At 72.4% G+C, this 56,303-nt stretch carries 57 protein-coding genes (1 of these 57 running past the window's edge); 44 read left to right on the top strand and 13 right to left on the bottom strand.

Features of this window, described 5'->3' with window-relative positions; all coding sequences use genetic code 11:
- Both EDM22_RS09845 and EDM22_RS09850 read left to right on the top strand, forming a co-directional pair.
- Positions 1 to 1,224 (top strand): dihydrolipoamide acetyltransferase family protein (locus EDM22_RS09845; protein WP_138708063.1); only part of this gene is annotated, 1,224 nt, incomplete at its 5' end.
- A gap of 28 nt (positions 1,225 to 1,252) precedes the next feature.
- Positions 1,253 to 1,561 carry a 4a-hydroxytetrahydrobiopterin dehydratase gene (locus EDM22_RS09850; protein WP_122936883.1) on the top strand — a complete coding sequence of 103 codons (309 nt, stop codon included), beginning with the start codon at positions 1,253 to 1,255 and terminating at the stop codon, positions 1,559 to 1,561.
- Between the two features lie 28 nt (positions 1,562 to 1,589).
- Here EDM22_RS09850 and EDM22_RS09855 read toward each other — a convergent pair whose 3' ends face one another.
- Positions 1,590 to 2,072 carry a GNAT family N-acetyltransferase gene (locus EDM22_RS09855; protein WP_122936884.1) on the bottom strand — a complete coding sequence of 161 codons (483 nt, stop codon included), beginning with the start codon at positions 2,070 to 2,072 and terminating at the stop codon, positions 1,590 to 1,592.
- Positions 2,051 to 2,689 carry an SACE_7040 family transcriptional regulator gene (locus tag EDM22_RS09860; RefSeq protein ID WP_122936885.1) on the bottom strand — a complete coding sequence of 213 codons (639 nt, stop codon included), beginning with the start codon at positions 2,687 to 2,689 and terminating at the stop codon, positions 2,051 to 2,053. Before EDM22_RS09860 ends, EDM22_RS09855 begins: the two co-directional genes overlap by 22 nt.
- Positions 2,690 to 2,793: 104 nt before the next feature.
- Here EDM22_RS09860 and EDM22_RS09865 point away from each other — a divergent pair, with 104 nt between their 5' ends.
- From EDM22_RS09865 to EDM22_RS09900, 8 genes are all read left to right on the top strand, one after another.
- On the top strand, positions 2,794 to 4,401 hold the full coding sequence (locus tag EDM22_RS09865; RefSeq protein WP_122936886.1) for a carboxyl transferase domain-containing protein: 1,608 nt from the start codon (positions 2,794 to 2,796) through the stop codon (positions 4,399 to 4,401).
- Positions 4,402 to 4,545: 144 nt separating this feature from the next.
- A complete protein-coding gene (locus EDM22_RS09870) occupies positions 4,546 to 5,322 on the top strand; it encodes an electron transfer flavoprotein subunit beta/FixA family protein (protein ID WP_122936887.1) in 777 nt (258 codons plus the stop codon).
- A gap of 10 nt (positions 5,323 to 5,332) precedes the next feature.
- Positions 5,333 to 6,313 carry an electron transfer flavoprotein subunit alpha/FixB family protein gene (locus EDM22_RS09875; RefSeq protein WP_122936888.1) on the top strand — a complete coding sequence of 327 codons (981 nt, stop codon included), beginning with the start codon at positions 5,333 to 5,335 and terminating at the stop codon, positions 6,311 to 6,313.
- 645 nt (positions 6,314 to 6,958) lie between these two features.
- A complete protein-coding gene (locus EDM22_RS20030; RefSeq protein WP_245989304.1) occupies positions 6,959 to 7,954 on the top strand; it encodes a cytochrome b/b6 domain-containing protein in 996 nt (331 codons plus the stop codon).
- Positions 7,955 to 8,079: 125 nt separating this feature from the next.
- Positions 8,080 to 10,140: an acetyl-CoA carboxylase biotin carboxylase subunit gene (locus tag EDM22_RS09885; RefSeq protein WP_122936934.1), complete on the top strand. Its 2,061-nt coding sequence runs from the start codon at positions 8,080 to 8,082 to the stop codon at positions 10,138 to 10,140.
- Positions 10,141 to 10,148: 8 nt separating this feature from the next.
- Complete coding sequence (locus EDM22_RS09890; protein ID WP_122936890.1) at positions 10,149 to 11,309, top strand: acyl-CoA dehydrogenase family protein; 1,161 nt, start codon at positions 10,149 to 10,151, stop codon at positions 11,307 to 11,309.
- Positions 11,310 to 11,319: 10 nt separating this feature from the next.
- Positions 11,320 to 11,841 (top strand): MaoC family dehydratase, encoded by a 522-nt coding sequence (locus EDM22_RS09895; RefSeq protein ID WP_122936891.1) that lies wholly within the window; start codon positions 11,320 to 11,322, stop codon positions 11,839 to 11,841.
- Entirely contained in the window at positions 11,838 to 12,659 is an 822-nt protein-coding gene (locus tag EDM22_RS09900) for an HpcH/HpaI aldolase/citrate lyase family protein (protein ID WP_122936892.1), read from the top strand. Before EDM22_RS09895 ends, EDM22_RS09900 begins: the two co-directional genes overlap by 4 nt.
- Before the next feature lie 94 nt (positions 12,660 to 12,753).
- Here the strand turns inward: EDM22_RS09900 and EDM22_RS09905 are convergent, their stop codons facing one another.
- Positions 12,754 to 13,551 (bottom strand): ABC transporter permease subunit, encoded by a 798-nt coding sequence (locus EDM22_RS09905; protein ID WP_122936893.1) that lies wholly within the window; start codon positions 13,549 to 13,551, stop codon positions 12,754 to 12,756.
- Entirely contained in the window at positions 13,548 to 14,510 is a 963-nt protein-coding gene (locus EDM22_RS09910) for an ABC transporter ATP-binding protein (RefSeq protein ID WP_245989305.1), read from the bottom strand. Before EDM22_RS09910 ends, EDM22_RS09905 begins: the two co-directional genes overlap by 4 nt.
- Positions 14,511 to 14,838: 328 nt before the next feature.
- Here EDM22_RS09910 and EDM22_RS09915 point away from each other — a divergent pair, with 328 nt between their 5' ends.
- The 3 genes from EDM22_RS09915 (at position 14,839) to EDM22_RS09925 (ending at position 18,063) form a co-directional block, all read left to right on the top strand.
- On the top strand, positions 14,839 to 15,939 hold the full coding sequence (locus EDM22_RS09915; RefSeq protein ID WP_212591933.1) for an aldo/keto reductase: 1,101 nt from the start codon (positions 14,839 to 14,841) through the stop codon (positions 15,937 to 15,939).
- 103 nt (positions 15,940 to 16,042) lie between these two features.
- Complete coding sequence (locus tag EDM22_RS09920) at positions 16,043 to 17,428, top strand: M16 family metallopeptidase (protein WP_122936895.1); 1,386 nt, start codon at positions 16,043 to 16,045, stop codon at positions 17,426 to 17,428.
- Between the two features lie 32 nt (positions 17,429 to 17,460).
- The gene (locus EDM22_RS09925) at positions 17,461 to 18,063 is read left to right on the top strand and encodes a histidine phosphatase family protein (RefSeq protein ID WP_122936896.1); all 603 of its coding nucleotides are present in this window, start codon (positions 17,461 to 17,463) and stop codon (positions 18,061 to 18,063) included.
- A 13-nt stretch (positions 18,064 to 18,076) separates the two neighbouring features.
- On the opposite strand, the gene EDM22_RS09930 is transcribed toward EDM22_RS09925, so the two are convergent.
- Entirely contained in the window at positions 18,077 to 18,553 is a 477-nt protein-coding gene (locus EDM22_RS09930; protein ID WP_122936897.1) for a GNAT family N-acetyltransferase, read from the bottom strand.
- A gap of 45 nt (positions 18,554 to 18,598) precedes the next feature.
- Here EDM22_RS09930 and dapB point away from each other — a divergent pair, with 45 nt between their 5' ends.
- Both dapB and EDM22_RS09940 read left to right on the top strand, forming a co-directional pair.
- Entirely contained in the window at positions 18,599 to 19,351 is a 753-nt protein-coding gene (gene dapB / locus EDM22_RS09935; RefSeq protein WP_122936936.1) for a 4-hydroxy-tetrahydrodipicolinate reductase, read from the top strand.
- The gene (locus tag EDM22_RS09940; RefSeq protein WP_122936898.1) at positions 19,348 to 19,821 is read left to right on the top strand and encodes a hypothetical protein; all 474 of its coding nucleotides are present in this window, start codon (positions 19,348 to 19,350) and stop codon (positions 19,819 to 19,821) included. The genes dapB and EDM22_RS09940 overlap by 4 nt, the downstream gene beginning before the upstream one ends.
- On the opposite strand, the gene EDM22_RS09945 is transcribed toward EDM22_RS09940, so the two are convergent.
- The 4 genes from EDM22_RS09945 to EDM22_RS09960 all read right to left on the bottom strand — a co-directional run bounded on the left by EDM22_RS09945 (position 19,760) and on the right by EDM22_RS09960 (position 22,162).
- Positions 19,760 to 20,698 (bottom strand): TIGR01777 family oxidoreductase, encoded by a 939-nt coding sequence (locus tag EDM22_RS09945; protein WP_122936899.1) that lies wholly within the window; start codon positions 20,696 to 20,698, stop codon positions 19,760 to 19,762. The two genes, EDM22_RS09940 and EDM22_RS09945, sit on opposite strands and share 62 nt — an antisense overlap.
- A gap of 2 nt (positions 20,699 to 20,700) precedes the next feature.
- Positions 20,701 to 21,126 carry an OsmC family peroxiredoxin gene (locus tag EDM22_RS09950; RefSeq protein ID WP_122936900.1) on the bottom strand — a complete coding sequence of 142 codons (426 nt, stop codon included), beginning with the start codon at positions 21,124 to 21,126 and terminating at the stop codon, positions 20,701 to 20,703.
- A 78-nt stretch (positions 21,127 to 21,204) separates the two neighbouring features.
- Positions 21,205 to 21,702, bottom strand: a complete 498-nt coding sequence (locus tag EDM22_RS09955) for a DUF4395 family protein (RefSeq protein WP_122936901.1) — start codon at positions 21,700 to 21,702, stop codon at positions 21,205 to 21,207.
- Positions 21,689 to 22,162: a TlpA family protein disulfide reductase gene (locus EDM22_RS09960; RefSeq protein WP_122936902.1), complete on the bottom strand. Its 474-nt coding sequence runs from the start codon at positions 22,160 to 22,162 to the stop codon at positions 21,689 to 21,691. The genes EDM22_RS09955 and EDM22_RS09960 overlap by 14 nt, the downstream gene beginning before the upstream one ends.
- Positions 22,163 to 22,305: 143 nt before the next feature.
- Between EDM22_RS09960 and EDM22_RS09965 the strand changes: the two genes are divergently transcribed.
- From EDM22_RS09965 to EDM22_RS10000, 8 genes are all read left to right on the top strand, one after another.
- Positions 22,306 to 23,115, top strand: coding sequence for a thymidylate synthase (locus tag EDM22_RS09965; RefSeq protein WP_122936903.1), 810 nt, complete (start codon positions 22,306 to 22,308; stop codon positions 23,113 to 23,115).
- Positions 23,112 to 23,684: a dihydrofolate reductase gene (locus tag EDM22_RS09970; protein WP_122936904.1), complete on the top strand. Its 573-nt coding sequence runs from the start codon at positions 23,112 to 23,114 to the stop codon at positions 23,682 to 23,684. The genes EDM22_RS09965 and EDM22_RS09970 overlap by 4 nt, the downstream gene beginning before the upstream one ends.
- A gap of 54 nt (positions 23,685 to 23,738) precedes the next feature.
- The gene (gene dapA / locus EDM22_RS09975) at positions 23,739 to 24,713 is read left to right on the top strand and encodes a 4-hydroxy-tetrahydrodipicolinate synthase (RefSeq protein WP_122936905.1); all 975 of its coding nucleotides are present in this window, start codon (positions 23,739 to 23,741) and stop codon (positions 24,711 to 24,713) included.
- 65 nt (positions 24,714 to 24,778) lie between these two features.
- On the top strand, positions 24,779 to 26,476 hold the full coding sequence (locus tag EDM22_RS09980) for a ribonuclease J (protein ID WP_122936906.1): 1,698 nt from the start codon (positions 24,779 to 24,781) through the stop codon (positions 26,474 to 26,476).
- Between the two features lie 122 nt (positions 26,477 to 26,598).
- On the top strand, positions 26,599 to 27,090 hold the full coding sequence (locus EDM22_RS09985) for a GNAT family N-acetyltransferase (RefSeq protein ID WP_122936907.1): 492 nt from the start codon (positions 26,599 to 26,601) through the stop codon (positions 27,088 to 27,090).
- Positions 27,091 to 27,220: 130 nt separating this feature from the next.
- The gene (locus tag EDM22_RS09990; protein ID WP_122936908.1) at positions 27,221 to 30,073 is read left to right on the top strand and encodes an FtsK/SpoIIIE family DNA translocase; all 2,853 of its coding nucleotides are present in this window, start codon (positions 27,221 to 27,223) and stop codon (positions 30,071 to 30,073) included.
- 97 nt (positions 30,074 to 30,170) lie between these two features.
- Positions 30,171 to 30,785: a CDP-diacylglycerol--glycerol-3-phosphate 3-phosphatidyltransferase gene (gene pgsA, locus EDM22_RS09995; protein ID WP_122936909.1), complete on the top strand. Its 615-nt coding sequence runs from the start codon at positions 30,171 to 30,173 to the stop codon at positions 30,783 to 30,785.
- A gap of 38 nt (positions 30,786 to 30,823) precedes the next feature.
- Positions 30,824 to 31,333: a CinA family protein gene (locus tag EDM22_RS10000; protein WP_170964081.1), complete on the top strand. Its 510-nt coding sequence runs from the start codon at positions 30,824 to 30,826 to the stop codon at positions 31,331 to 31,333.
- A 25-nt stretch (positions 31,334 to 31,358) separates the two neighbouring features.
- On the opposite strand, the gene EDM22_RS10005 is transcribed toward EDM22_RS10000, so the two are convergent.
- Positions 31,359 to 32,048: a response regulator gene (locus EDM22_RS10005; RefSeq protein ID WP_122936910.1), complete on the bottom strand. Its 690-nt coding sequence runs from the start codon at positions 32,046 to 32,048 to the stop codon at positions 31,359 to 31,361.
- On the bottom strand, positions 32,045 to 33,727 hold the full coding sequence (locus EDM22_RS10010; RefSeq protein WP_245989306.1) for an ATP-binding protein: 1,683 nt from the start codon (positions 33,725 to 33,727) through the stop codon (positions 32,045 to 32,047). The genes EDM22_RS10005 and EDM22_RS10010 overlap by 4 nt, the downstream gene beginning before the upstream one ends.
- Before the next feature lie 186 nt (positions 33,728 to 33,913).
- Here EDM22_RS10010 and EDM22_RS10015 point away from each other — a divergent pair, with 186 nt between their 5' ends.
- From EDM22_RS10015 to dapF, 10 genes are all read left to right on the top strand, one after another.
- Entirely contained in the window at positions 33,914 to 34,978 is a 1,065-nt protein-coding gene (locus tag EDM22_RS10015) for a Bug family tripartite tricarboxylate transporter substrate binding protein (RefSeq protein ID WP_245989307.1), read from the top strand.
- On the top strand, positions 34,975 to 35,541 hold the full coding sequence (locus EDM22_RS10020; protein ID WP_122936912.1) for a tripartite tricarboxylate transporter TctB family protein: 567 nt from the start codon (positions 34,975 to 34,977) through the stop codon (positions 35,539 to 35,541). Before EDM22_RS10015 ends, EDM22_RS10020 begins: the two co-directional genes overlap by 4 nt.
- Complete coding sequence (locus tag EDM22_RS10025) at positions 35,534 to 37,090, top strand: tripartite tricarboxylate transporter permease (protein ID WP_122936913.1); 1,557 nt, start codon at positions 35,534 to 35,536, stop codon at positions 37,088 to 37,090. The genes EDM22_RS10020 and EDM22_RS10025 overlap by 8 nt, the downstream gene beginning before the upstream one ends.
- Before the next feature lie 147 nt (positions 37,091 to 37,237).
- A complete protein-coding gene (locus EDM22_RS10030) occupies positions 37,238 to 37,546 on the top strand; it encodes a helix-turn-helix domain-containing protein (RefSeq protein WP_122936914.1) in 309 nt (102 codons plus the stop codon).
- Between the two features lie 70 nt (positions 37,547 to 37,616).
- A complete protein-coding gene (locus tag EDM22_RS10035) occupies positions 37,617 to 37,847 on the top strand; it encodes a DUF3046 domain-containing protein (protein ID WP_122936915.1) in 231 nt (76 codons plus the stop codon).
- Between the two features lie 278 nt (positions 37,848 to 38,125).
- Positions 38,126 to 39,205, top strand: coding sequence for a recombinase RecA (gene recA, locus EDM22_RS10040; protein ID WP_122936916.1), 1,080 nt, complete (start codon positions 38,126 to 38,128; stop codon positions 39,203 to 39,205).
- A gap of 35 nt (positions 39,206 to 39,240) precedes the next feature.
- Positions 39,241 to 40,095: a regulatory protein RecX gene (locus EDM22_RS10045; RefSeq protein ID WP_122936917.1), complete on the top strand. Its 855-nt coding sequence runs from the start codon at positions 39,241 to 39,243 to the stop codon at positions 40,093 to 40,095.
- 12 nt (positions 40,096 to 40,107) lie between these two features.
- Positions 40,108 to 41,706 (top strand): tRNA (N6-isopentenyl adenosine(37)-C2)-methylthiotransferase MiaB, encoded by a 1,599-nt coding sequence (gene miaB / locus EDM22_RS10050; RefSeq protein ID WP_122936918.1) that lies wholly within the window; start codon positions 40,108 to 40,110, stop codon positions 41,704 to 41,706.
- Between the two features lie 18 nt (positions 41,707 to 41,724).
- On the top strand, positions 41,725 to 42,645 hold the full coding sequence (gene miaA / locus EDM22_RS10055; RefSeq protein ID WP_122936919.1) for a tRNA (adenosine(37)-N6)-dimethylallyltransferase MiaA: 921 nt from the start codon (positions 41,725 to 41,727) through the stop codon (positions 42,643 to 42,645).
- A 4-nt stretch (positions 42,646 to 42,649) separates the two neighbouring features.
- Positions 42,650 to 43,531: a diaminopimelate epimerase gene (gene dapF / locus EDM22_RS10060; RefSeq protein ID WP_122936920.1), complete on the top strand. Its 882-nt coding sequence runs from the start codon at positions 42,650 to 42,652 to the stop codon at positions 43,529 to 43,531.
- 38 nt (positions 43,532 to 43,569) lie between these two features.
- Here dapF and EDM22_RS10065 read toward each other — a convergent pair whose 3' ends face one another.
- Positions 43,570 to 44,181: a class I SAM-dependent methyltransferase gene (locus EDM22_RS10065; RefSeq protein WP_122936921.1), complete on the bottom strand. Its 612-nt coding sequence runs from the start codon at positions 44,179 to 44,181 to the stop codon at positions 43,570 to 43,572.
- A gap of 41 nt (positions 44,182 to 44,222) precedes the next feature.
- Between EDM22_RS10065 and hflX the strand changes: the two genes are divergently transcribed.
- From hflX to EDM22_RS10090, 4 genes are all read left to right on the top strand, one after another.
- A complete protein-coding gene (gene hflX / locus EDM22_RS10070) occupies positions 44,223 to 45,746 on the top strand; it encodes a GTPase HflX (RefSeq protein ID WP_122936922.1) in 1,524 nt (507 codons plus the stop codon).
- Positions 45,747 to 45,975: 229 nt separating this feature from the next.
- Positions 45,976 to 47,007 (top strand): methylenetetrahydrofolate reductase, encoded by a 1,032-nt coding sequence (locus EDM22_RS10080; protein WP_342768512.1) that lies wholly within the window; start codon positions 45,976 to 45,978, stop codon positions 47,005 to 47,007.
- Positions 47,004 to 49,349 (top strand): 5-methyltetrahydropteroyltriglutamate--homocysteine S-methyltransferase, encoded by a 2,346-nt coding sequence (metE, locus tag EDM22_RS10085; protein WP_122936925.1) that lies wholly within the window; start codon positions 47,004 to 47,006, stop codon positions 49,347 to 49,349. The genes EDM22_RS10080 and metE overlap by 4 nt, the downstream gene beginning before the upstream one ends.
- 148 nt (positions 49,350 to 49,497) lie before the next feature.
- The gene (locus tag EDM22_RS10090; protein WP_122936926.1) at positions 49,498 to 50,259 is read left to right on the top strand and encodes an alpha/beta fold hydrolase; all 762 of its coding nucleotides are present in this window, start codon (positions 49,498 to 49,500) and stop codon (positions 50,257 to 50,259) included.
- 102 nt (positions 50,260 to 50,361) lie between these two features.
- Here the strand turns inward: EDM22_RS10090 and lexA are convergent, their stop codons facing one another.
- The gene (gene lexA / locus EDM22_RS10095) at positions 50,362 to 51,039 is read right to left on the bottom strand and encodes a transcriptional repressor LexA (protein ID WP_245989311.1); all 678 of its coding nucleotides are present in this window, start codon (positions 51,037 to 51,039) and stop codon (positions 50,362 to 50,364) included.
- A gap of 270 nt (positions 51,040 to 51,309) precedes the next feature.
- Between lexA and EDM22_RS10100 the strand changes: the two genes are divergently transcribed.
- The 7 genes from EDM22_RS10100 to EDM22_RS10130 form a co-directional block, all read left to right on the top strand.
- Positions 51,310 to 51,684, top strand: coding sequence for a LysM peptidoglycan-binding domain-containing protein (locus tag EDM22_RS10100; RefSeq protein ID WP_245989308.1), 375 nt, complete (start codon positions 51,310 to 51,312; stop codon positions 51,682 to 51,684).
- 99 nt (positions 51,685 to 51,783) lie between these two features.
- Positions 51,784 to 52,875 (top strand): histidinol-phosphate transaminase, encoded by a 1,092-nt coding sequence (locus EDM22_RS10105; protein ID WP_122936928.1) that lies wholly within the window; start codon positions 51,784 to 51,786, stop codon positions 52,873 to 52,875.
- Complete coding sequence (gene hisB / locus EDM22_RS10110; RefSeq protein WP_122936929.1) at positions 52,872 to 53,486, top strand: imidazoleglycerol-phosphate dehydratase HisB; 615 nt, start codon at positions 52,872 to 52,874, stop codon at positions 53,484 to 53,486. Before EDM22_RS10105 ends, hisB begins: the two co-directional genes overlap by 4 nt.
- A complete protein-coding gene (gene hisH, locus EDM22_RS10115; RefSeq protein WP_122936930.1) occupies positions 53,483 to 54,121 on the top strand; it encodes an imidazole glycerol phosphate synthase subunit HisH in 639 nt (212 codons plus the stop codon). The genes hisB and hisH overlap by 4 nt, the downstream gene beginning before the upstream one ends.
- 98 nt (positions 54,122 to 54,219) lie before the next feature.
- A complete protein-coding gene (gene priA / locus EDM22_RS10120) occupies positions 54,220 to 54,966 on the top strand; it encodes a bifunctional 1-(5-phosphoribosyl)-5-((5-phosphoribosylamino)methylideneamino)imidazole-4-carboxamide isomerase/phosphoribosylanthranilate isomerase PriA (protein ID WP_122936931.1) in 747 nt (248 codons plus the stop codon).
- Positions 54,950 to 55,744, top strand: coding sequence for an SseB family protein (locus EDM22_RS10125; protein ID WP_122936932.1), 795 nt, complete (start codon positions 54,950 to 54,952; stop codon positions 55,742 to 55,744). The genes priA and EDM22_RS10125 overlap by 17 nt, the downstream gene beginning before the upstream one ends.
- Before the next feature lie 73 nt (positions 55,745 to 55,817).
- Positions 55,818 to 56,303, top strand: partial view of a pyridoxal phosphate-dependent decarboxylase family protein gene (locus EDM22_RS10130; RefSeq protein WP_245989309.1) — the 5' end (the start) only. Its footprint extends 942 nt past the window's final position; 486 of the gene's 1,428 nt are visible here — the first part of the coding sequence; its start codon is at positions 55,818 to 55,820; its stop codon lies beyond the right edge, outside the window.

The following is a 56,303-nucleotide window of genomic DNA, read 5'->3' on the forward strand; positions in this document are numbered from 1 at the left end:
GGGGCTGCCGGGCAGACGCCTGCGGCCGCGCCGCCGCCACCGAACGCGGCCCCCGCCGCCGACGACGTGCGCGAGCCCACGCTCGTGGGCTACGGCGCCGGTGCCGAACGCGGACCGCACCGCCGGGCCCGCCGCTCCGGCCTCGCGGGCGACCTCGTGCCGTCGACACCCGACGACGACCACCGCGTCGAACCCGACACGGCCACGCACGCGGGCACGCCGGCGCTGTCCCACGTCGTCGCGCCCGAGGCACGTGCTCCCGAGCACCACGGCGCCCACGCCCTGCACGAGCAACGCGAGCGTCCGCGGTCCACGCCGCCCGTGCGCAAGCTCGCGCGCGACCTCGGCATCGACCTCGAGACCGTGCCGGGCACGGGGGAGCGCGGGCTCATCACGCGCGCCGACGTCGAAGCCGCGGCATCCGGTGCCCGCCTGCGGGTCGAGGAGACCGGAGGCCGTCTCGAGCCCGTCGACGCACGCGTCGCGGAGCTCTCGGCTCACCTCGAGACTCGGGGGGAACGCCCCGCCGAGACGCGCATCCCCATCAAGGGCGTGCGCAAGCACACGGCCGCGGCGATGGTGCGCAGCGCGTTCACCGCCCCGCACGTGACCGAGTTCCTCACGGTCGACGTCACCGCGACGATGGAGCTGCTCGCGGGCATCCGTGCCGAGCGCGCGTTCGCCGGGCACAGGGTGACCCCGCTCACGGTCGTCGCGAAGGCGCTCTGCATCGCCGCCGCGCGAACGCCCGAGGTGAACTCGCGCTGGGACGAGGCGGCGCAGGAGATCGTGCGCTTCGGCCACGTGAACCTCGGCATCGCGGCCGCGACCGACCGCGGGCTCGTCGTGCCCAACGTGAAGGGCGCCGAGCGGATGACGCTCATCGAGCTCGCCGACGCGATCGCGTCGCTCGCCGACACGGCGCGAGCCGGCCGCACGAGCCCCGCCGACCTCACGGGCGGCACGATCTCGATCACGAACATCGGCGTCTTCGGCATCGACGCGGGCACGCCGATCCTGAACCCGGGGGAGGCGGCGATCCTCGCGATGGGCGCCGTGCGCCGGCAGCCCTGGGAGCACCGCGGCGAGATCGCGCTGCGCGAGGTCATGACGCTCTCGCTGTCGTTCGACCACCGGCTGGTCGACGGCGAGCAGGGCTCGCGCTTCCTCGCCGACATCGGCCGGATCCTGCGCGAGCCGGGTCTCGCCCTCACCATGGCGTGATCGCGCGTTCGGCGGGAGGATGGGGCGCATGGACGATCCGCGCACCATCCTCTCGCCCGCCGAGACCGCGTCCGAGCTCGACGGCTCGGGCTTCGCGCACGAGGACCGGCTGGTCGGGGCCTTCCGCACGGCCGACTTCGCGAGCTCGGTGCGCCTGCTCGACGCCGTCGCGGTCGAGGCGGATGCCGCGAACCACCATCCCGACGTGCACCTCGGCTGGGGGCGCATCTCGTTCGAGCTGAGCTCGCACGACGTGGGGGGCGTGACGAGCCGGGACGTGGAGCTGGCGCGCCGCATCCGCGAGCTCGCCGACGAGCAGGGCGCGACGCCCGCCTAGCGGCGGGCTCGCGAGGAGTCGCCGATCCTCAGCGCAGCTCGAGCACGACCTCGTCGATCTCGACACCGCGCGCCGCGGCGTAGCCGCGGTCCTGCCCGACGACCGTGAACCCGAGCTTGCGGAGCACCGCGAGCGAGCCGGCGTTGTCGGCGGCCGCCCGCGCTCGCAGGGGGCGTCGCTCGGTGTCGAGGAAGAGTCGCATGGCGCGCGTCGCGATGCCGCGGCTCCAGTGCGCGCGGTCGATCCAGTACGTGATCATCGGCCCGTCGTCGGGGTCGGTCCAGCGGCCGGCGTCGCCCACGATCTCGCCGTCGGCGCGGATCGTGACGAGCCGCTTCGACGGGTCGGCGAGCAGCCGCGCCATGCGCGCGTCGAACGCGGCCCGGTCGGCGAAGTCGTCGGGGGTGAAGGCCGCCATGCGGATCGCGTCGTGGTCTTGCCGGAGTCGGAACAGTTCGTCGAGATCGTCCGCGCGGGTCGCGCGCAGGGTCACGACATGAGGCTCGACCATGCCATCTCCTCCAGGATGCCGCGGACGGTGCCCTCGGCGGGTCGGCGCCCCGGGATGCGGGCGCTGTGGGGGGTGGAGTTGAGGAGTCCGAAGGCGGCGTGTGCCCGGACCCGCAGCTCCGTCTCGGCCCGATCGGGCCGGAGTCGGTGGAGGGTGTCGACCCAGTGCTCGACGTAGCGGCGCTGGAGGGTGCGCACCTCGTGGCGTGCGCCGGGGTCGAGCTGCTCGAGCTCGCGGTCCTGCACGATGATGACGTCGGCCTCGGCGAGCGCGAAGTCGACGTGGAAGCGGATGAGGGAGCGGAGGGCGGCTTCGGGGTCCTGCGCCGCGTCGATGACCCGCTCCGCGCCGTCGAGGAGGCTCAGGCTCGCGCCCTGCAGGATGGCCGCGAGCACCGCCGCCTTGCCGGGGAAGTGCCGGTAGACCGCGGGACCGCTCACGCCGACCGCGGCACCCAGGTCTTCGATCGTGACCCCCGCGTACCCGCGCTCCGCGAACAGCGTCGCGGCCGCCCGCAGGATGGCCGCGCGGCGGTCCGCCTTGAGCCTGCCGCGCTCGGTACGAGGGGAGGGGTCGGTGATCGGGGCGGTGCCTGCCTCGTCGAGGGTGCTTGCCATGTCGGTGAGTGCTCGCTAACATCGGGAATCGAGTTAGTGCACACTAACCGAAATGGCGTGCCGGGCACAAGTGGGCGCGCCGTCGACGAAGACGGGCGGACCGCATGACGACCCTCACGACGGGCATCGACCCCTCCGGCGACCAGGGGCGACGCAACGCCGCCGAGCACGCGGAGCTCGTCCGCGAGCTGCGCGACAAGCTCGCGGCGGCCGCGCTCGGCGGACCCGAGAGCTCCCGCGAGCGCCACGTCGCCCGCGGCAAGCTGCTCCCGCGCGACCGGGTCGACCGGCTGCTCGACGAGGGCAGCCCGTTCCTCGAGCTCTCGCCGCTTGCGGCCGACGGGCTGTACGGCGGCGACTCGCCGGGTGCCGGCATCATCACGGGCATCGGCCTCGCGCACGGCCGACCGGTCATGGTCGTCTGCAACGACGCCACCGTGAAGGGCGGCACCTACTACCCGATGACGGTGAAGAAGCACCTGCGCGCCCAGGAGGTGGCCAGGGAGCACCGGCTGCCGTGCATCTACCTGGTCGACTCGGGCGGTGCGTTCCTCCCGTTGCAGGACGAGGTGTTCCCCGATCGCGAGCACTTCGGCCGCATCTTCTACAACCAGGCGCAGCTGTCGTCGATGCGCATCCCGCAGCTCGCGGCGGTGCTCGGCTCGTGCACCGCGGGCGGTGCGTATGTCCCGGCGATGAGCGACGAGTCCGTCATCGTGCGCGACCAGGGCACGATCTTCCTCGGCGGCCCGCCCCTCGTGAAGGCGGCGATCGGCGAGGTCGTCACGCCCGAGGAACTCGGCGGCGGCGAGCTGCACGCGCGGGTGTCTGGCGTCACCGACCACCTCGCCGACGACGACGAGCACGCCCTCGAGCTCGTGCGCGACATGATCGCGACGCTGCCGCCGCCGGGCGACCGCGCCTGGGCCGTGCGCGAGTCGCGGCCCCCGGCCGTCGACCCCGCGTCGCTCACGGCGGCCGTGCCGGTCGACGTGCAGCAGCCGTACGACGTGCGCGAGGTGATCGCGCGGCTCGTCGACGCGAGCGAGTTCTCCGAGTTCAAGCCCGAGTACGGCGACACCCTCGTCACCGGGTTCGCGCACCTCGACGGGCATCCGGTCGGCATCATCGCGAACAACGGCGTGCTGTTCAACGAGTCCGCCATGAAGGGCGCGCACTTCATCGAGCTGTGCGACCAGCGCGGCATCCCGCTCGTGTTCCTGCAGAACATCTCGGGGTTCATGGTGGGCCGCGACGCCGAGGCCGGCGGCATCGCCAAGCACGGTGCGAAGATGGTCACGGCTGTGGCGACGACCCGGGTGCCCAAGTTCACGGTCGTCATCGGCGGCTCGTTCGGGGCCGGCAACTACTCCATGTGCGGCCGCGCCTACTCGCCGCGATTCCTGTGGATGTGGCCGAATGCCCGCATCTCGGTGATGGGCGGCGAGCAGGCCGCATCCGTGCTCTCGACGGTGAAGCGCGACCAGCTCGCCGTGCGCGGCGAGGAGTGGCCGGATGCCGCGGAGCAGGCGTTCAAGGCGCCGATCCGCGAGCAGTACGAGGACCAGGGGAGCCCGTACCACTCGACGGCGCGGCTCTGGGACGACGGCATCATCGACCCGGCCGACACGCGCACGGTGCTCGCGATGGCGCTGGAACTCGCGAGCCGCACGCCGCTGCCGGAGCCGGCGTTCGGCCTCTTCCGGATGTGAACCCGCCGGGGCGCCGCTTGCCATTCCAGTTAACGAGCACTAACATCGGATCCGGTCCGAGCGCGCCGACTGCAGGCGTGCGAGGCAATGTCGCAGAGAGGCGCAGACGGTCATGCCCATGAGCACGCCTGGGACCCGGGTCCGATGAAGATCATCGTCCTCGTGAAGGAGGTCCCCGACACCTACGGGGAGCGCAAGCTCGACCTCGAGACGGGGCTCGCCGATCGCGCCGCGAGCGAGGCCGTGCTCGACGAGATCGGCGAGCGGGCCCTCGAGGTGGCGCTCGCCTACGCCGACTCGCACGACGACGCCGAAGTCGTGGTCATGTCCATGGCGGCCGAGCGGGCTGCGGCGACGATCCGCAAGGGCCTGGCGATGGGAGCGGCATCGGCCGTGCACATCACCGACCCCGGTCTGGCAGGCGCGGACCTGGGCCTCACCGCGCGCACCCTCGCCGCGGCGATCCGACGCACCGGGTTCGACCTCGTCATCACCGGCAACCTCTCGACCGACGGCGGTGGCGGCGTGATCCCGGCGATGCTGGCCGAACTGCTCGACGTGCCGAACGCGACCGCCCTCTCCTCGGTCGAGATCGCGGCCGGCACGGTGTCGGGAACGCGCAGCGTCGACGGTGGCACCCTGCACGTGAGCGCGCAGCTGCCCGCGGTGGTCTCGATCACCGAGGCGCTCCCCGATGCGCGCTTCCCGAACTTCAAGGGCATCATGGCCGCGAAGAAGAAGCCGTTCGAGACGCTGGCTGCCGCTGATCTCGGCATCGAACCGAACGATCTCTCCGTCGCCATGTCGATCATGACCGCCATCGCAGAGAAGCCCCCGCGTGCGGCGGGGGTCAAGATCACCGATGGGGGCGACGGCGGCACCAGGATCGCCGAGTTCCTGATCGAGAACCGACTGGTCTGAGAGGACGATCGTGACCGACTACCCCGCAGACTCGATCCTCGTCCTGCTCGAGACCACCCCGAACGGCGAACTCGCGACGAGCGCCGCGGGCCTCCTGGGCGCCGCCTCGCGCATCGGCACGCCCGTGGCGCTCGCCGTCGTGGCGGCCGGCCAGGCGCAGGCGGTCGCCGAGCAGGCTGCGGCCACCGGCGCCGGGAGGGTGCTCGTCGTCGAGACCGACTCGATGCAGCTGACGGTCCCGCACGTCGACGCGCTCGCCGCCGCCGCCGCGGTCGTCGCGCCCGATGCCGTGCTCATCTCGAACTCGATCGACGGCCGCGACATCGCCGGCCGCTTCGCAGCCCGCGCGAGCGCCCCGATCGCCGTCGATGCGATCGGCGTCTCGCGCGACGACGAGGGCATCGTCGCCCACCACTCGGTCTACGGCGGTGCGTACAACGTCGACTCCGCGGCGACCTTCGGGCTGCTCGTCGTGACCGTGCGCCAGGGGGCCGTCGACGCGCGTGCGGAAGCGCAGCCCGTTGCGTTCGAGTCGCTCGACGTGTCGGCCTCGGGCGCGGCATCCGCCGCCATCGATTCGGTCGAGGCCGTGACCGAGACGTCGAGCCGACCTGAACTGCGGGGAGCGACGAGGGTCGTCTCCGGCGGCCGCGGGCTCGGATCGGCCGAGAAGTTCGCACTCGTCGAGGAGCTCGCCGACGCGCTCGGCGCCGCCGTCGGCGCCTCGCGCGCGGCCGTCGACGCCGGCTACATCCCAGCGAGCTACCAGGTCGGCCAGACCGGCGTGTCGGTCTCGCCGCAGCTCTACATCGCGCTCGGCATCTCGGGTGCGATCCAGCACCGCACCGGCATGCAGACGGCCAAGCACATCGTCGCCGTGAACAAGGACCCCGACGCGCCGATCTTCGAGGTCGCCGACTTCGGCGTCGTCGGCGATGTGTTCACCGTGGTGCCGCAGCTGATCAGCGCGCTCGCCGAGCGGAAGCGGTGACCAGTGGCCGCCGACGCGCGGAACCTGCGCAGGGGACTGCCTCGCCGGCCCGGCGGTGACGCCTGGCCTCCGCCCGGCGAAGCGCCCGGCGGACTCGTCGCGGCGTCGGCTCGAACCACCGCGACCGCGTCGACGCCGACCGTCCCGGCACCCGATGCGTCGATGCCGATCGCGGCGGCTCCTGCTGTCGCTGCTGCTCCGGCCTCGGGTCGTCGGCTTCGAAGCGGGCTTCCGCGGGTGGCCGGCGGCGGGGCGTGGCCTGAGGTGGTCGCGACGCCCGGGGCAGCAGACGTGGGAGTGAGGGATGCCGCGGCCGCACCGCAGCACGCTGTCGTCGAGGAGCCCCCGCCGGCGCCGCCCGTGTCCGCGCCGGCCGCGCCGATGCCGGGAGGAGCGCAGCCCGCCGTCGCCGCCGCATCACCGGCGACGGGCGGTGCACTTCGCCGAGGACTCCCGCGAGTCGCCGGGGGAGACCCGTGGCCGGCGCCCTCGGCGGTGGCGCCGGTCGCCGCGCCCCCGCTCGCCGCGAGATCCGCAGCCGAGCCGCTCCCGGCGGCTGTGCCGCCGGTTGCCGCCGAACCGGTCCCAGCGGCCGTGGTGCCGGATTCCGCCGCGCCGTCCGCCGCAGCGTCCCCCGCGGCATCGGTGGAACGGAAGCCGGCCGAGCCCGAGAGGCCCGTGTCGCCCGCCGCGCCGATCGTGCCCGCGAGCACCCCTTCGAGTCCGACCACGACGCGGTACGGCCCGCTGACCCGCACGCAGTGGGTCGGGGCATCCGTCGTCGGTGTTCTCGCGATCATCGGCGCGGCGACCATCGTCGTGCAGCTCACGCGGTGGTTCCTCGGGCTGGACTTCATGCAGGACTTCCTCGCGAGCTACCCCGGCGAGACGCCACTGCCCGAGGGCGCACCCGTGGGCCTGCCGGCGTGGCTCGGATGGCAGCACTTCTTCAACGTCTTCCTGATCGTGCTCATCATCCGCTCGGGATTGCAGGTGCGCACCGAGAAGCGACCGCCCGCGTACTGGACGCCGCGGTGGGCGAAGGGCGGCCGGGGCAGGATCAGCCTGAGCCTGTGGTTCCACCAGTCGCTCGACATCCTGTGGCTCGTGAACGGCGTCATCTTCGTCGTACTGCTGTTCGCGACCGGCCAGTGGATGCGCGTCGTGCCGACGAGCTGGGAGGTCGTTCCGAATGCCGTCTCGGCCGGCCTGCAGTACCTGTCGCTCGACTGGCCGCTCGAGAACGGCTGGGTCAACTACAACAGCCTCCAGGTGCTCGCCTACTTCGCGACCATCTTCATCGCGGCGCCGCTCGCGGCGCTGACCGGGGTGCGCATGTCGGGGCTGTGGCCGAAGAACGCCACCGCCCTCAATCGCGCCTATCCCGTGGAGTGGGCGCGTGCCGTGCACTTCCCCGTGATGCTGTACTTCGTCGCATTCATCGTGGTGCACGTCACGCTCGTCTTCCTGACCGGGGCGCTGCGCAACCTCAACCACATGTACGCGGCGCAGGACGCCGACGGCTGGCTGGGGTTCTGGATCTTCGTCGCCTCGCTCGTCGTCATCGCGGCGGCGTGGATCGCCGCGCGTCCGACGCTGCTCGCCCCCGTCGCGGGGATGTTCGGCAAGGTCGGCCGCTAGCGCATCGTCGAGTCGCGCCGGCGCTTGTCATTTCAGTTAGCGACCGCTAACATCGACTCCAGTTAGTCCGCGCTAACTGGATGGCGCGCGGACGAGGTCGCAGAGAGGCGCGGATGGTCACGTTCATGAGCCCGCTCGATCGTGCATCGGGAACGGTGCAGCACGCCGCCCCGCGCCCGTTCGACCGGGTGCTCGTCGCCAACCGCGGCGAGATCGCCGTTCGCGTCATCCGCACGCTGCGCCGCCTCGGCATCCGCTCGATCGCCGTCTACTCCGACGCCGACGCCGACGCGCCGCATGTGCGGCTCGCCGATGAGGCCGTGCGCATCGGACCGGCGCCCGCGACCGAGAGCTACCTCGACCCCGAGCGGATCATCGCCGCCGCCCTCGAGTCGGGCGCCGAGGCGGTGCACCCGGGCTACGGATTCCTCTCGGAGCATGCCGGATTCGCCGAGGCGTGCCGCGATGCGGGCCTGGTGTTCGTCGGTCCGGGCATCGAGGCGCTCGAGGTGATGGGCGACAAGATCCGCGCGAAGCGGCACGTCGAGGCATCCGGTGTGCCGACCGTGCCCGGCGTCGCCGACGCCGCGCTCGACGACGCGGCCCTGCTGGCCGCGGGCGCGTCGGTCGGCTACCCCCTGCTCGTGAAGCCGTCGGCGGGCGGCGGCGGCAAGGGGATGCAGGTCGCCCGAGATGCCGACGAGCTCGCTGCCGCACTGCCTGCGGCCCGCCGCATCGCACTCGCCGCATTCGGCGACGACACACTGCTCATCGAGCGACTCATCGAGCGACCGCGGCACATCGAGGTGCAGGTGCTGGCCGACGCCCACGGCGCCGTCGTGCACCTCGGCGAGCGCGAGTGCTCGCTGCAGCGCCGGCACCAGAAGGTCATCGAGGAGTCGCCCTCCCCGCTGCTCGACGCCGCGACGCGGTCCCGCATCGGACAGGCCGCGTGCGACGCCGCCCGCAGCGTCGATTACCTCGGCGCGGGCACGGTCGAGTTCCTGGTGTCGGATGCCGCGCCCGACGAGTTCTTCTTCATCGAGATGAACACCCGGCTCCAGGTCGAGCACCCCGTGACGGAACTCGTCACCGGCATCGACCTCGTCGAGCAGCAGCTCCGGATCGCCGCCGGCGAGCCGCTCGCCGTCACTCAGCAGGACGTCCGGCTGCAGGGACACGCGATCGAGGCCCGCGTCTACGCGGAAACGCCGCACCGCGGTTTCCTCCCCTCCACCGGCGAGGTGCTCGCCTGGCGCGCCCCGGCGGGCGAGGGCGTGCGCGTCGACGCGGGCATCGACGAGGGCTTCGAGATCACCGCCCACTACGACCCCATGATCGCCAAGGTGATCGCGTACGGCTCCGATCGCGCGCAGGCCCTCGGCCGACTCGACCGTGCGCTCGCCGACACCGTCGTCCTCGGCGTCGACACGAACATCGCCTTCCTCCGGCGCCTGCTCGCCGATCCCGCGGTTCGGTCGGGCGACCTCGACACGGGGCTCATCGATCGGATGCCCGAGGGCGACCTCGCCGGCTGGTCGCCGTCGCTCCTCGACGCGGCAGCGCGGCGATTCGTACGCGAGGACGTCGCCGACCGGCTCGCGACGACCGCCGCGGGACCGAGGGCCTGGCAGTCGGCCACGGGCTGGCGACCGGGATCGCTGCGCCCACCCGAGGTGCTGCTCGCCCCACGCGATCATCCGCACGACATCCGCACGGTCGTGGCGCAGCCCGAGGGCGCCGCGCCGGCCGACTCCGGCGACGAGGTCGTGCGGGTCGGCGACGACGGCTCGGTCTGGGTGCACCGCGATGGCGAGTCTGTCGCCTTCGTGCGCATCGATCGTCGTGCCCGCGCCGAGCATCGCCGCGCCGCGACCGAACGCGGCGGCCTCGCCGCCGAGCCCGACCTGCGCTCACCCATGCCGGGAACCGTCACCGCGGTCTTCGCCGCCGACGGCGACACCGTCGAGGAGGGCGACGCGATCGTCGCCATCGAGGCGATGAAGATGGAGCATCGCGTCGTCGCCGCATTCGACGGCACCGTGCGGCTCAGCGTCGCCGTGGGCGACCTCGTGAGTCGTGACCAGGCGGTCGCACGCGTCGAGCCGCACCCCGTGGCATCCGAACCACAGTCGATCGACGGCCCTCACGAGGGCGCCGTCGCGACCGCATCCCACCAGGAATGAGGAGCACCATGCACGACCTGACCGACGAGGAACAGCAGCTGTACGACATGGTCTGCGAGTTCGCCGACACCGTCGTCGCCCCCCAGTCGTACGAGGCGGACCGCACCCACACCCTGTCGATGGACGTCGTCGCCCAGATGGGTGAGCTCGGCCTCTTCGGCCTACCGTTCCCCGAGGAGGTCGGCGGCCAGGGCGGCGACTACATGGCGCTGTGCCTCGCGATCGAGGCCCTCGCCCGCGTCGACCAGTCGATCGCGATCACCCTCGAGGCGGCAGTCGGCCTGGGCGCCATGCCGATCTACCGGCACGGCACCGACGAGCAGAAGGCCGAGTACCTGCCCGACCTCGTCGCGGGGCGTGCGCTCGGCGGGTTCGGCCTCACGGAGTCCGAGGCAGGCTCGGATGCCGGCGCCACGCGCACGACGGCGGTGCTCGACGGCGACGAGTGGGTCATCAACGGCTCGAAGCAGTTCATCACCAACTCGGGCACGCCGATCACCAGGTTCGTCACCGTCACCGCCGTGACGGGCGAGCGGACGCGCCCCGACGGCTCGACGTCGAAGGAGCTCTCGACGATCATCGTGCCGAACGGCACACCCGGATTCACCGTCGCGCCGGGATACGACAAGTCGGGATGGCGCGCCTCCGACACGCACCCGCTGAGCTTCGACGACGTGCGGGTCCCGGCAGCCAACCTCCTCGGCGAACGAGGGCGTGGCTTCGCCAACTTCCTGCGCACGCTCGACGAGGGCCGCATCGCGATCGCCGCACTGGCGACCGGCGTCGCGCAGGGCTGCCTCGACGAGGCGCTCAGCTACGCGAAGACCCGCAACGTGTTCGGGGTGCCGATCGCCTCGCACCAGTACGTCGCGTTCACCATCGCCCAGATGCAGGCCCGCGTCTACACCGCGCGCCTCGCGTGGCGCGACGCCGCCCGGCGGCTCGATGCCGGCCTCCCCTTCAAGAAGGAAGCCGCGATGGCCAAGCTCGTCTCGAGCGACGCCGCCATGCTCAACTCGCGCGATGCCACGCAGGTCTTCGGCGGCATGGGCTTCATGAACGAGAGCCTCGTGGCGAGGCACTACCGTGACTCGAAGATCCTCGAGATCGGCGAGGGCACGAACGAGGTGCAGCTCATGGTCATCGCACGCGAGCTGGGCATCGGCTAGGAGGTTCACCATGACGGATGCCCCGATGCGCGAGGTCGTGCAGCGCGGACTCTGGTTCGAGGAGTTCGAGGAGGGGGTGCGGTACCTGCACCGCCCGGGGCGCACGGTCACCGAGGCCGACAACGTGCTCTTCACGACGCTGACGATGAACCCCCAGCCACTGCACCTCGACGCGGCATGGTCGGCCGGGCAGCCGTTCGGGCAGCGCCTCGTGAACTCGCTCTTCACGCTGTCGACCCTCGTCGGCCAGTCGGTGGGCCAGCTCACGCAGGGCACGCTCGTCGCGAACCTCGGCTTCGGCGAGGTGGCGTTCCCGCACCCGGTGTTCATCGGCGACACGCTCTACGGCGAGAGCGTCGTCGAGTCCAAGCGCGAGTCCGCGTCGCGCCCCGGCCAGGGCGTGGTCGTGCTCGCGCACACGGCGCGAAACCAGGACGGCATCGTGGTCGCGACCGCGTCGCGCACGATGCTGGTCTGGACTCGCGAGGCCGGCGAGCGCCAGGCGGTCGCCGACGGCGAGGCGAGCGCATGACGCGCCCGTCGTTCCGATTCGGTCCGGCACTGCTCTTCTGCCCGGCCGACCGTCCCGACCGCTATGCGAAGGCGCTCGAGCGGGCCGACGCCGTGATCCTCGACCTCGAGGACGCGGTGTCCGACGCCGCGAAGGGCGCCGCCCGCGAGGCGCTCGTCGCCACGCCGCTCGACCCCGAACGCGTGATCGTGCGCATGAACCCCGCGTCGTCGCCCCACCGGGCCGACGACCTGCGCGCGCTCGCGGCCACCCGGTATCGCACGGTCATGCTCGCCAAGTGCGAGGACACCGCCGACCTCGTCGACCTCGAGGACCTCGAGGTGATCGCCCTCTGCGAGACCGCGCGGGGCGTGCTCGCCGCCGAGGAGCTCGCGGCGCTGCCGAACGTCTCGGCGCTCATGTGGGGCGCCGAGGACCTCGTCGCCTCACTGGGCGGCTCGTCGAGCCGGCATCCCGACGGACGCTACCGCGACGTCGCCGTGCACGCCCGCTCCCGGGTGCTCCTCGCGGCCGGCGCGCACGGCATCGCCGCGATCGACGCGGTGCATCTCGACCTGGCCGACGACGCCGGGCAGCGTGCCGAGGCCGAGGATGCCGCGGCGCTCGGGTTCGCCGCGACCGCGTGCGTGCACCCGGGGCAGGTGTCCATCGTGCGCGCGGCCTACCGCCCCGACCCCGACCGGCTGGAGTGGGCGCGGGCGCTCATCGCCGAGGCGGCCGTGCGCGAGCGCACGGGAGTGTTCGCGTTCCGGGGGCAGATGGTCGACGCGCCGCTCCTGCGGCAGGCGGAAGCCCTCGTACGGCGGGCGCGCGGCTGACGGCGATCGGATGCCGCGGGCGCGGCCCTGCGCCGGCGGGCGCGCCGAGGCATCCGGCCGCCGTCGCACCGGCCGCCATCGCGCCGGGCGGCCGTCACACTGCGACGTCGCGCGCCCGGAACACGAGCCAGCCCACGAGCAGCAGCACCGCCGTGAGGGCGAAGAGGAGCCACGTCTGCTCGCCCCACCCGTTCGTGAGCGGGTGGTCGGCGAGTGCCCAGCTGTACGGCGACCAGTCGTGCAGCCAGCGCAGGTCCTCGCTCTGGTTGCCCAGCGCGTTGAGCGCGTAGCCGTACACGGCGACGCCCGCGCCCGCGCCGAGCGCCCAGGTGCGACGCCCGGTCACCGCGCCGACGGTGATGGCCGCCACCGCGCTCAGCGCCGTGAGCCCGAAGAACGCGGTCACCATTGCGAGCAGGCGATCGGCCTCGATTCCGAGCTCGGACGGATCGTCGAGCGCGAGCACCACCACGAAGCTGACGAGCGCGAGCCACAGCAGCTTCACGAGCACCGCGGCGGTGCGCTCGGCGAAGAGCTGGCCCCGCACCACGCCGTGCGCGAGCGTGAGCTCGAGCTGCCCGTTCTCCTCGTCGTTCGCGATCGCGCCCGTGCCCCAGCCCACGCCCGCGATCGTCACGAACGCGAAGCCGAGGAGCCCGAAGAAGGTCGCCTCGGTGTAGCCGGGGCCCGAGCTGATCTGGTCGTACCCCAGGGTGTGCACGAGCTGCGGCGGAAGCGCGTCGATCATGTCCTGCATCTGCCCGCTTCCGGCGATGGACGGGTACAGGGGGAGGTAGAGAAACAGCGCGGCGATGATGCCGACGGTCCAGGCGACGAGGCCGCGCCACGTGTCGGCGAGGTTGCGACGGAAGAGCGGGAGGACGCCGCTCATCGTCCCGGCTCCGATGCGCCATGGTCGGTCGTGCCGGGCCGGTCGTCGTAGTACCGCAGCACGGTCTCCTCGAGGTCGGGCTCCTCCATCGTGAGGTCGACGATCGGGAGCGCGGAGATCGCCTTGACGAAGGCGTCGACGTGCGAGTCGAGCGTGGTCGAGAACGCGACCGTGCCCGGTCCGTTCTGCGCCTCGGTGACGCTGCCGAGACCGGGGACCCGCGCGAGGATCGCACGCGCCGCGGACGCATCCGGCTCGGACACGACCACTCGCGCGTGATGCACCGCGTTCTCGCGCAGGGCCGTCACCGTGGACAGCGCCACGATCCGGCCCGCCCGCAGGATCGCGATCTCGTGCGCCGTCTGCTGCACCTCGCTGAGCACGTGCGAGCTCAGGAACACCGTCTGCCCCTTCGCCTTCGCCTCGCGGAGCATCGCGTGGAACTCCTGCTGCACGAGCGGATCGAGGCCGCTCGTCGGCTCGTCGAGCACGAGCAGCTCGGGCTCGTGCATGAACGCCTGGATCAGCCCGACCTTCTGCTTGTTGCCCTTCGACAGGGTGCGCACGGGCCGGCCGAGGTCGACGCCGAGCCGGTCCGCGAGGTCCTCGATGGCCCCGGGCCGCACGCGCCCAGAGATCTGCGCATAGTGGGCGAGCAGTTCGCGGCCGCGCACGCGCGAGGCCAGGTGCAGCTCGCCCGGCAGGTAGCCGATGCGGCGGCGCAGGCCCGCGCCGCCGCCGCGCGGCGACTCCCCGAGCACCCGCAGCTCCCCGCCCGACGGGCGGATGATGTCGAGCAGCAGTCGCATCGTGGTCGTCTTGCCCGCGCCGTTCGGTCCGATCATGCCGAACACGCTGCCGCGCGGGATGTCGAGGTCGATGCCGTGCAGCGCCTCGTGGGAGCCGTAGCGCTTGACGAGGGCGCGGCTCGTGACGACAGGGTGGTCGGTGTCCGTCACGCCGGCCGCCCACGGTCGGTCTCGCGGGACGTCGCCGTCGGTTCGGAATCGCTGGCGGGATGCACCCGCAGCATGCTCGCGATCTCGCAATCGGGGGGCAAGGGGCGAAGGTCCCGATCCGGCACGGCGTCTCGGCCGACCGCGGCGATGCCCACGATGCGATGCTTCGCGTTCCGCGGGGATCCGGCCGGCGAGCCTGCGCCGACCGGAGACGCGGGGTCGCCCGCGACCACGGGTCCACCAACGATTCGGTAACGCTTCATCGATTCGGTCCGGGGGACAGTCGGAGAGGACATATGGTCGAATCCATCCTGGGGAGGAGGGCCGCGTGGCACGACGACACGCACTGCGCACGCGCATCGCGACGGCGCCATCGGGGGCGGATGCCGCCGGACTCCTCGCCATGCCCGGCCGCTCCGCCGTCGCGCTCGCCGCGACGTCCGAGCCGAGCGGGCTGCGGGAACGCGTCGAAGAGGTCGCCTCGAATCCGTTCTCGGGACCCATCACCGTTCCGAGGCGCGTCGCGCTCGCCGGCAGCGGCATCGAGGCGTACCCGTTCGTGCTCGGCGGCAGCACCTTCGGGTGGACGCTCGGCGCCGACCAGGCGGCCGACGTCCTCGACCGGTTCGCCGGCATCGGCGGCGAGCTCATCGACACCGCCGACAGCTATGCAGCGGGCCGCAGCGAATCGATCATCGGCCGCTGGATGGCCGCCCGCGGCACGCGCGACCGGGTCCGCATCATCACCAAGGTGGGTCGGCACCCCGACCACCGCGGCCTCGCCCCCGAGACGATCAAGGCCGCCGTCGACGGCTCGCTCGCGCGGCTGGGCACCGATCGCATCGACCTGCTCTGCTTCCACGGCGACGACCCCGAGGTCCCGCTGGAGGAGAGCCTGGGCGCGGTCGACGCGCTCATCACCGCCGGCAAGGTGCGCGCGATCGGCGCCTCCGACTTCAGCCCCGAGCGCCTCATCGAGGCGCGGGTGCTCGCCGCGAATGGACTGCCGCGCTTCGAGGTGCTCACCACCCGGTACAACCTCATGGAGCGTCGCGCCTTCGAGGGCGCGCCCGAGCTGGTCGCCCACGCGCAGGGCCTGGCGGTGCTGCCGTACTTCGCGCTCGCCAACGGGTTCCTCGGCGGCGCCGTCCGTCGCCGCCGCGACATCCGCCGTGACGCCCGCGGCCTGCGCCAGGCTCGTCACCTCTCCCGGCGCGGCCTCCGGGTGCTCGGAGTGCTCGACCAGCTCGCGTTCGCGCACGGCGTGCAGCCCGCCACGATCGCCCTCGCCTGGCTCCTCGCCCGCCCGACGGTGGCCGCGCCCGTGGCGAGCGCCACCAGGCCGGAGCAGGTCGACGCGCTCGTGGCCGCCGCATCCGTTCCGCTGCAGCGATCCGAGATCGTCGAGCTCGACCGCGCCTCGGCGTGACCCGGGCCCGTCGACTCCGACGACGCGAGCGACGCTCACTGCCATGCCGCGCCGCGCGCCGCGGAACCGCCCGACGGGGAGTCGGTGACGTAGGCTGGACCCGATGAACGGCGCTGTCGACCTCCCACTCGGCCAGGCCGACCTCACCTTCCGCGCCGCCGGCGACACGCTCGTGCGCCGCACGCTCCTCACCTCGGGAGTGCGGGTCCTGAGCGAGCGCGTGCCGGGCAGCCGCAGCGCCACCGTGGGGTTCTGGGTCGCGGTCGGCTCGCGCGACGAGCACTCCGCCGAGTCGGGTCACCGGGCGACCTACGGCTCCACGCACTTCCTCGAGCACCTGCTGTTCAAGGGCACCCCGCAGCGCACGGCCCTCGACATCGCGATCTCGTTCGATGCCGTCGGCGGCGAGCACAACGCGATCACGGCGAAGGAGCACACCTGCTACTACGCCAGGGTGCAGGACAGGGACCTGCCCATGGCGATCCGCGTGCTCGCCGACATGTTCACCTCGTCCTTGCTCGACCCCGACGAGTTCGAGAGCGAGCGCGGCGTCATCCTCGAGGAACTCGCCATGGCGGGCGACGACCCGGCGGATGTCGCGAGCGAGCGCTTCTTCGAGGCGGTCCTCGGCGCGCATCCCCTCGGGCGTCCCATCGGGGGCACCCCCGATTCGATCCGGTCCGCGACGCGCGACGCCGTCTGGGAGCACTACCGCGCGAACTACCGCCCGGCCGACCTCGTCGTCACGATCGCCGGCGCGGTCGACCACGACGCCGCGATCGCCGAGCTCGAGGCGGCGCTCGGCTCCGCGGGCTGGGCGCTCGACGAGCCGGGCGAGCCCGTCGCGCGCCGCGCCACCGCCGCTCCCGCGCTCGAGGCGCCCACGCCCATCACGGTCGTCGAGCGCCCCACCGAGCAGGTGAACCTCATCCTCGGGGTGCCCGGCGTCGTCGCGACCGACGATCGACGCGTCGCGCTCAGCGTGCTCAACACGATCTTCGGCTCCGGGATGTCCTCCCGCCTGTTCCAGCAGGTGCGCGAGCGGCGCGGCCTCGCCTACTCCGTCTACTCGTTCGCGCCCGGCTACTCCGACGCCGGCCTCTTCGGCATGTACGCCGGCTGCACCCCGTCGAAGGCACCCACCGTCGCGGCGCTCATGCGCTCGGAGCTCGAACGACTCGCGTCGCACGGGGTCACCGCCGACGAGCTCGAGCGTGCGGCCGGCCAGCTCGGCGGCGCCGCCGCGCTCGCCCTCGAGGACTCGGACACGCGGATGTCGCGACTCGGCCGCGCGGAGCTGATGCTCGGCGAGTTCGTCGACCTCGACGAGGCACTGCGCCGCGTCTCGCTCGTCACCGCCGACGACGTGCAGTCCCTCGCCGCGGACCTCGCCGCGGGTCCGTACTCCCTCGTCGCGGTGGGCTCCGCCGACGAGTCCGAGTTCCATGCAGTGATCGACCAGCCCGCCATCCGCTCCGACGTCGCCTGAGCGGCACCCGACAGCAGTACAGGACCCGAATCGTGCCCCACCACCTCTACCTCGTCCGCCACGGAGAGCAGCTCGACGCCGAGCACGGCCTCCCCGACGGACCGCTCTCCCCGCGCGGACGCCGCCAGGCGGAGCTCCTCGCCGAACGCCTCGGCGGCATCCCGTTCGACCATGCGTGGCATTCGCCGCTGCAGCGGGCGACCGAGACCGCAGCGATCATCGCCGCGAAGATGCCCGCGCTGAACCCCGAGCCGTCGGCGCTCCTCTTCGACTGCATCCCGTCGGGGCCGGCACCCGAGACCCCGCCGGCGTACGCCCCCTTCTTCGGTTCCCACACCGAGGAGGAGTTCGACGCGGGCCGCGCGCAGATGGCCGACGCGACCGCGGAGTTCCTGCGTTCGCACCGCGAGGATCGTCACGACCTGCTCATCACACACAACTTCGTGATCGCCGCACTCGTGCGCGAGGCGCTCGGGGCACCCGAGTGGCGGTGGGTCTCGATCAACCAGGCGAACTGCGGCCTCACCGTGCTCACGCAGAAGACGGGGCGCCCGTGGAGCCTCGTGACGCACAACGACCTCGCGCACCTCCCGCCCGAGCTGCGCACCGGCCTCCCCGAGGCCTACGCGATCTGAGCCCGACCGGCGCTCAGACGGCCTTGCCGTACCAGTTGGTGGCGTTCGGGTTCGCGTTGTAGGGCTCGATGTCCACGTAGCCGCTCGCGCGGTACAGCCCGCCCGCGGCCTCGAGGCTCGCGTTCGTGTCGAGCACGACCTCCTCGGCGCCGTACTGCGCCGCGCGACGCTCGAGCTCGGCGAGCAGGCGCCGTCCCTCGCCCCGTCCTCGTGCGGCCGGTGCGAGCCAGAGGTGCTTCACCTCGAAGCGCACGGCGTTCGACGGCGACCGCTGGATGCGGCGCACCCCGCCGCATCCGACCGCCTCGCCCTGCTCGTCGACGACGAGGAGGAACACGCCGACCGGCGGCTGGAACTGGGCCGGATCGGGCCACGTCGGACGGTAGGCGCCCTGTTCGGGCGGGAACCCGGCCGCGCGCTCGTCGAAGTACGCGCCGAGCAGCCGCTGCGCATCGGGGTCGGTCACGGCCGCGTCACGGAGCTGGAACATGCCTTCCAGCCTAGGGGCGCGGTGCGGCTTGCTAGGGTGAAGCCCGTGACGATACGGGTCGCCGTGGCGGGAGCCACGGGCAAGATGGGACGCCTCGCACTCGAGCTGATCGAGGAGGCCGACGACCTCGAACTGCACGCCGCACTCGACTCGCGCTCGAGCCTCTCGGAGCTCGAGGGGGCCGACGTGGCGCTCGACGTCACGCACCCCGCCGCGAGCGGCGCGATCGTCGAGCATGCGGCGCACGCAGGGGTTCCCATCGTCGTCGGCACCTCGGGATGGTCGGCCGAGCGCATCGCCGAGATCGGGCACCTCCTGCGCGACCGTCACGAGTCGCGCGCGGTGCTGTTCGTGCCGAACTTCTCGATCGGCAGCGTGCTCGGCTCCGCCTTCGCGGCCTTCGCGGCGCCCTACTTCGACTCGATCGAGATCGTCGAGGCCCACCACGCCGGCAAGGTCGACTCGCCGTCGGGCACGGCGGTGCGCACGGCCGAGCTCATCGGCGCGGCGCGCGCCGACGCGGGGCCGGTCTCGGCGCCGCACGCGGACCAGCGCGCCCGCGGGCAGCTCGTCTCGGGGGTGCCGGTGCACAGCCTGCGGATGTCCGGACTGCTCGCCGAGCAGCGCGTCGTGCTCGGCGGCGACGGCGAGACCCTCACGATCGGCCACTCCACGATCTCGTCCGCGGCCTACGAGGCCGGGATCCTGCTCGCGCTGCGCCGGGCGCCGGCGATGCAGGGCGTCACGGTCGGCCTCGACGCGCTCCTCGGCCTGCACCTGCCCGGCACGCCGCGATGAGCGCGAAGGCCGGGGCGCTCGTCATGGCGGCGCTCCTCGCGCTCTACCTCGCGCTCGTCGGCTGGCGGGCCGTGCAGTTCGTGCAGACGGGCGAACCCGTCGCGATCGCGATCGGCATCGCCCTCATCGTGCTGCCGATCGTCGCGGCGTGGGCGCTGTGGCGGGAGCTCGCGTTCGGCATGCGCTCGCAGGCGCTCGTGCGCCGCCTCGAGGCCGAGGGCGGCCTCGACCTCGGCATCCCCGTGCGCCCGAGCGGACGCGCCGATCGCGTGGCCGCGGATGCCGCGTTCCCCGCGTTCCGAGCGGCCGCCGAGGCCGAGCCCGACTCCTGGCGTGCGTGGCTGCGGCTCGGGCTCGCCTACGATGCCGCGGGCGACCGGCGGCGCGCCCGTGGCGCGGTGCGTCGCGCTATCGAGCTCGAGCGGGCTGAGCGGCAGGCGGCGACGCCGCCGCCTTCGGAGCAGGGCTGAGCATCGCGTCGAGGGCCGACTCCACGGTGGCGTGCCGGAATCGGAAGCCATCGGCGAGGAGTCGCTCGGGACGCACCTTCTGGCTCGAGAGCAGCAGGTCGTCGGCGGCCTTGCCGAGCGCCAGTTCGAGCAGGGGCGCCGGCACCGGGATCGCGTAGGGCCGGTGCATCCGCTTCGCCAGCGCGCGCATGATGCGGTCGGCGGTCGCCGGCACGGGACCGACGAGGTTCACCGCGCCCGCGAGCTCGGAGTCGAGCAGGTGCGCGATGGCGCCCACCTCGTCCTCCAGCGCGATCCACGGCCAGTGCTGGCCGCCGGTGCTGAGTCGCCCGGCGATGCCGAGCTTCGTGAGCGTGCCGACGCGCTGCATCGCGCCGCCGTGGCCCACCACGATTCCGGTGCGCAGCAGCACCGTGCGCGTCTCGTGCGGCGCGAGGGCCGCGGCCGCCTCCCACTTCGCGACGACGTCGGCGAGGAAGCCCGTGCCCGCGGGGGAGTGCTCGGTCAGCGACTCGCCCGGACGATCGCCGTAGATGCCCACCGCCGAGCCGCTCAGGAACACGCCGGGCGGCCGCTTGGCCTTGCGCATCGCATCGGTGAGCGTGCGCGTCGCGGCGATGCGCGAGTCGAGGATCTCCTCGCGGTACCGCTTCGTCCACGGCAGGCGGGCGAGCGAGGCGCCCGAGAGGTTCACGACCGCGTCGACCCGGTCCATGACCGTGAAGTCGATGATGCCGGCCGCGGGCGACCAGCTCACCTCGTCGGGTCCCTGCGCGCGACGCCGAACGAGGCGCAGCACGTCGTGCCCCTCCTCTGCGAGGCGAGCGGTGAGGTCGGTGCCGATGAAGCCGGAGGCGCCGGCGATGAGGACCCGCACCGTTACGCGAGCTCGGCTTCGATCGTGATGGGAATGCCCGCGAGCGCTTTCGAGATCGGGCAGTTCGCCTTCGCGTCGTCGGCGAACGCCTCGAACTCGGCCTCGGTGATCCCCGGAACCCGCGCGCTGACGAGCAGGTGGCTGCCGAGCACGCCCCTGCCCGCCTCGAAGGTGACGGCGGCGGTGGTCTGGATGCTCTCGGGCGCATGGCCGGCGCTCGTGAGGATGTTCGCGAGCGCCATCGAGAAGCACGCGGAGTGCGCGGCGCCGAGCAGTTCCTCGGGGTTCGTCGTGCCCGCCTCGCCCACGGACCGGGCCTTCCAGTTCACGGGGAACTCCGCCACCTTCGACGAGTCGAGGCGCGTCGTGCCCGAACCTTCCTTCAGCGTGCCCGTCCAGAGGGTGGTCGATTCACTCGTGACTGCCAATTGAGTCCTCCTCGTCGCGGCCGGAGTTCCACCCTACCCAGCGGATGCCGCCTGCGGCAGGTCTCTCCCCAGCGACGCTCAGGCGGTGCGGATGACGCGGGCGCGCACGAGCAGCAGGTAGATCTGGCAGCCGAGGCAGTAGCCGAACGCCGCATTGAGGAACGCCGCCACGAACGCGAGCGCCGCAGCGATCGGCACGGCGGCGGCGACGCCGAACACCCCGAGCACGACGCCCACGACGGTCACGACGAACCCGACGGCCTGCGCGAAGGTCGGCGGACGCGGATCCTCGAGCTCGGCCGGCGGCGCGAGCCGCGGGCGCACGACGCGGCGGAAGACGACCCCGAACGGATTGCGCGCGACGCCCGCGAGGGCGCTCCAGGCGAAGACCGCGCAGATCCCCGCGAGCAGCCACCAGGCCGCCGCGTCTGCGCCCGCGAACCCGAGGGCCGCGGTGACGAGCAGGAGCGTCGCGGTGACGCCCGCGGCGAAGCGCGGGCCGCGCGGGTCGATGCCCGCGGGGCGCGTCGTCGCGGCATCCGCTGCCGACGGTGCGGTGGAATCAGGAAGCGACACGGGTCCTCCGGGTGATCGAGTCGAGGAGTTCGCGCACCTCGCGGGTTCGGGGCGCGCCGCCGATGCGGGCCGTCTGCTCGCCGCGCGCGTCGAGCACGAGCGTCGTGGGGGTCTGCGTCACGTGGAAGCGATCGGCCAGCGCGGCGTCGCGGGTGAGGTCGATCTCGACGTGGCGCACGCCCTCGTAGTCGCCGGCGATCGCCGTGAGCTCCCGCGCGGTCGCGGGGCAGCGGCTGCAGAACTCGGTCGAGAACTGCACGAGCGTCACGCGGTCGCCGAGCGCCGCGGGATCGAGGCCGAGGGCGGTCACGGTGGAGGCGGTGCCCGCGGCATCCGCGGCACCCGCGACGGGGGGCGCCGAACGCCGCACGTGGCCCTGGCGCGCACGCCAGGCGAGGCCCGCGACGGTCGCGAGCACCGGCAGTGCGACGAGCGCGACGAGGCCGGCGAGGGGGTCCATGCGGGCGATGCTAGTCCGGCCCGTCGGCCCGCTGCCGGTCTGTGACGCACGGTGACGCGGCCCCAGCCCCGGCCGCGCGAGCCGCCCCAGGCGCGCCCGCCGCTTCGGGCGCGCCGCCGCCGCGCGGGGTTAGCATCGACACCGTGGCCGCCACGATCCCCACCCCGTACGAAGACCTCCTCCGCGACGTGCTCGAGCACGGCACGCGCAAGTCCGACCGCACCGGCACCGGAACCCGCAGCGTGTTCGGCCGGCAGATCCGGTTCGACCTCGCCGAGGGCTTCCCGCTCATCACGACCAAGCGGGTGCACTTCAAGTCGATCGCCTACGAGCTGCTCTGGTTCCTGCGCGGCGACTCGAACGTGCGCTGGCTGCAGGAGCACGGCGTGACCATCTGGGACGAGTGGGCGGATGCCGCGGGCGAGCTCGGTCCCGTCTACGGCGTGCAGTGGCGCTCCTGGCCCACCCCCTCGGGCGAGCAGATCGACCAGATCCAGCAGGTCATCGAGCAGATCCGCACGAACCCCGACTCGCGGCGGCTCATCGTCTCGGCGTGGAACCCGGCGGACATCCCCGACATGGCGCTCGCGCCGTGCCATGCGCTCTTCCAGTTCTACGTGGCCGACGGCAGGCTGTCGTGCCAGCTCTACCAGCGCAGCGCCGACCTCTTCCTCGGGGTGCCGTTCAACATCGCCTCCTACGCGCTGCTCACGCACCTCGTTGCCGCGCAGACCGGCCTCGAGGTGGGCGACTTCGTCTGGACGGGCGGCGACTGCCACATCTACGACAACCACGTCGAGCAGGTCACCGAGCAGCTGAGCCGCGATCCGTTCCCGTACCCCGTGCTCCGCATCGGCCGCGTGCCCGAGTCCATCGACGGCTACGAGTACGACGACCTCGAAGTCGTCGGCTACGAGCACCACCCGGCCATCCGGGCCGCGGTCGCCGTATGAGCGGCGCCGACGGCCTGCCCGTCATCGGGCTCATCTGGGCCGAGGCCCACGGCGGGGTCATCGGCGCCGGCGGCGGCATGCCCTGGCATGTTCCGGAGGACCTCGCGCACTTCACGCGCACGACGATGGGGGCGCCCGTCGTCATGGGCCGCAAGACGTGGGAGTCGCTCCCCGAGCGGTTCCGCCCGCTGCCCGGCCGGGCGAACATCGTCGTGACCCGTCAGGCCGACTGGCACGGCGAGGGCGCCGTCGCGGCGGGCTCCGTCGAGGAGGCGCTCGCGCTCGCGGCATCCGACGCCGACGACGGCGTGCACGACGAGTTCGGCGACCTGCTCGAGGGACGCCCGACCGACGCCTGCATCTGGGTCATCGGCGGCGCCGAGCTCTTCGGGCGCACGATCGGCCTCGCCGAGCGCCTCGTCGTGACCGAGCTCGACCTCGACGTCGAGGGTGACACGCGGGCCCCCGACCGCGGCCCCGAGTGGCGGGTCGAGCGCACGGACCCCGAGACGGGATGGCACACGTCGCGCAGCGGCATCCGGTACCGCTTCGTCACCCTCACGCGCTGACTCCGGCCGTACCGCGGGCACGCGACCCCCGCCGGAGCCGATACCCTGTAACCCGTGACTGCAGAGAACCCCTTCGGACAGGTGCTCGTCGCGCTCGTCACGCCGATGACGGCGGACGGCGAAGTCGACTGGGCCGGGGTCGAGAAGCACATCGACGACGTCATCACCGCCGGCGCCGACGGCATCGTCGTCACCGGCACGACCGGCGAGACCTCGACGCTCACCGACCCCGAGAAGATCCGTCTCGTCGAGGTCGGGAAGGACGTCGCGGCGGGCCGCGCCAAGATCATCACGGGCGGCGGCTCGAACGAGACCGCGCACGCCATCGAGCTCTACAAGCACAGCGAGCAGGCGGGCGCCGACGGCATCATGATCGTCACGCCGTACTACAACAAGCCCACCCAGGCGGGCATCCTCACGCACTTCCGGATGGTGGCCGACGCCACCGACCTGCCGGTCATCCTCTACGACATCCCCGGGCGCACCGGCGTGCCGATCAAGTACGAGACGATCATCCGCCTCGCCAAGCACCCCAACATCCTCGCCGTGAAGGACGCCAAGGGCGACTTCAGCGAGGTCAGCCGGGTGCTCAACCAGACCGACCTCATGTACTTCTCCGGCGACGACGCGAACGTGCTCCCGCACCTCTCGATCGGCGCCACGGGACTCATCGGCGTCACGGCGAACATCGCGCCGGCGCCCTACCGCACCATCATCGACGCCGTGAACCGCGGCGACCTGACGGCCGCGACCGCGGCGCACCGACAGCTCGAGCCGCTCGTGCGCGCCGTCATGACCCACGTGCCCGGCACCGTCGCGGCGAAGTACATCCTGCACGGCCTCGGCCGCATCTCGAGCCCGCGCGTGCGCCTGCCGCTCGTCGGGCCCGAGGAGTGGGAGGCCGCGCTCATCGAGGACGAGATCGACCTCGTGCAGGGCATCCCCGGCGTCGACTTCCACAACTTCCGCCCCGACCGCAACGCCGCCGCCGGCGGTGCGCTGCCCAAGGTGGCCGGCACCACACGCTGATCGCGAGCCGGGGCATCCGCCCATCCGGCCGCACCGAACTGAACACCGCAACGTAAGGGGGGCACATGCCCGACACCGACAACGACAACGACAGCAACGTCATCGCACCCGCGCCGCTCGCGCGGGGCACCCTGCGCATCATCCCCATCGGCGGCCTGGGCGAGATCGGCCGCAACATGACGAGCTACGAGATCGACGGCAAGATCCTCATCGTCGACTGCGGCGTGCTCTTCCCCGAGGAGCACCAGCCGGGCGTCGACCTGATCCTGCCCGACTTCGGGTTCCTGCGCGACCGCCTCGACGACATCGTCGGCGTCGTGCTCACGCACGGGCACGAGGATCACATCGGCTCGGTTCCGTACCTCCTCAAGCTCCGCGCCGACATCCCCCTCATCGGCTCGCAGCTCACGCTCGCCCTCGTCGAGGCGAAGCTCAAGGAGCACCGCATCAAGCCGTACAGCCTCACGGTGCGCGAGGGGAACCACGAGCAGATCGGGCCGTTCCGGCTCGAGTTCGTCGCCGTCAACCACTCGATCCCCGACGCGCTCGCGGTCGCGATCAAGACCTCGGCGGGCACCGTGCTCGCCACCGGCGACTTCAAGATGGACCAGCTGCCGCTCGACGGCCGCCTCACCGACCTGCGCGAGTTCGCCCGCCTCGGCGAAGAGGGCGTCGACCTGTTCATGGTCGACTCCACGAACGCGGACGTCCCCGGCTTCACGCCGCTCGAGCGCTCGATCGGCCCCGTGCTCGACGAGATCATGGCGCGCGCGCCGCGCCGGGTGATCGTCGCGAGCTTCTCGAGCCACGTGCACCGCGTGCAGCAGGTGCTCGACGCCGCCTGGGAGAACCATCGCCGTGTCGCGCTCCTCGGGCGCAGCATGGTGCGCAACATGACGATCGCCGCCGACCTCGGCTACCTCAAGGTGCCCGAGGGCGTGCTCGTCGACTACAAGAAGGCCGGCGACATCCCCGACGACGAGATCGTCTACATGTCCACGGGATCGCAGGGCGAGCCGATGGCGGTGCTCTCGCGCATGGCCAACCGCGACCACCAGATCGAGGTCGGCGAGGGCGACACCGTCATCCTCGCGTCGAGCCTCATCCCCGGCAACGAGAACGCGGTGTACCGCGTCATCGACGGCCTCACGAAGCTCGGCGCGAACGTCGTGCACAAGGCCAACGCGAAGGTGCACGTCTCGGGCCACGCCGCCGCGGGCGAGCTGCTCTACTGCTACAACATCCTCAAGCCGAAGAACGTGCTGCCGATCCACGGCGAGTACCGGCACCTGTTCGCGAACGCCAAGCTGGCGCGCGACACGGGCATCCCCGAGCGCAACACCTTCATCGGCGAGAACGGCTCGGTCTACGACCTGCGCGACGGCGTCGTCACGGTCGCGGGGCAGCTCGACCTCGGCTTCGTCTACGTCGACGGCTCCACCGTGGGCGAGATCACCGACGCCGACCTCAAGGATCGCCGGATCCTCGGCGAGGAGGGCTTCATCTCGGTCATCGTCGTGGTCGACGCCACGACGGGCCGCGTCATCTCGGGCCCCGAGATCCACGCGCGCGGCTTCGCCGAGGACGACTCGGTGTTCGAGGACGTCAAGCCGAAGATCATCGCGGCGCTCGCCGACGCCGCCCACAACGGGGTGCGCGACCCGCGCGCCCTCTCGCAGATCGTGCGCCGCACCCTCGGCGGCTGGGTGAACCGCCGGCTCCGCCGCCGGCCGATGCTCGTGCCGCTCGTCATCGAGGCGTAGCGGCCGCGGCGTCGCTCGGCGCGTGAACGGCTCGTGAAACGGATGCCGCGGTGCCGGCCGACGGCCGGGCGGCATCCGTTTCGCGAAACGCGGCCGTAACGCGGCACGCGTACGCTCCGCGCATGGCGGACTTCACGATCAGGCCCGCGCTTCCGGCCGATGGAGCCTTCCTCGCCGACATGGTCGTCGAGGCGGCCAACTGGCGCGCGGGCGCCACGCGCCCCCGCCCCGCCGTGCTCACCGACCCGGTGCACTCGGCGTACATCTCCGGCTGGCAGCGGCCCGCCGATCGCGGCGTCGTCGCGATCGGCCACGACGGCACGCCCGTCGGCGCCGCGTGGTACCGCCTCTTCGGCGCCGATCGTCCGGCCTACGGCTTCGTCGCGACGGGGGTGCCCGAGCTCATCATCGGCGTGAAGCCCATGTGGCGCGCGCAGGGCGTGGGCCGCGCGCTGCTGCGCGAGTTGACGGCCGCCGCGCGTGCGGAGGGATTCGCCCGCCTCGCACTGAGCGTCGAACACGGCAACTTCGCGCTCGAGCTCTATCGCTCGGAGGGGTTCGGCGTCGTCGCGTCGACCCCGACGCGCGACACGATGGTGCGCGCCCTGCGCTGACCCGGGCGGCTGCGTCCGGCGTTGCGAGCCGCGCTCCGGCCCGCACGGCCGAATCGACACGCCGGGGGAGTGGCCCGACACTCGATGCGCCTCCGGCCCCGAGTCGGCGGTCGGCCCTAACGTGGAGGGCATGGCTACGAGCACCAGGTCGAACGGTCGTGCCTCGGGCACCACCGCCCGCGGCTCGTCCTCGCGCACCGCCCCCACGAAGAAGCTCCCCGCATCGAGCCCCCCGTCGCGGGCGCGCACCACGAAGGCGTCGACGCAGCCGGCCGGCCCGAACCTCCTCGTGCGCGCGTGGATGGGCCTCGCTCACCTCACCGGCGCCGCCGCGCGTGCACTGGGCCCCGAGACGCTGCAGAAGGAGGAGCGTCGCGACGGCCTGCCGTTCTTCATCGTCCTGCTGGCGATCGCGGGCGCCGTCGTCGAGTGGTTCCTCATCAACGACCCCGTCGCGCAGGTGCTCGACTCGTGGACCTTCGGGGGGCTGTTCGGCCGCGTCGCGTTCGCCCTGCCCGTGATCATGCTCATGTTCGCGATCTGGCTGTTCCGGCACCCCAGCTCGGTGCACGACAACACCCGCATCGGCATCGGGCTCGGGATGCTGCTGCTCACGGTCTCGGCGCTCTGCCACCTGTTCGGCGGGCAGCCTGCCCCGAGCGAGGGCATGGCCGTGCTGGCGCGTGCCGGCGGCATACTCGGCTGGATGCTCGCGGAGCCGCTCATCCTGCTCGCGACCGACGTGGGCGCGGCCGTCGTCCTCTTCGTGCTCCTCCTGCTGTCGCTCCTGATCCTCACGAAGACGCCGCCGAACCGCATCCCGCGGCGCTTCCGCGAGCTCTACGTCTGGCTGTTCGGTGCGCCCGAGGAGCCCGAGGCGGCCACCGAGGCGGCCGGGAAGCCGTCGCGTCGCCGCAAGGGCGAGCAGCCCGAGCTCGACGGCATCGACGGTGCGTCGGGCGACGAGCCGGCGGGGGGAATGCTGCCGTGGTGGCGGCGCAACTCCTCGAACCGCGAGGAGGACCCGGCGTTCGAAGCCGCAGGCGTCGAGGGGCTGACCGAGGTGTTCGGCGCGGGCTCGGCGGCCGGGGCCTTCGAGACGCCGCTCGACGGCGTGGCGGGCCCCGACGCGTACGGCACCGAGGTGCTCGGCGACCTCGAGCGCGCCGAGTCGGCGCTGCAGCACTTCACGGGCGACGTGCCGCGCGGCGGCACCGGGCTGCGCGGCGACGACCCCGGCGCGGGCGCCGCGGTCACGATCTTCGACGAGCCCGTCGACGTGCCGGTCGACCCCGTGGGCACGGCGAGCCTCGGCGCGGGCGGCGGCCACGAGGCATCCGCCCCCGACCGTCCGTACCACCTGCCGGCCGCGTCGACGCTCGCCGCGGGCGCGCCCGCGAAGACGCGCTCGCAGGCCAACGACGACGTCGTGCGCCAGATCACCGGCGTGTTCGAGCAGTTCGGCGTCGACGCGAAGGTCACCGGCTTCTCGCGGGGCCCCACGGTCACGCAGTACGAGATCGAGCTCGGCTCCGGCGTGAAGGTCGAGCGGGTCACCGCCCTCTCGAAGAACCTCGCGTACGCGGTCGCGTCGAACGAGGTGCGCATCCTCTCGCCGATCCCCGGCAAGAGCGCGATCGGCGTCGAGATCCCCAACGCCGACCGCGAGATCGTCACCCTCGGCGACGTGCTGCGCTCGGGCGCGGCGGCGAACGCGAAGCACCCCATGACGATCGGCGTCGGAAAGGACGTCGGCGGCGGCTACGTGGTCGCGAACCTCGCCAAGATGCCGCACCTCCTGGTGGCCGGCTCCACCGGCTCGGGCAAGTCGAGCTTCGTGAACTCGATGATCACGTCGCTGCTCATGCGGGCCCGGCCCGCCGACGTGCGCATGGTGCTCATCGACCCGAAGCGCGTCGAGCTCGCGCCGTACGCCGGCGTGCCGCACCTCATCACGCCCATCATCACGAATCCGAAGAAGGCCGCCGAGGCGCTCTCCTGGGTCGTGAAGGAGATGGACATGCGGTACGACGACCTGGCGTCGTTCGGGTTCCGTCACATCGACGACTTCAACAAGGCCGTCGTGAACGAGGAGATCGTGCTGCCGGCGGGCTCGGAGCGCACGCTCAAGCCGTACCCGTACCTGCTCGTGGTCGTCGACGAGCTCGCCGACCTCATGATGGTCGCCCCGCGCGACGTCGAGGACTCGATCGTGCGCATCACCCAGCTCGCGCGCGCCTCGGGCATCCACCTCGTGCTCGCCACGCAGCGGCCGTCGGTCGACGTCGTCACGGGCCTCATCAAGGCCAACGTGCCGTCACGGCTCGCGTTCGCGGTCACGAGCGTCACCGACTCGCGCGTCATCCTCGACCAGCCGGGCGCCGACAAGCTCATCGGGCAGGGCGACGCGCTCTTCCTCCCCATGGGCGCGTCGAAGCCCATCCGCGTGCAGGGCGCGTGGGTGAGCGAGGCCGAGATCGAGAAGGTCGTCAAGCACGTCACGAGGCAGGCGAGGCCCGAGTACCGCAACGATGTCGCCGCCGCGGTGGAGCGCAAGGAGATCGATTCGGACATCGGCGACGACCTCGAACTGCTGCTCGCGGCGGCCGAGCTCGTCGTCTCGACCCAGTTCGGCTCCACGTCGATGTTGCAGCGCAAACTGCGCGTGGGGTTCGCGAAGGCCGGTCGCCTCATGGACCTGCTCGAGTCGCGCGAGATCGTCGGCCCCTCCGAGGGGTCCAAGGCGCGCGACGTGCTCGTCACTGCCGAGCAGTTGGCGGGCGTGCTCGCGAAGCTCCGCGGCGAAGACGGTGCGCCGGTCGCGGCTCCGGCGGCCGCAGCTCCGCGCACCGCGGCCGAGCCCGCTCACGAGCCGGTCGACGATCGCTACGACGACCCCGTCGGTCGCATCCCCGAGGGCCTCGAGGAGGTCGAGGGCGGCAGCGACGACGAGGACGCCTGGGGCCTCACCGGCCGCGACTGATGCCGTCGCCGAGGTGCCCGCTCGGGCGCTGCGAGCACTGCCGAACACAGGCCGATGGGCCCATCTCGCGGAGCCGGTCGGACGTTAGGCTTTCGACATGACCTCCTCCGCCGGCAGCCCGACGAGATCGGCGAACTGGAACCTCCCGAACGCCATCACGATCGTGCGCATCCTCATGGCGCCCCTCGTGTTCTGGCTCCTCCTCGCCGACGCCGGCGCCGACGGCCCGATGCGATGGTGGGCCGCCGTGCTCTTCATCATCGCGATCTCGACCGACTGGGTCGACGGGTGGATGGCGCGTTCCCGGGGCCTCGTCACCGACCTCGGCAAGATCCTCGACCCCATCGCCGACAAGCTGCTCACGAGCGGCGCCCTCGTCTGCCTCTCGATCCTCGGCGAGCTGTGGTGGTGGGTCACGATCGTCATCGTCGTGCGCGAGGTGGGCATCACGATCTGGCGGTTCGTCGAGCTCGGACGCGGCAACGTCGTGCCCGCGTCATCCGGCGGCAAGGCCAAGACCATGGCGCAGTCGATCGCGATCTCGCTCGCGCTCCTGCCGCTCTGGACGCTCGTGGGCGACTGGATCTTCTGGCTCAACTGGATCGCCATGGGCGTCGCGCTCGTGCTCACGGTGTGGTCGGGCCTGCTCTACGTCCGGGACGCCCGGCGGTTGTACCGCGAACGCCACAGCGGCGGCGCGGCGGCAGCATGACGGTTGCCGGCGGGCTCGCAGCCGGTTCCGATGAGCGGATGCCGCAGCCGGTGCCGGGCACGCCCGATCCCGCCGCGCGCCTCATCGGCGAGCTGACCCGCCGCGGCCTGCGCATCGCGGTCGCCGAGTCGCTCACGGGCGGTCTCGTCGTCGCGGAGCTCACCCGGATCCCCGGGGCCTCGGTCGTCGTGAACGGCGGCGTCGTGGCGTACGACACCGCGGTGAAGCGGTCGGTCCTCGGCGTGGCCGCCGAGCTGCTCGCAGACGAGGGGCCCGTGCATCCCGAGGTGGCGCGCCAGATGGCCGACCATGTGCGGCGAGTGCTCGCGGTCGCCGGCCGCCCCGCCGACATCGGCGTGGCCACCACGGGGGTCGCGGGTCCCGCCGAGCAGGACGGCAAGCCGGCCGGCACCGTCTACGTCGGCGTCGCGATCGGCGACGAGGTCGAGGCCATCGCGCTCGACCTCGCGGGCGATCGCGGCGAGATCCGCCGCGAGACGGTGCGGCGCGCGATCGACGCGGTGCTTTCACGGCTCGACGCGGGCTGAACCCGGCGCGACGAGGCTGCGTCGCTCAGCGCTGCCGCGACGGCATCCGGTACCGATGCTCGGGTCGACCGGCCGAGCCGTATCGAGGGGCGACCTCGGCGGCTCCCGTCGCGACGAGGTGCTCGAGGTACCGGCGGGCGCTCACCCGCGACATCCCGAGCGTCTCGGCGAGCTCGGCGGCCGAGACATCCGTCGTGCACGCCGCGAGCCCCTCGGCGACCCGGGCGAGGCTCACGGTCGAGAGGCCCTTGGGCAGCGTCGCCCGCCGTGGCGAGGCCGCTCCGAGGAACTGGTCGACGGCGCGCTGGTCGAGCGTCGCCCTGGGGGTCGCCCGGTCGGCGGCGATACCGCGGCGCACCTCCTCGAGCCGCTCGCCGAGGCTCGCGCCCGAGAAGGGCTTCACGAGGTAGTGGCGCACGCCGAGGAGGCGGGCCCGTCGCACGGTGTCGAGGTCGCGCGCGGCCGTGACGGCGATCACCTCGAGGTCGTCACCCTCGGCTCGCAGCCGCCGCAGCACGTCGAGTCCACCGAGGTCGGGCAGGTACACGTCGAGCAGCACGAGTTGCGGCCGATGCAACGAGATCGCCGCGAGCGCATCGGCGCCGGTGTGCGCCTCGGCGACGACGACGAATCCCGGCTGCGCGTCGACGAAGGCGCGGTTGACGTGGGCGACCGCGAAGTCGTCGTCGACGATCACGACACGGATGTCGCTCATCGCGGCACCTGGGTCGTCACGGCGCCCGGCGTGCTCGCCGTGCCTGCGGAGTACGCGGCGCGCGAGGCGCGTGCAGCCGTCGAGGTGGGGGCGTCCGCCGCCCAGGGCAGCCGCACGGTGAACCGCGCACCGCCGGCGGGGGACTCGCCGACGGAGACGGATCCGCCGAGCCGCGCGGCGACACGCTGCACGATCGTGAGCCCGATGCCGCGCCGGGCCTTGCCCGGGGTCGCGGCCTTGCCGGTGACGTCGGGCTCGAAGATCGCCTGCCGCTGCGCGGCGGGCACGCCGGGGCCGTCGTCGTCGACGCGCACGAGGACGACGCCCGGTTCGAGGTCGTCACGCAGCGACAGCGCGATGCGGCCGCCGAGCACGCACGCCTCGATCGCGTTGTCGAGGAGGTTGCCCACGACCGTGAGCAGGTCGGTGCGCGGGGCGTCGCCGGCGGCGGCGTCGAGGTGCGACGCGGGGTCGAGCTCGAGGGCGATGCCGAGCTCCTGCGCCCGCGAGCGCTTCGCGAGCACGAGGGCGGCCGTCTCGACGTCGGCGATGCCGTCGTGCTCGTCGAGCGGCGAGAGCGCGCCACCGCTGCCGACCCGCTCGATGAACGCGATCGCGGCGTCGACATGGCCGAGCTCGAGCAGTCCGCTGACCACGTGCAGCTTGTTGGAGAACTCGTGCGACTGCGCGCGCAACCCCTCGGCGAGTCCCTGCGCGCCCTCGAGCTCGCGGAGCATCGTCTCGAGCTCGGTGCGGTCGCGCAGGATCGCGATCGAGCCGACCTCTCGCCCGTCGACCCGCACGCGGTCGCCGTGCACGAGCAGCACCCGCTCGCCCGAGAGCACGGGCGTCTCGCGGTCCTCGCCCGACGCGATGAAGCGGGCGAGCTCGCGATCGAGCACGTCCTCGACCCGCGCGCCGAGCACCGCCGCGGGGTCCGGCACGTCGAGCAGGCGCGCCGCCGCATCGTTCATGAGCACGATCCTGCCGTTGTCGTCGACCGCTACGAGGCCCTCGCGGATGCCGTGCAGCATCGCCTCGCGGGTCTCCAGCATCGCGCGGATCTCGTCGGGCTCGAGCCCGTAGATGCGGCGGCGGATGAGGCGCCCGATCCACGCCGAGCCGAGCACGCCGATCACGGCCGCGACCACGAGCGCGACGAGCAGTCCCGAGAGGCCGCCCAGGAAGTCGGCCCGCAGCTCCGATTCGAGGATGCCGACCGACACCTGGCCCATCACGTTCCCGTCGTCGTCGAAGATCGGCACCTTCACGCGCCAGGACTCGCCGAGCGTTCCCGTCTGCGTGCCGACGTAGATCTCGCCCGAGAGCGGGATCGCCGGGTCGGTCGACACCTTCTCGCCGATGCGGTCGGGGTTCGGGTGCGAGTAGCGGATCCCCTCCTCGTTCGCGACGACGACGTACGTCACGTCGGAGGCGCGCCGGATCACCTCCGCGACGGGCTGGATCGTCGCCGCCGGGTCGGGGTCGTCGAACGCGTCGGTGATCGCGGGGAGTCCGGCGACCGACTGGGCGACCGCGATCATGCGGTCCTGGTAGGCCTCGCGCAGCTGGTGCTCCTGCAGCAGCATCGCCGTGACGCCCGTGCCGACCACGGTCGTGAGCACGATGGCGACCTGCAGCAGCAGCAGCTGCATGCCCAGCGTCATCGACCGGCCCATCCGTCCAGTGTGCCGCACCGACGCCGGTGCGCCGCATCCGGAGCCATGACCAATACGACCGAATCGACCGTTACGACCAGTACGACCGTTACGACCGCAGCATTCCCGGCGCGCAGGCGCGCCCCTAGCGTCATCCGCACATCGATCGTCAGCCCGGGAACGGTCCCGGGCACTCAAGGAGGAGCTTTGCGATCTCACAGCGAGCCGCGCACGTCGGCCGGAACCCTCACCCCGCGCAAGCGGGCGACCCGCGGCGGGCTGGCCGCGGTCGGCGTCGTCACGATGCTGGGCCTCGCGGCCTGCACCGCGGCGGATGCCTCCACAGGCGACGCGGATGCCGCGCCGGCATCCCTCGACGCCGTCAACCTCATCGCCCCCGCCGACCCGGGCGGCGGTTGGGACCAGACCGCGCGCGCGCTCTCCCAGGTGCTGACCGAGGAGGACCTCGTCGGCTCGGCCCCCGTCGAGAACATCGGCGGCGCCGGTGGCACCGTCGGGCTCGCGGCACTCGCGAACGAGAAGGATCCCGCGACGCTCATGGTCACGGGCCTCGTCATGGTGGGCGCGGTCGAGACGAACGCCTCCCAGGTGCGCATCGAGGACACGACCCCCATCGCGAAGCTCACCGAGGAGGCGCTCGTGCTCGTCGTGCCGGCGTCGTCGCCGTACAAGACGACCGAGGACCTCGTCGACGCGATCGTCGACCAGGGCGCCGCGATCTCGGTGACCGGCGGCTCGGCGGGCGGCGCCGACCACATCCTCGCCGGCATGCTGCTCACCGAGGCGGGCGTCGACCCCGCCGACATCCCGTCGACGCTCAACTACATCCCCAACTCGGGCGGCGGCGAGGCCGTGACCATGCTGCTCGGCAACACCGTGCAGGCGGGCATCTCGGGCGTCGGCGAGTTCGTCGAGCAGATCGAGGCGGGCGAGCTCCGCGCGCTCGCGGTGTCCTCGCCCGAGCCCGTCGCGCTGCTCCCCGACACCCCGACCCTCATCGACGAGGGGTACGACGTTCAGCTCACGAACTGGCGCGGGCTCCTCGCGCCCGGCGACCTCGACGACGCCGACGTCGCCGCGCTGCAGGAACTCGTGACCCAGGTGCACGACTCCGACGCGTGGGCGGCCACGCTCGAGGAGAAGGGGTGGGCCGACGCGTTCCTCGTCGGCGACGAGTTCCAGTCGTTCCTCGACGGCAACATCACCGAGGTGACGCAGACGCTCCAGACGATCGGCCTGGTCGCACCGTGACCGAGTCGGCACCGGCTCCCCTCGACGCTGCGGCGTCGGGGGGAGCCCCCTCGGCGTCCCGGGCGCGTCGGCCGCTCGGGGAACTCGCGTTCGCCGTCGTGTGCGCCGCCCTCGGCGCCTACGCGATCATCGGCGCCGGCTTCATCCGGGTGCCGCCGGGCTCGGCGAGCGTGCTCGGGCCGCGCGTCTTCCCGTACGCCGTCGGAGTGCTGCTCGTCGCGGCATCCGTCGCCGTGATCGTGCAGGTGCTGCGCGGACACAGCGGCACGCCCGACGACGGCGAGGACGTCGACCCCGACGCCCCCACCGACTGGCTCACCGTCGCCAAGCTCATCGCGTGCTTCGTCTCCCAGCTGTTCCTCATCGAGTGGGCGGGCTGGCCGTTCGCGGTCACCGTGCTCTTCGGCGGGGCCGCGTGGGCGCTCGGCGCGAAGCGCTGGTGGACCGCCCTCGCGATCGGGTTCGGCCTCGGACTCGTCACGCAACTCGTCTTCGGCGCCTGGCTCGGGCTCTCGCTGCCCGCCGGCCCGCTCCTCGACTGGATCCCGATCTTCCATGGATAGCCTCACCGCACTGCTCGAGGGCTTCGCCACCGCGCTGCAGCCCCAGTACCTCCTCTACGCGCTCTTCGGCGTGTTCGTGGGCACCGCCGTCGGCGTGCTGCCCGGCATCGGCCCGGCCATGACGGTCGCACTCCTGCTGCCGCTCACCTACTCGCTCGACCCGACCGGCGCGCTGATCGTGTTCGCCGGCATCTACTACGGGGGCATGTACGGCGGGTCGACGACCTCGATCCTGCTCAACACGCCGGGGGAGTCCGCCTCGATCGTCACCGCCCTCGAGGGCAATCGCATGGCGAAGGCCGGCCGCGGGGCCGCCGCGCTCGCGACGGCGGCGATCGGATCGTTCGTGGCCGGCACCGCGGCGACGATCGCGCTCACCTTCCTCGCGCCCGGCATCGCGAAGCTCGCGGTGCAGCTCGGACCCGCCGACTACTTCGCGCTCATCGTGGTCGCGTTCCTCACGGTGGGCGCCCTGCTCGGATCGAGCGTGTCGCGCGGTCTCGTGTCGCTCGGCCTGGGACTCCTGCTCGGCCTCGTGGGCACCGAGGTGCTCTCGGGCCAGCAGCGCTACACCTTCGGCATCCCGAGCCTCGCCGACGGCATCGACGTCGTGATCATCGCCGTGGGGCTCTTCGCCGTGGGCGAGACGCTCTACGTCGCGTCGCGGCTCCGCCACGGGCCGGTGCGCGTCATCCCGGTGACCGGGGGCTGGCGCACCTGGATGACCCGGGGCGACTGGGCGCGCTCCTGGCGTCCGTGGTTGCGCGGCACCGCGATCGGGTTCCCGATCGGCACCATCCCCGCGGGCGGGGCGGATGTCGCGACCTTCCTCTCCTACGCGACCGAGCGCCGCCTCGCCCGGGGCGGGGCGAAGGCCGAGTTCGGCCGGGGCGCCATCGAGGGCGTCGCCGGGCCGGAGGCGGCGAACAACGCCGCGGCGGCCGGCGTGCTCGTGCCGCTGCTCACCCTCGGCCTGCCGACGACGGCGACGGCGGCGATCATCATCTCGGCATTCCAGTCGTACGGCATCCGTCCGGGGCCCATGCTCTTCGAGAACCAGTCCGGGCTCGTGTGGGCGCTCATCGCGAGCCTCTACATCGGCAACGTCATGCTCCTCGTGCTCAACCTGCCGCTCGTGGGCATGTGGGTGAAGGTGCTGCGGATCCCGCGTCCGTACCTCTACGCGGGCATCCTCGCGTTCGCCGGGCTCGGCGCGTACGCACTGCACTTCAACGTGTTCGACACGCTGACCCTCCTGCTCGTCGGCCTCATCGGATTCCTCATGCGGCGATACGGCTACCCGGTCGCGCCGATGGTCGTGGGCGGCATCCTCGGGCCGATGGCGGAGGAGCAGCTGCGCAAGTCGATGGCGATCAGCCAGGGCGATCTCGCGTACCTCGTGCACAGCCCGTTCGCGATCATCGCCTACTCGACGCTCGCGGTGATCATCGTGCTCGGCATGTGGCTGAAGCGCCGCAAGGCGCGCCTCGAGGCGTCCGCGCCGTCACCGGACGTTGTACCCGAACGGGAGGCGCAGCCTGCGGAATAGTCTGCGTGAACGGCCTGTTACAGGTGGCAGGTTCACAAGAAAAGTCCAGTGATCGACGCTAGAGTCGGTGAACGGGATGAGGCGCTAGACTGACCTCCCCGCACCGGCCCGGGTGACGGGTCATAGGCAGCGAGAAGGAGGTTCCCGATGGTTCTGGTTCGACAGGAGATCGGCGATGTGCTGAGGGACTTCCGCCTGCAGAAGGGCCGCACGCTCCGTCAGGTCGCCAGCAAGGCGAGCGTCGCGCTCGGCTACCTCAGTGAGGTGGAGCGCGGCCAGAAGGAGGCCTCGTCCGAGATCCTCGCGTCGGTCGCCGAGGCGCTCGACACGCCCATCTCGGTGATCATGCACGAGGTCGGCGATCGCATCGCGGTGCTCGAGGGACTGTCGGCAGTGCCCGACAGCCTGCCCGACGAGCTCGTCGCCGAGTTCGACGCGGACATGATGGTCCGCTGACCGAATTCCTTTTCTTGAGCGCGTATCGGCCGGTCGGGGGACCGGCCGATCGCATGTCCGGAGGGCGCAGGTGAAGCGCAGCGAGTTCCAGTTCGCGGTCGACGCGGAGTTCGGCCAGGGGTACGGCAGCGTCGTGGTGAACGACCTCGTGCTGGGCGAGCTGGGCGGGCGGACCGCCCGTGACGCCCTCGCCGCAGGGGTGCCGCCGCGCGACGTCTGGCTCGCGCTCTGCGCGGCGACGGATGTTCCCGAGTCGCGCCGGCACGGCGTCGGCAGGCCGGTTCCGGGCGAGCGACGGTAGAGCGGGTCGCCCTCAGGGCGCTCCGAAGAAGCGTTCGACACGCCGGGCGCGGTTTCGAACATGCGTTCGGATGCTCGGCTAGGCTCGTCCTCAACAGCAGGAGGGACGACGCGTCTCACCACATCCCCGCTCTCGCAGCGACGGATGTCGGTGGGCGGCCATACGGTCGATGCGTCGGAACACACCGCAACCGCCTTGTCGCGAGACGCCACGGGTCACGGCCCGCAACGTGGAACGACAGCCTAGAGGCAGCCGCATCGAGCATCAAGGAGCCACCAATGCCATCCCCCGCAGACCGCGAGAAGGCCCTCGAGACCGCACTCGCCCAGATCGATCGCCAGTTCGGCAAGGGCTCCGTCATGCGCCTCGGCAGCGAAGACCGGGCACCCGTCGAGGTGATCCCCACCGGGTCGATCGCGCTCGACGTGGCACTCGGCGTCGGCGGCCTGCCGCGCGGCCGCATCATCGAGATCTACGGCCCGGAGTCGTCGGGTAAGACGACCCTCACGCTGCACGCCATCGCGAACGTGCAGCGCGCCGGCGGCATCGCCGCGTTCATCGACGCGGAGCACGCACTCGACCCCGACTACGCGAAGAAGCTCGGCGTCGACATCGACTCGCTGCTCGTCTCGCAGCCCGACACGGGTGAGCAGGCGCTCGAGATCGCCGACATGCTCGTGCGCTCCGGTTCGATCGACCTCGTCGTCATCGACTCCGTCGCGGCGCTCGTGCCGCGTGCCGAGATCGAGGGCGAGATGGGCGACTCGCACGTCGGCCTCCAGGCCCGCCTCATGTCGCAGGCGCTCCGCAAGCTCACGGGCGGCCTGAACCAGACGAACACCACCATGATCTTCATCAACCAGTTGCGCGAGAAGATCGGCGTGTTCTTCGGCAGCCCCGAGACCACCGCGGGCGGCAAGGCGCTCAAGTTCTACGCCTCCGTGCGACTCGACATCCGCCGCATCGAGACCCTGAAGGACGGCACCGAGGCGGTCGGCAACCGCACCCGCGTGAAGGTCGTCAAGAACAAGATGGCGCCGCCCTTCAAGCAGGCCGAGTTCGACATCCTCTACGGCATCGGCATCTCGCGCGAGGGCAGCCTCATCGACTACGGCGTCGACCAGGGCATCGTCAAGAAGTCGGGCGCCTGGTACACCTACGACGGCGACCAGCTCGGGCAGGGCAAGGAGAATGCGCGCAACTTCCTGCTGCAGAATCCCGACATCGCCGCCGACATCGAGAAGAAGATCCTCGTCAAGCTCGGCATCGGCCAGCAGGCGGCTCCGGCCGCGGCTGCGCCCGCCGCGCCCGTCGCCAACGTCGAGCCCATCGCGCCGAAGCAGCGGCGCGGGGCCTGAGCGATGACGTCCACGAGACCGGGAGCGGAGGCACGATGAACGACAGCTCAGAGGAGCGCCTCGCCCCGGTCTCGTACCTGCCGTGGGCGGCTCCGCGCGACGAGCACCCCGCGGCCGGCCGGGGCCGTGCAGCACGCATGGGCGTCGGCGCCGCCCCGATCGACGACGCCGCGGTCGACGACGTCGAGCGCAACGGCGCAGACCCCACCGACGCCGAGCTCGACGAGGTCGAGCCGAACGGCGCAACGCTCGCGTTCGACGAGGCGGCGCCGTCGACGAGTCCGGCGCGAACTGATCAGGCGTCGTCGGGGCGCGGGTTCGGCGAGCGTGGCCGCTCGCGCGGCTTCGGCCGGCTCGGCGCTCGAAGCGGGTCGCGGTTGTCACTCGTGGGCGACGACGAGCGGCCCGACGAGACCGGTGCCGAACGCGACGATCGCATCGACCGGCTCGTCGTGTCCCGGCTGCGCCGATCGGCGCTCTCGATCGCCGAGGTCCGGGCGGTGCTCGCCGAGCACGGGCTCGACGACGCCGAGATCGACGAGTGGATCGAACGCTACGAGCGCCTCGGCTACCTCGACGACGCACGGCTCGCCGAGCAGCTCACCCACAGCCACGGGACCCGACGTGGGCGGGGCAGCTCCGCCATCCTGCACGAGCTCGAGCGACGCGGCATCGGCGGCGACGTCGCACGGGCGGCGGTCGACGGGCTCGACCCCGAAGCCGAGATCGTGAACGCCACCGCCGTCGCCGAACGGCGCGCCCGTCAGCTGACGGGGCTCGACCACGCCACCGCCGAGCGGCGGCTCACGGCCTTCCTGATGCGCCGCGGCTACCCGTCGAGCGTCGTCCGCGAGGCGGTGACGGCGGCGCTCACCGCCGACGGATCGTAGACTGGTGCGATCATGAGCACCATTCAGGAGGCCTCGCCCGGCGAGGCGACCACCGACGTGCCGACGCCCCGCACCTTCGAGGTGCGCACGTTCGGCTGCCAGATGAACGTGCACGACTCCGAGCGACTGAGCGGCTCCCTCGAGGCGGCCGGCTACGTCCCCGCCGACGGAGCCGAGCCCGACATCGTGGTGATCAACACCTGCGCCGTGCGTGAGAACGCCGACAACAAGCTCTACGGCAACCTCGGGCACCTGGCCGGCGTCAAGCGTCGCCACGCGGGCATGCAGATCGCCGTCGGCGGCTGCCTCGCGCAGAAGGACAAGAACGTCATCCTCGAGAAGGCGCCGTGGGTCGACGTCGTCTTCGGCACGCACAACATGGGCTCGCTGCCGAGCCTGCTCGAACGCGCCCGCCACAACGACGAGGCGCAGCTCGAGATCCTCGACGCACTCGAGGTCTTCCCGTCGACGCTGCCCACCAAGCGCGACTCGAGCTACTCCGGCTGGGTGTCGATCTCGGTCGGCTGCAACAACACCTGCACCTTCTGCATCGTGCCCGCGCTGCGCGGCAAGGAGAAGGACCGGCGGCCCGGCGACATCCTCGCCGAGATCCGCGCCCTCGTCGACGACGGCGCCGTCGAGGTCACCCTGCTCGGGCAGAACGTGAACTCCTACGGCGTCGAGTTCGGCGACCGGCAGGCGTTCGGCAAGCTGCTCCGCGCCGCGGGCCAGATCGAGGGGCTCGAGCGCATCCGCTTCACGAGCCCCCACCCCGCCGCCTTCACCGACGACGTCATCGACGCGATGGCCGAGACGTCCGCGGTCATGCCCCAGCTGCACATGCCGCTGCAGTCCGGGTCCGATCGCGTCCTCAAGGCGATGCGACGCTCCTACCGTTCCGAGAAGTTCCTCGGCATCCTCGACCGCGTGCGCGAGCGCATCCCGAACGCCGCGATCTCCACCGACATCATCGTGGGCTTCCCCGGCGAGACCGAGGAGGACTTCCAGGAGACCCTCCGCGTCGTCGAGGCGGCCCGCTTCGCATCGGCGTTCACGTTCCAGTACTCCATCCGCCCCGGCACGCCCGCGGCGACGATGGAGGACCAGGTGCCGAAGGAGATCGTGCAGGAGCGCTACGAGCGACTCACCGCCCTGCAGGAGCGCATCTCGTGGGAGGAGAACCAGCAGCTGGTCGGCCGTGCGGTCGAGGTGCTCGTCTCCACCGGCGAGGGCAAGAAGGACGCCGAGACGCACCGCCTGAGCGGACGCGCCGAAGACAGCCGACTCGTGCACTTCGAGGTCCCGGCCGGATCCGAGCTGCCGCGCCCGGGCGATGTCGTCTCGGTGGTCATCACCCAGGCCGCGCCCTTCCACCTGCTCGCCGACTCCCTCGACGGCGCTCCGCTGCGAGTGCGCCGCACCCGGGCCGGCGACGCGTGGGACCGCATGCAGGCCGAGAGCTGCGGCGTGCCCGCCGTGCCCGGAGCCGCGGCATCCGCAGGCGGCGCCGTCTCGCTGGGCCTGCCGACCCTGCGTGTGGGCAGCGCACCGCTCATGGCGCCGGGCGTGGGCACGATGCCGATCTACGACCCCACCGACGCCCAGCGCTGACGTGACCCCGCCGCTCACGTGACCCTCATCGCGATCGTCGGCGCGACCGGCACGGGCAAGTCGCGCTTCGCGCTCGACCTCGCGCACGCGTTCGCGCGCGCCGGACGCGTCGCAGAGGTCGTCAACGCCGACGCGATGCAGCTCTATCGCGGCATGGACATCGGCACGGCCAAGCTCGCCCCCGAGGAGCGCGAGGGCGTGCCGCACCACCTGCTCGACGTGCTCGAGGTGACCGCCGAGGCATCCGTCGCCGCCTACCAGCCCGCAGCGCGGGCCGCGATCGACGACATCGTGAACCGTGGCGGCGTGGCCCTGCTCGTGGGCGGCTCGGGCCTCTACGTGTCGAGCGTGATCCACGACTTCCGCTTCCCGGGCACGGATGCCGCGGTGCGGGCGCGCCTCGAGCAGGAGCTGGCCGAGCTCGGGCCCGGCCTGTTGCACCGGCGCCTCCGCGAGATCGACCCCGAGACGGCCGCGGGCGTCGACGCGCAGAACGGACGACGCGTCGTGCGCGCCCTCGAGGTGATCGAGGTCACCGGCGAGCCGAAGGCCGCCCGCCTGCCCGACGAGCCCGTGCCGTGGCGAGCCCATCGCATCGTGCACCTGCGCAGCGACCGGGCGCGCCTCGTCGACCGCCTCGACGCGCGCGCAGCCGGCATGTGGGCGGCGGGCCTGGTCGACGAGGTGCGCGGCCTCATCCCGCGCGGGCTCGAACGCGGCGTGACCGCCCGCAAGGCGATCGGCTACGCGCAGGCCCTCGCCGAGGTCCACGGCCGGATGACGCAGGCCGACGCCATCGCGGAGACCCAGCAGCTCACCCGCACCTACGCCAGACGCCAGGTCGGCTGGTTCCGCAGGTACGCCGAGGCCACCGTCGTCGACGCCGACGATGCCGCCGCGACGGGCGCGGAGGTCGCCCGCCAGGCGACCCTAGACTGACCGTATGGCGTTCGATCTGCGGTTCACCAAAGGGCAGGGCACCGGCAACGACTTCGTGCTCTTCAGCGACCCCGACGGCGAGAACCCGCTGTCGCCGCACCAGATCGCGGCGGTCTGCGACCGGCACTTCGGCGTGGGCGGCGACGGCGTCATCCGCGCCGTGCGATCCGACTGCCTCGACGACGGGGCGGCCGCTCTCGCGGAGGACCCGCACGCGACGTGGTTCATGGACTACTGGAACGCCGACGGCTCCGTCTCCGAGATGTGCGGCAACGGCATCCGCGTCTTCACGCGCTACCTGCTCGACCAGGGACTCGCGGAACTGCACCCCGGAGGGTCGATCGCCATCGGCACCCGCGCCGGCGTGCGGCGCGTGAGCCACAGCGCCGACGGGTTCCAGGTGGACATGGGGCTCTGGCGCTTGGCGGGCGGCGAGCCGCTCGTGCGGGCCAAGGAGGTGCCCGTCCCGCGTCCGGGGCTCGGGATCGACGTGGGCAACCCGCATGTGGTCGTCGCCCTCGCCGACGACGACGAGCTGGCGGCCGCCGACCTCGCCTACGAGCCGCTCATCGACCCGGTGCCGCCGGCCGGTGCGAACGTCGAGTTCGTCGTGCCCGCCGAGCCCCTCGTCGAAGACGGCGTGGGCCGCATCCGCATGCGCGTGCACGAGCGCGGCTCGGGCGAGACGCTGTCGTGCGGCACCGGCGCCGTCGCGGCCGCGCTCGCGGTGCGGTACTGGGCGGGCGCCGGCGCGCCGAACGACTGGCGGGTGCAGGTGCCCGGCGGCGTCGTGGGCGTGCGCATGTTCGAGGGGCCCGACGGCGAGCACGTCGCGCTCTCCGGCCCGGCCGAGCTCGTCTTCGACGGGGTGCTGAGCCTCGCCTGAGTGCCCAGCCCCGCGTGACGTGCCGCCGGTCGCCGCGGTCAGTCGGCGCGGGTCACCGTGAGCACGCGGAACCCCTTCGACGTCGCCGCGCGCTCGACGTCGGCGTCGTCGCCGAGCGTCTCGGCGAGCCACCGCTGCAGCGAGTCGGCGCCGAGGTTCTTCTGCACGACCAGCCACGCCGTCGCGCCGTCGTCGAGCCGGGGGAGCCAGTCGGCGAGCATCGCGTGCAGCTCCGGCTTGCCGATGCGGATGGGCGGGTTCGACCACACGGTCGCGAAGCGCACGCCGGGGGGAACATCCTCGGGCCGCACGGCGTTGATGTTCCTGAGGCCCAGGCGGGCGGCGTTGCGCCGCACGAGGTCGAGCGCACGCTCGTTGACATCGACGGCCCACACGGTGGCATCCGGCGACTCGAGCGCCAGCGTGAGGGCGATCGGCCCCCAGCCGCACCCGAGGTCGAGCAGGTCTCCGGATGCCGGGGGAGCGGGCACCTCGTCGAGGAGCACGCGGGTGCCCTGGTCGAGGTGGCCGGGGCTGAAGACGCCGCCGGCGGTGAGGACCTCGACGGTGCGGCCGGCCAGCCGGACGGGGATGGTGCGGAGCGCATCGCCCGACGCAGGCTTCGACGAGAAGTAGTGCTCCTGCGGCATACAGGGAACTATGCCAGAGAAGAGAAGTAGGCTTGAACACGATGAATGACACCGCACACGACCCTTCCGACGACGTCGTCGAGCGTGTGCTGCGGAACGCCGGCCAGACGGCCGGCATCTCGCGCTTCGGCGCGACCGAGGCCACCTCGATCCAGCGCGACGGCAACGGGTTCGACACCGAGGGCACCGACGGCGAGCAGTACGACCGTGAGGCCCGCGCGGCGCTGCGACGTGTCGGCGGCCTCTCGACCGAGCTCGAGGACGTCACCGAGGTCGAGTACCGGCAGCTGCGCCTCGAGAACGTCGTGCTCATCGGCGTCTACTCGCAGGGCTCCCTCGACGACGCCGAGAACTCGATGCGCGAACTCGCGGCCCTCGCCGAGACGGCGGGCGCCCGCGTGCTCGACGGCGTGCTGCAGCGCCGTCCGCATCCCGACCCCAGCACCTACCTCGGTCGCGGCAAGACCGAGGAGCTGCGGCACATCGTCGCCGCGCTCGGCGCCGACACGGTCGTCGCCGACACCGAACTCGCCCCGAGCCAGCGGCGCGCGCTCGAGGACGCGGTGAAGGTCAAGGTCATCGACCGCACGGCGGTCATCCTCGACATCTTCAGCCAGCACGCCAAGAGCCGCGAGGGCAAGGCCCAGGTCGAGCTCGCGCAGCTCGAGTACCTCCTTCCGCGACTGCGCGGCTGGGGCGAGTCGATGTCCCGCCAGGCCGGTGGCCAGGTGGGCGGCGCGGGCGCCGGCATGGGCTCGCGTGGTCCGGGTGAGACGAAGATCGAGCTCGACCGTCGCCGTATCCACTCGCGCATGGCCAGGCTGCGCAAGCAGATCGTGGGCATGAAGCCCGCCCGCGAGGCGAAGCGCGCGAACCGCAAGCGCAACGCCGTGCCCTCGGTGGCCATCGCGGGCTACACGAACGCCGGCAAGTCCAGCCTGCTCAACCGCATCACGGGCGCGGGCGTGCTCGTCGAGAACGCCCTGTTCGCGACGCTCGACGCGACGGTGCGCCGCAACACGACCCCCGACGGCCGCGTCTACACGATCGCCGACACCGTGGGCTTCGTGCGCAACCTCCCGCACCAGCTCGTCGAGGCGTTCCGCTCCACCCTCGAAGAGGTCGCCGACTCCGACCTCATCGTGCACGTCGTCGACGCCGCCCACCCCGACCCCGCGGGGCAGATCGCCACCGTGCGCGACGTCATCGGCGAAGTCGGCGCACGCGGCATCCCCGAGCTCGTCGTCTTCAACAAGGCCGACCTCGTCACCCCCGAGGAGCGGCTCGTGCTGCAGGGTCTCGAGCCTGGCGCGATCTTCGCGTCGGCGCGCACGGGCGAGGGCGTCGCCGACGTGCTCGCCGCGATCGCGCGCATGCTGCCCGATCCCGCCGTCGAGGTCGACCTGCTCGTGCCGTACGACCGGGGCGACGTGGTCTCGACGCTGCACGAGACCGGCCGCGTGCTCTCGGTCGAGTACCTCGAGGAGGGCACGCGCATCCGCGCCCTCGCCGCGCCCGAGCAGGCGGCACAGCTCGCCGAGTTCCGCTCGCCCGCACTCGCCTGATCGGCCGCCCGCGCCGACATGCGGTGGCGACCGGCGGCGGCCCGAGCTCGAGGGCCGCGCTGCGTGCGTCATCCTGCGTCACAGGAGGGGCGCACGCCGCCGGCGCGGCGTATCGTCGCAGGTGATCGAGGCGAGCGGCCGGATGCCGCCCGCCAGGAGCGACCGCCGAGCCCGGCACCCGCCCGCGAGACCCGCCTGCCGTGACGGCCGGTCGGGCGCGGCGTGCCGCGTGACCGACGACCCCGCGGCATCCGCCATCAGGAGCAGCATGACCGGGAGCGATGTCGACGGCACCGACTGTCGGCCGAGGCCGCCGATCTCGTTCGAGCTCTTCCCGCCCCGCACGGATGCCGCGGCGCTGGCGCTCGGGCGCACGATCGACCGCCTCGCCGAGGTCTGCCCCGCCTTCATCTCGGTGACGTTCGGGGCCGGAGGATCGTCGCGCGACCGATCGCTGACCGTGCTGCGCTACATGCTCGAGCACACCGACGTGCAGCCGATGGCGCACCTCACGTGCGTCGGGTCGAGCCACGCCGAGGCCAACCGCCTCGTGCGCGAGTTCCTCGACGCGGGCATCACGAGCTTCCTCGCGCTGCGCGGCGACCCGCCGTCGGGCGCCGACGCCGATGCCGACGCGGGCATCCGCGACCTCGGCAGCGCGGCCGAGCTCGTGCAGCTCATCCACCGCGTGCAGGAGGAGCGGGAGCCCTTCGGCCAGTCGGGCATCCCGGGCATGCCCGGGGCGACGCGCATCCGCGAGCGGCCGCGTCCCGAGCGGGTCGCCGTCGCCGCCTTCCCCACCGGGCACCCGCGCTCGCGCGGCCTCTCCCAGGACGTCGACAACCTGCTCGCGAAGGAGATCGCCGGCGCGAACCTCGCGATCACCCAGCTGTTCTGGCACGCCGACGACTACCTCGCGTTCGTGGAGCGCGCCCGCGCGGGCGGCGTCACGATCCCCATCCTCCCGGGCATCATGCCCGTGACGACGCCCGCACGCCTCGCGCGGCTCGAGGAGCTCACGGGCGTGCCCGCGCCGAGCGAGCTCGCCATCTCGCTCGAGATCGAGCCCGACGCCGACGCGCAGTTCGACCTCGGCGTCGAGTACGCGGCCCGGCTCGCCGACGAGGTGCTCGCCGGCGGCGCCCCCGGACTCCACCTGTACACCTTCAACCGCCACGAGGCCGTGCTCGCCGTGCTCGACCGGCTCGGCATCCGCACGCCCGCACAGCTCACCACCGAGAGGAACACGAGACAACGATGACCGCACCCGCCTTCCCCACCGGCACGATCCTCGGCTACCCGCGCATCGGGCGCCGCCGCGAGCTCAAGAAGGCCGTCGAGGCCTTCTGGGCCGGCGCCATCGACGCCGCGGAGCTCGAGCGCACCGCCGCCGGACTCCGCGCCGCGACCCGCGAGCGCCTCGCCGGCCTGGGCCTCGGCCGCACCGACTCGGCCATCCCCGAGAGCTTCTCCTTCTACGACCAGGTGCTCGACGCCGCAGTCGCGGTGGGCGCGGTGCCGACCCGATTCGAGCGGCTGCTCGACGCCGACGGCGCGCTCGACCTCGCCGGCTACTTCACCGTGGCCCGTGGCGAGGGCGATGACGCCCCCCTCGAGATGACGAAGTGGTTCGACTCGAACTACCACTACCTCGTGCCCGAGATCGGGCCCGACACCTCCTTCGCCGCGCACGGCGAGCGCCTCGTCGCGCAGGTGCGCGAGGCCCGCGACGCCGGGTTCCTCACCCGGCCCGTGCTCGTCGGCCCGGTCACCTTCCTCCTCCTGGCGAAGGCGGCGGATGACGCCCCCGAGGGCTTCCGTCCGCTCGACCGGCTGGCCGACCTCGTCCCCGTGTACGCGACCCTCCTGGCGGAGCTGGCCGCGGCGGGCGCCGAGTGGGTGCAGCTCGACGAGCCCGCGCTCGTGAGCGAGAGCATCGACGAGCAGCGCGACCGCGTGCTCGAGGCCGTCGGCATCGCCTACGACGCGCTGGGCTCCGCCGAGGAGCGTCCCGCGATCTTCGTCGCGGCGCCCTACGGCTCGCTCGACGACGCGCTGCCGGCGCTCGCCGCGGCGCCGATCGAGGCGCTGAGCCTCGACCTCGTGCGCGGGACCGTGCCGGAGCAGCTCGACCCCGCCACCGAGGAGTCGCTCGCCGCGAAGACGCTCGTCGCGGGCGTCATCGACGGCCACAACATCTGGCGGGGCGACCTCGAACGCGCCTTCGAGCTCGCCGAGGCCGTCCGCTCGTTCTCGGGCTCCGTGGCCGTCTCGACCTCGACCTCGCTGCTGCACGTGCCGCACGACGTCGACGACGAGACGCTCCTCGACCCGCGCCTCGTGAGCTGGCTCGCCTTCGCCGACCAGAAGGTGGCACAGGTCGCCGTGCTCGCCCGCGGCGTCGCCGAGGGCCGTGACGCCATCGCGAGCGAGCTCGACGCGGCATCCGCTGCCCTCGCCGACCGCGCCGGTGCGCCGGGCGTGCGCGTGCCCGCGGTGCGCGACCGCCTCGCGGCGCTCGACGACGCCGACTTCTCGCGCGTCGCCTACGACGAGCGGGTCGCCGCGCAGGAGGGCCTCGACCTGCCCGCCCTGCCCACCACGACGATCGGCTCGTTCCCGCAGACCGCCGAGATCCGACGCGCCCGCGCCCGCCTGCTGAAGGGCGAGCTGACGGATGCCGCGTACCGCGAGCTCATGCGGGAGGAGATCGCGCGCGTCATCCGCCTGCAGGAGGAGCTGGGCCTCGACGTGCTCGTGCACGGCGAGCCGGAGCGCAACGACATGGTGCAGTACTTCGCGGAGCTGCTCGACGGCTTCGCCGTGACGCAGCACGGCTGGGTGCAGTCCTACGGGTCGCGCTGCACGCGCCCCTCGATCCTGTGGGGCGACGTCTCGCGTCCGGCTCCCATGACCGTCGAGTGGTCGGCGTACGCGCAGTCGCTGTCGGACAAGCCGGTCAAGGGCATGCTGACGGGCCCCGTGACGATCCTCGCGTGGTCGTTCGTGCGGGAGGACCAGCCCCTCGGCGACACCGCCCGTCAGGTCGGACTCGCGCTCCGCGACGAGATCGCCGACCTCGAGGCGGCGGGCATCCGCGTGATCCAGGTCGACGAGCCTGCCCTGCGCGAGCTCCTGCCGCTGAAGCTCGCCGACCAGCCGGCGTACCTCGACTGGTCGGTCGGCTCGTTCCGGCTCGCGACCGCGGGCGCCGCGCCCGCGACGCAGGTGCACACGCACCTCTGCTACTCGGAGTTCGGCGTGGTCATCGACGCGATCCGCAGCCTCGACGCCGACGTGACCTCGATCGAGGCCGCGCGCAGCCGCATGGAGGTCGTGGACGACCTCGCGACGAGCGGGTTCGACCACGGCATCGGCCCGGGCGTCTACGACATCCACTCGCCGCGCGTGCCGAGCGTCGAGGAGGTGCAGTCGCTCCTCGAGCGCGCCGTCGCCGAGATCCCGGCCGGCCGGCTCTGGGTGAACCCCGACTGCGGCCTCAAGACGCGCGGCTACGACGAGACCGTCGCGTCGCTCGAGCACATCATCGAGGCGACGCGCGCGGTTCGTGCGGGCCTCGCCGTGCCCGCGAACGCGGGCTGACGCACAAGTGGGCGGATGCCGCGGCGCGCTGCCGCGGCATCCGCCCCCGTCGTCGTGCCGGTTCGGGGCATGACCGCGGGCGCCGGCACACAGGTGAACCCAATGTTCCGCCGGGCACTCCCACAGGTGGGCCGCGTACCGTGAGGTCATGCGACTCGCGGTGCACCAGTCCGGCAGCGGCCAGAAGACCGCGATCCTGATCCACGGCATCATGTCGGACTCCCGCGCATGGCACCGGGTCACCGCCGAGCTCGAGGCCCACGGCTTCCGGGTGCTCGCGGTGGACCTCGCGGGGCACGGACGCAGCCCGCGCGCACGGCAGTACTCGCCGGCGGCATGGGCCGACGACGTCGTCGAGACGCTCGGACCCTTGCTCGACGGACCGCCCGACGTGGTCATGGGCCACTCGCTCGGCGGCCTCGTCGCGAGCATCGTGGCCGACCGGCTGGCGCCGCGTGCCGCGATCTACATCGACCCGGCCTTCTCCTTCCCGTCGGGCATCAAGGGCTGGGCGTTCAAGGCCTTCTTCGCGGTCGCACCGCGGCCGAAGCGGTCGGCGCTCGTGCGCATGAACCCCAAGTGGAGCGCCGTCGACGTGGACATCGAGGTCGCGACCCTGCGCGACTGGGACAAGCGCACGATCCTGGGCTTCCTCGACACCAAGCCGCTCGTGCCGCCCGCACGCCTCGTGGCTCCGAGCCTCGTCGTGCTCGCCGAGAAGAGCCTGCTCATCACCGAGCGCGTCGCGGCGCAGCTGCGTCGCCAGGGCATGACGGTCGAGACCGTGGAGGGCACCGGGCACACCGTGTTCCGCGACGACCACTCGGGCTTCATGGACACCGTGGTGGGCTGGCTCCGCAGCCTCGCGCCTGCGGGCGCCGAGCCGGCGAGGGCGCTCGTGGCCGCCTGACCGGCACCGCCGGCCGGGGCGGGTGCTCCGGAGGGGAACCGATTCGGGGCGCACCGCGGCGCGCCAGATCGACGCGTCAGACCGACCCGTCAGACCGACGCGTCAGACCGAGCGGAGCACCGCGACGACCTTGCCCAGCACCTCGGCGTGGTCGCCGAGGATGGGCTCGAAGGCCGTGTTGCGGGGCAGCAGCCAGGTGTGGCCGTCGCGCTGGCGGAACACCTTGACGGTGGCCTCGCCGTCGAGCATGGCGGCGACGATCTCGCCGTTCTCGGCGGTGCGCTGCGCGCGCACGACGACCCAGTCGCCGTCGCAGATCGCCGCGTCGACCATCGAATCGCCGACGACCTTGAGGATGAACAGCTCGCCCTTGCCGACGAGCTGGCGGGGGAGCGGGAAGATCTCGTCGACCTGCTGCTCGGCCGTGATGGGCACGCCCGCTGCGATGCGACCGACGAGCGGCACCATCGCGGCGTCGCCGACCGGGGTGGGCTCGACTCCCGACTGCGGCTTCGGCTCGACGCCGGGAAGCTCGATGAGCACCTCGAGGGCGCGCGGCCGGTTGGGGTCGCGCCGGAGGTATCCCGCGAGTTCGAGCTGGTTGAGCTGGTGGGTGACGCTCGAGAGCGACGAGAGCCCGACGGCGTCGCCGATCTCGCGCATGCTCGGCGGGTAGCCCTGGGTCGCCACCGACCGCTGGATCATCTCGAGGATCGCGACCTGCTTGGCGCTGAGGCTCTTGCGTCGCCGCGACCTCGCGCCCTCGCGTGCCTCGTCGATGTCGGTGCTCACGGTCTCCGCCCCTCGTGTCGGCCGCGACCGCGACCGGATGTCGGTGGTGTCTGATCGACTGTCGTCGAACATTCGAAACTGTATCCGCCTCGCGTGCGCGCGACAAACATTCGTTCGAGTGTGTCGCGGAATTCGTCCGCGAAACACGCGCACAGGGTGATTGCGGCTTCGAACATTCGAAGATATATTCGGAACAGAGATTCGCACCCCGGTCCTCCCGGCCGAGGGCCGGGGGCGAATCTCCAAGGGAGGTGCGAGATGAGCGCAGTGGTCATGATGAACCGTTCGGTCGTCCCGACGGCGACCGTGCAGCAGCCGATGACGCGCACGCGGCTGCGGCTCACGCGGCGGGGCAGGGTCGTGTTCACCGCCCTGGCCGCGGCGCCGCTCGTAGCGTGGGCGCTCACCGTCGTCCTCGGCTCCGGGGGAGCGGCGGCCGAGACCGAGTCGCTGCGCACCACCGCCTTCCAATACGTCACGGTCGGCGCCGGCGAGTCCCTGTGGGCCATCGCCGAGTCGATCGCCCCCAACGACGACCCGCGGGTCGTGATCGACGAGATCATCCGTCTCAACGGACTCGACGACGCGCTCGTGGAGCCCGGGCAGCGACTCGCGCTCCCCGTCGTTCCCTGACCGGCGGGCGGCCGGGTGGCTCCCGCCGCGCCTGGTGGCGTCGCGTCATCCGCCGACCCAGGCGACGGGCGCCCGTGGCCGCGCCGATAACATGGATCAGTGACGAGTCTCGACGAGCTCCCGATCCGCGACGACCTTCGCGGCAAGACCCCGTACGGCGCCCCCCAGAAGACCGTGCCGGTCGCCCTCAACGTCAACGAGAACACGCATCCGATCCCTGAAGACGTGGCGCACGACATCGTCGCCCGCGTCGCAGCCGCCATCATCGGGCTGAACCGCTACCCCGACCGTGAGTTCACCGAGCTGCGCACCGCACTCGCCGGCTATCTCGGCCACGGCCTCGTGCCCGAGCAGATCTGGGCGGCGAACGGATCCAACGAGGTGCTGCAGCACATCCTCCAGGCGTTCGGCGGACCGGGGCGCACCGCGCTGGGCTTCGGCCCGACGTATTCGATGTACGGCCTGCTCGCCGCGGGCACGGGCACCGAGTGGGTCACCGCCGAGCGCGACGACGACTTCGAGCTCTCGGCCGAGACGGCGCTCGCGGCGATCGAACGCCACGACCCCGACATCGTGCTGCTCTGCGCGCCGAACAACCCAACGGGCACCCCGCTCGCGCTCGACACGATCCGCGCGGTCGCCGACACCGCCCGAGGCATCGTCGTCGTCGACGAGGCGTACTTCGAGTTCGCGGAGCCCGGCGATCCGAGTGCGCTCACGCTGCTCGAGGGGCGACCCCGCCTGCTGGTCTCGCGCACCATGAGCAAGGCGTTCGCATTCGCCGGTGCCCGGGTCGGCTACCTCGCGGGCGATCCGGCCGCGATCGATGCGCTGCGTCTCGTGCGCCTCCCGTACCACCTCTCGGCCCTCACGCAGGCGGCCGCCTTGGGTGCGCTCGCGCACGCCGACGAGATGCTCGCCATGGTCGATGAGATCCGCGGGCAGCGCGAGCGCATCTCACGCGAGCTCGCCGCCCTCGGGTACCGTCCGTACCGCAGCGGCGCGAACTTCGTGCTCTTCGGCGGCGTCGACGACCCGCACGCCGTGTTCGAGGCGCTCCTCGCACGCGGCATCCTGATCCGGGAGATCGGACTACCCGGCTGCCTCCGCGTGACCGCCGGCACCGAGGCCGAGACCACTGCATTCCTCGAGGCGATGGCCTCGTTCGCCCCGAATAGGATGACCGCATGAGCACCGAACGCACGCAGCGCACCGCCCGTGTGCAGCGCGAGACCAGCGAGTCGAGCATCGATCTCTCGATCGACCTCGACGGCACGGGCACGAGCGACATCGAGACGAGCGTGCCGTTCTACGACCACCTCCTCACCGCGTTCGCGAAGCACTCGCTCACCGACCTCACCGTGCGCGCCCGCGGCGACATCGAGATCGACGTGCACCACACGGTCGAAGACGTGGGCATCGTGCTCGGGAAGGCGATCCGCCAGGCGCTCGGCGACAAGCGCGGCATCTCGCGCTACGGCGACGCACTCGTGCCGCTCGACGAGGCACTCGCCCAGGCCGTGGTCGACATCTCCGGCCGCCCGTTCCTCGTGCACTCGGGCGAGCCCGCGGGCTTCGAGTACCACCTCATCGGCGGCCACTTCACCGGGTCGATGGTGCGGCACGTCTTCGAGGCGATCGCATTCAACGCCGGTCTCACGGTGCACGTCACCGTGCTCGGCGGCCGCGACCCGCATCACATCGCCGAGGCCGAGTTCAAGGCGTTCGCGCGCGCGTTCCGCCAGGCGAAGGCGCTCGATCCGCTCGTCGCCGGCATCCCCTCGACCAAGGGCGCGCTGTGACCCGCACGCGCCGCGTGGTGGTGCTCGACTACGGCTCGGGCAACGTGCACTCCGCCGCGAAGGCCATCGAGCGCGCGGGTGCGGAGGTGGCCGTCACGGCCGACCGCGCCGCGGCGCTCGAAGCCGACGGCCTCGTGGTGCCCGGCGTGGGCGCGTTCAAGGCGGTCATGGACCAGCTCCGCGCGGTGCGCGGCGACGAGATCATCGACCGTCGCCTCGCGGGCGGACGCCCCGTGCTCGGCATCTGCGTCGGCATGCAGGTGCTCTTCGAGCACGGCGTCGAGCACGGCGTCGACACCGAAGGGCTCGGTGAGTGGCCCGGCTCCGTGACCCGGCTGCCGGCTCCCGTGCTTCCGCACATGGGCTGGAACACCGTCACGCCCGACGAGGGCTCGGTGCTCTTCCGCGGCATCGAGGAGGAGCGCTTCTACTTCGTGCACTCCTACGCCGCACAGGAGTGGACGCTCGACGTCATGCCGCCGTTCCCGACCCCCCGCCTCACGTGGGGCGAGTACGGGGGCCGATTCCTCGCCGCCGTCGAGAACGGGCCGTTGTCGGCCACGCAGTTCCACCCCGAGAAGTCGGCGGATGCCGGCATCCGCCTGCTCGGCAACTGGCTCTCGACGCTCGGTTGAGCCGTGAGTCGTTCGTCACGTCGGCCCCTCGCTGACGGGACTAGGATGCTGTGACTGTGCCGGCCGCGCGCTTTGCGGCTTCAGATCCGAGGACAGTGATGAGTGAGTTCAACAAGACCCCCCGTCTCGTGCTGCTGCCAGCAGTCGACGTGGCGGGAGGCAAGGCCGTCCGCCTGACGCAGGGGGAGGCGGGCACCGAGACGAACTACGGAGACCCCGTCGACGCCGCCGCCGACTGGGCCGACCAGGGTGCCGAGTGGATCCACCTCGTCGACCTCGACGCGGCGTTCGGCCGCGGGTCGAACGCCGGCATCCTGAAGAAGGTCATCCGGCAGGTGCGCGGGGTCAACGTCGAGCTCTCCGGCGGCATCCGCGACGACGCGTCGCTCGAGCACGCGCTCGAGATCGGCGCCAAGCGCATCAACCTCGGCACCGCCGCGCTCGAGAACCCGGAGTGGGCGGCATCCGTCATCGCGCAGTACGGCGAGGCGATCGCGGTCGGGCTCGACGTGCGCGGCACCACGCTCGCCGCGCGCGGCTGGACGAAGGACGGCGGCGACCTCTGGCAGGTCATGGAGCGACTCGAGGAGGCCGGCGCCGCCCGCTACGTCGTGACCGACGTCACGAAGGACGGCACGCTGCAGGGGCCGAACCTCGACCTGCTCCGCCGGATCACCGAGCGCACGCGCCGTCCCGTCGTGGCATCGGGCGGCGTCTCCAGCCTCGACGACATCGCGGCGCTGCGCGAGCTCGTGCCGCTCGGCGTCGAGGGCGCGATCATCGGCAAGGCGCTCTACGCGGGTGCGTTCACGCTCCCCGAGGCGCTGGATGTCGCGTCCCAGTGACCCGGCCGCGGCCGCGGCCGACTCGGCCGGCCGTCCGTGGGCGGGCAGGTCGTTCGAGTCGAACCCGCACGCGGGCGACGACGGGCGGATGCCGCCGGCGCTCGGCGCCGCACTCGAGCGCTTCCGCGCGGGCGCCGGCGCACAGGCCGACGTCGTCGCGGCGTTCGGACCGTCGCGGCTGCTGATCCCGCTCCTCGCCGAACTGGGCGACGGCGGAGCCGAGATCGGCGCGCGCGGGCTCGCCGTCGACAAGAGCCAGGAGCTCTCGATCGTCACCGTCGAGGGCCCCGACGGGCGGCGCGTGCTGCCCGTCTTCGGCTCGGTGCAGGCGATGTCCGCGTGGAACCCCCTGGCGCGGCCGGTTCCGGCCGACGGCGTGCGGGTCGCGCTCGCCGCAGCCGATGACGGCACCGAGCTCGTCGTGCTCGATCCCGGCTCGGAGACCGAGTTCGTGCTGCGCCGGCCGGCCGTCTGGGCGGTGGCGCAGTCGCAGCCGTGGCGTCCGCCGTTCGAGTCCGACGCGGTCATCGCCGCCTTCGAGCGCTCCGTGTCCTCCGAACTCGCGGTGCTCGGGGTCGACCTGCTCCCCGGCGACCCCGAGGCGCGCCTCCGCGGCCCCGAGCTCGTCGTGCGGCTGCGGCTCGTCGCGGGGCTCACCCGCACCGAGCTCGACGCGACGACGGCGCGCCTCGCGCGTCGCTGGGCGGAGGACGACGCGATCGCGACCGGGGTGGACTCGCTCGTGGTGCGGCTGGTCGGCGACGCCCCGCAGGCCTGATCGGGGTCGTTGACCCGCGCGGCACGCCGGGGGCATGATCGGAGAGCGCGTGAGTCGCGCGGAATCCAGGTGCATGATGTCCTCCGAAGCCGCGGCGGAGCCGCTCGATCCCACTCCCGCGCACGCACCGTACGACGAGGTGCTCGAGCTCGCCGACCGGTACGCGCGCGCCTGGCTCGACTCGGTGCGCGAGCGCCCGATCCCTCCGCGTGCCGGCATCGACGCGGTCATGGACGCCCTCGGGCGCGAGCTGCCCGAGTACGGCGAACCCGCTGCCGACGTGATCACCCGCCTTGCCGAGGGAGCGGAACCCGGACTCATCGCCATCGGCTCCCCGCGGTTCTACGGCTGGGTCATCGGCGGCACGCAGCCGGTGGCGCTCGCCGCGGACTGGCTCGTCTCAACGTGGGACCAGAACTCGGGGCTCCGCACGATCACCCCGGGGGCCGTCGCCGTCGAGGAGATCGCCGCGACCTGGCTCCTCGACCTCCTGAGCCTCCCCGCCGAGAGCGAGGTGGGATTCACCACCGGCGCGACCACGGCGCAGACCGTGTGCATG

This window comes from Agromyces tardus (genome assembly GCF_003710805.1).
GTDB lineage: Bacteria > Actinomycetota > Actinomycetes > Actinomycetales > Microbacteriaceae > Agromyces > Agromyces tardus.

Coding starts and splice junctions, on each gene's coding strand:
- EDM22_RS09850 (WP_122936883.1), top strand. CDS start 1,253: ATGGACGATCCGCGCACCATCCTCTCGCCCGCCGAGACCGCGTCCGAG.
- EDM22_RS09855 (WP_122936884.1), bottom strand. CDS start 2,072: ATGGTCGAGCCTCATGTCGTGACCCTGCGCGCGACCCGCGCGGACGAT.
- EDM22_RS09860 (WP_122936885.1), bottom strand. CDS start 2,689: ATGGCAAGCACCCTCGACGAGGCAGGCACCGCCCCGATCACCGACCCC.
- EDM22_RS09865 (WP_122936886.1), top strand. CDS start 2,794: ATGACGACCCTCACGACGGGCATCGACCCCTCCGGCGACCAGGGGCGA.
- EDM22_RS09870 (WP_122936887.1), top strand. CDS start 4,546: ATGAAGATCATCGTCCTCGTGAAGGAGGTCCCCGACACCTACGGGGAG.
- EDM22_RS09885 (WP_122936934.1), top strand. CDS start 8,080: ATGAGCCCGCTCGATCGTGCATCGGGAACGGTGCAGCACGCCGCCCCG.
- EDM22_RS09890 (WP_122936890.1), top strand. CDS start 10,149: ATGCACGACCTGACCGACGAGGAACAGCAGCTGTACGACATGGTCTGC.
- EDM22_RS09895 (WP_122936891.1), top strand. CDS start 11,320: ATGACGGATGCCCCGATGCGCGAGGTCGTGCAGCGCGGACTCTGGTTC.
- EDM22_RS09900 (WP_122936892.1), top strand. CDS start 11,838: ATGACGCGCCCGTCGTTCCGATTCGGTCCGGCACTGCTCTTCTGCCCG.
- EDM22_RS09905 (WP_122936893.1), bottom strand. CDS start 13,551: ATGAGCGGCGTCCTCCCGCTCTTCCGTCGCAACCTCGCCGACACGTGG.
- EDM22_RS09920 (WP_122936895.1), top strand. CDS start 16,043: ATGAACGGCGCTGTCGACCTCCCACTCGGCCAGGCCGACCTCACCTTC.
- EDM22_RS09930 (WP_122936897.1), bottom strand. CDS start 18,553: ATGTTCCAGCTCCGTGACGCGGCCGTGACCGACCCCGATGCGCAGCGG.
- EDM22_RS09940 (WP_122936898.1), top strand. CDS start 19,348: ATGAGCGCGAAGGCCGGGGCGCTCGTCATGGCGGCGCTCCTCGCGCTC.
- EDM22_RS09960 (WP_122936902.1), bottom strand. CDS start 22,162: ATGGACCCCCTCGCCGGCCTCGTCGCGCTCGTCGCACTGCCGGTGCTC.
- EDM22_RS09970 (WP_122936904.1), top strand. CDS start 23,112: ATGAGCGGCGCCGACGGCCTGCCCGTCATCGGGCTCATCTGGGCCGAG.
- EDM22_RS09980 (WP_122936906.1), top strand. CDS start 24,779: ATGCCCGACACCGACAACGACAACGACAGCAACGTCATCGCACCCGCG.
- EDM22_RS09985 (WP_122936907.1), top strand. CDS start 26,599: ATGGCGGACTTCACGATCAGGCCCGCGCTTCCGGCCGATGGAGCCTTC.
- EDM22_RS09990 (WP_122936908.1), top strand. CDS start 27,221: ATGGCTACGAGCACCAGGTCGAACGGTCGTGCCTCGGGCACCACCGCC.
- pgsA (WP_122936909.1), top strand. CDS start 30,171: ATGACCTCCTCCGCCGGCAGCCCGACGAGATCGGCGAACTGGAACCTC.
- EDM22_RS10000 (WP_170964081.1), top strand. CDS start 30,824: ATGCCGCAGCCGGTGCCGGGCACGCCCGATCCCGCCGCGCGCCTCATC.
- EDM22_RS10005 (WP_122936910.1), bottom strand. CDS start 32,048: ATGAGCGACATCCGTGTCGTGATCGTCGACGACGACTTCGCGGTCGCC.
- EDM22_RS10010 (WP_245989306.1), bottom strand. CDS start 33,727: ATGGGCCGGTCGATGACGCTGGGCATGCAGCTGCTGCTGCTGCAGGTC.
- EDM22_RS10025 (WP_122936913.1), top strand. CDS start 35,534: ATGGATAGCCTCACCGCACTGCTCGAGGGCTTCGCCACCGCGCTGCAG.
- EDM22_RS10030 (WP_122936914.1), top strand. CDS start 37,238: ATGGTTCTGGTTCGACAGGAGATCGGCGATGTGCTGAGGGACTTCCGC.
- recA (WP_122936916.1), top strand. CDS start 38,126: ATGCCATCCCCCGCAGACCGCGAGAAGGCCCTCGAGACCGCACTCGCC.
- EDM22_RS10045 (WP_122936917.1), top strand. CDS start 39,241: ATGAACGACAGCTCAGAGGAGCGCCTCGCCCCGGTCTCGTACCTGCCG.
- miaB (WP_122936918.1), top strand. CDS start 40,108: ATGAGCACCATTCAGGAGGCCTCGCCCGGCGAGGCGACCACCGACGTG.
- dapF (WP_122936920.1), top strand. CDS start 42,650: ATGGCGTTCGATCTGCGGTTCACCAAAGGGCAGGGCACCGGCAACGAC.
- EDM22_RS10065 (WP_122936921.1), bottom strand. CDS start 44,181: ATGCCGCAGGAGCACTACTTCTCGTCGAAGCCTGCGTCGGGCGATGCG.
- hflX (WP_122936922.1), top strand. CDS start 44,223: ATGAATGACACCGCACACGACCCTTCCGACGACGTCGTCGAGCGTGTG.
- metE (WP_122936925.1), top strand. CDS start 47,004: ATGACCGCACCCGCCTTCCCCACCGGCACGATCCTCGGCTACCCGCGC.
- EDM22_RS10090 (WP_122936926.1), top strand. CDS start 49,498: ATGCGACTCGCGGTGCACCAGTCCGGCAGCGGCCAGAAGACCGCGATC.
- EDM22_RS10100 (WP_245989308.1), top strand. CDS start 51,310: ATGAGCGCAGTGGTCATGATGAACCGTTCGGTCGTCCCGACGGCGACC.
- hisB (WP_122936929.1), top strand. CDS start 52,872: ATGAGCACCGAACGCACGCAGCGCACCGCCCGTGTGCAGCGCGAGACC.
- priA (WP_122936931.1), top strand. CDS start 54,220: ATGAGTGAGTTCAACAAGACCCCCCGTCTCGTGCTGCTGCCAGCAGTC.
- EDM22_RS10125 (WP_122936932.1), top strand. CDS start 54,950: ATGTCGCGTCCCAGTGACCCGGCCGCGGCCGCGGCCGACTCGGCCGGC.